This is a genomic window from Nitrospirota bacterium, assembly GCA_013388455.1.
Lineage (GTDB): Bacteria > Nitrospirota > Thermodesulfovibrionia > Thermodesulfovibrionales > SM23-35 > JACAFF01.
In genome coordinates this window covers 1-57,671 of the sequence record JACAFF010000008.1, presented here as the reverse complement: position 1 = coordinate 57,671, position 57,671 = coordinate 1, and the positions used below count along the sequence as shown (strand labels likewise).

The 57,671-nt window shown below is 36.8% G+C and carries 55 protein-coding genes and 1 pseudogene (1 of these 56 running past the window's edge); 34 read left to right on the top strand and 22 right to left on the bottom strand.

Translation table 11 applies throughout. From position 1 onward, the window contains the following. From HXY53_02980 to HXY53_02910, 15 genes and pseudogenes are all read left to right on the top strand, one after another. Nucleotides 1-264, top strand: the 3' portion of a protein-coding gene (locus HXY53_02980) for an HPP family protein (protein NWF75529.1). The gene continues 222 nt to the left of window position 1, outside the view; the window shows 264 of its 486 coding nt (coding positions 223-486); its start codon lies beyond the left edge, outside the window; it ends in the stop codon at nt 262-264. Nucleotides 265-368: 104 nt separating this feature from the next. Continuing rightward, nucleotides 369-2,195, top strand: coding sequence for a malto-oligosyltrehalose trehalohydrolase (treZ, locus tag HXY53_02975; GenBank protein NWF75528.1), 1,827 nt, complete (start codon nt 369-371; stop codon nt 2,193-2,195). A gap of 2 nt (nt 2,196-2,197) precedes the next feature. After that, a pseudogene (locus tag HXY53_02970) lies at nt 2,198-4,641 on the top strand (DUF3536 domain-containing protein). A 13-nt stretch (nt 4,642-4,654) separates the two neighbouring features. Continuing rightward, complete coding sequence (locus HXY53_02965; GenBank protein ID NWF75527.1) at nt 4,655-7,654, top strand: malto-oligosyltrehalose synthase; 3,000 nt, start codon at nt 4,655-4,657, stop codon at nt 7,652-7,654. A 2-nt stretch (nt 7,655-7,656) separates the two neighbouring features. After that, on the top strand, nt 7,657-8,913 hold the full coding sequence (locus tag HXY53_02960; protein ID NWF75526.1) for a glycosyltransferase: 1,257 nt from the start codon (nt 7,657-7,659) through the stop codon (nt 8,911-8,913). 18 nt (nt 8,914-8,931) lie between these two features. After that, nucleotides 8,932-9,630 carry a hypothetical protein gene (locus HXY53_02955; GenBank protein ID NWF75525.1) on the top strand — a complete coding sequence of 233 codons (699 nt, stop codon included), beginning with the start codon at nt 8,932-8,934 and terminating at the stop codon, nt 9,628-9,630. 86 nt (nt 9,631-9,716) lie between these two features. Continuing rightward, nucleotides 9,717-12,383 (top strand): HAD-IC family P-type ATPase, encoded by a 2,667-nt coding sequence (locus tag HXY53_02950; protein ID NWF75524.1) that lies wholly within the window; start codon nt 9,717-9,719, stop codon nt 12,381-12,383. A 61-nt stretch (nt 12,384-12,444) separates the two neighbouring features. Then, entirely contained in the window at nt 12,445-12,897 is a 453-nt protein-coding gene (locus HXY53_02945) for a DUF3124 domain-containing protein (GenBank protein ID NWF75523.1), read from the top strand. A 41-nt stretch (nt 12,898-12,938) separates the two neighbouring features. Beyond that, nucleotides 12,939-14,924, top strand: coding sequence for a cation:proton antiporter (locus tag HXY53_02940; protein NWF75522.1), 1,986 nt, complete (start codon nt 12,939-12,941; stop codon nt 14,922-14,924). A 530-nt stretch (nt 14,925-15,454) separates the two neighbouring features. Further along, complete coding sequence (locus HXY53_02935; GenBank protein ID NWF75521.1) at nt 15,455-15,613, top strand: hypothetical protein; 159 nt, start codon at nt 15,455-15,457, stop codon at nt 15,611-15,613. Between the two features lie 35 nt (nt 15,614-15,648). Further along, the gene (locus HXY53_02930; protein ID NWF75520.1) at nt 15,649-16,410 is read left to right on the top strand and encodes a hypothetical protein; all 762 of its coding nucleotides are present in this window, start codon (nt 15,649-15,651) and stop codon (nt 16,408-16,410) included. 11 nt (nt 16,411-16,421) lie between these two features. Continuing rightward, a complete protein-coding gene (locus HXY53_02925; GenBank protein NWF75519.1) occupies nt 16,422-17,792 on the top strand; it encodes an ammonium transporter in 1,371 nt (456 codons plus the stop codon). 18 nt (nt 17,793-17,810) lie between these two features. Then, entirely contained in the window at nt 17,811-18,149 is a 339-nt protein-coding gene (locus HXY53_02920) for a P-II family nitrogen regulator (GenBank protein NWF75518.1), read from the top strand. Nucleotides 18,150-18,442: 293 nt separating this feature from the next. Beyond that, nucleotides 18,443-19,855, top strand: a complete 1,413-nt coding sequence (glnA, locus tag HXY53_02915; GenBank protein NWF75517.1) for a type I glutamate--ammonia ligase — start codon at nt 18,443-18,445, stop codon at nt 19,853-19,855. A 103-nt stretch (nt 19,856-19,958) separates the two neighbouring features. Continuing rightward, entirely contained in the window at nt 19,959-20,267 is a 309-nt protein-coding gene (locus tag HXY53_02910) for a hypothetical protein (protein NWF75516.1), read from the top strand. Here the strand turns inward: HXY53_02910 and HXY53_02905 are convergent. From HXY53_02905 to rpsF, 11 genes are all read right to left on the bottom strand, one after another. Then, nucleotides 20,264-21,001 carry a 16S rRNA (uracil(1498)-N(3))-methyltransferase gene (locus HXY53_02905; protein ID NWF75515.1) on the bottom strand — a complete coding sequence of 246 codons (738 nt, stop codon included), beginning with the start codon at nt 20,999-21,001 and terminating at the stop codon, nt 20,264-20,266. The genes HXY53_02910 and HXY53_02905 overlap by 4 nt on opposite strands. Before the next feature lie 12 nt (nt 21,002-21,013). Then, nucleotides 21,014-22,117, bottom strand: coding sequence for a molecular chaperone DnaJ (gene dnaJ / locus HXY53_02900; GenBank protein NWF75514.1), 1,104 nt, complete (start codon nt 22,115-22,117; stop codon nt 21,014-21,016). A gap of 297 nt (nt 22,118-22,414) precedes the next feature. Continuing rightward, nucleotides 22,415-24,343, bottom strand: coding sequence for a molecular chaperone DnaK (gene dnaK, locus HXY53_02895; GenBank protein ID NWF75513.1), 1,929 nt, complete (start codon nt 24,341-24,343; stop codon nt 22,415-22,417). 1 nt (nt 24,344) lies between these two features. Next, nucleotides 24,345-24,938: a nucleotide exchange factor GrpE gene (gene grpE / locus HXY53_02890; protein ID NWF75512.1), complete on the bottom strand. Its 594-nt coding sequence runs from the start codon at nt 24,936-24,938 to the stop codon at nt 24,345-24,347. Nucleotides 24,939-24,958: 20 nt separating this feature from the next. Then, the gene (gene hrcA, locus HXY53_02885) at nt 24,959-25,993 is read right to left on the bottom strand and encodes a heat-inducible transcription repressor HrcA (protein NWF75511.1); all 1,035 of its coding nucleotides are present in this window, start codon (nt 25,991-25,993) and stop codon (nt 24,959-24,961) included. An 88-nt stretch (nt 25,994-26,081) separates the two neighbouring features. Continuing rightward, nucleotides 26,082-28,094 carry a diguanylate cyclase gene (locus tag HXY53_02880; protein ID NWF75510.1) on the bottom strand — a complete coding sequence of 671 codons (2,013 nt, stop codon included), beginning with the start codon at nt 28,092-28,094 and terminating at the stop codon, nt 26,082-26,084. Then, the gene (locus HXY53_02875; protein NWF75509.1) at nt 28,028-28,312 is read right to left on the bottom strand and encodes a DUF507 family protein; all 285 of its coding nucleotides are present in this window, start codon (nt 28,310-28,312) and stop codon (nt 28,028-28,030) included. The genes HXY53_02880 and HXY53_02875 overlap by 67 nt, the downstream gene beginning before the upstream one ends. After that, the gene (locus tag HXY53_02870; GenBank protein ID NWF75508.1) at nt 28,309-28,611 is read right to left on the bottom strand and encodes a DUF507 family protein; all 303 of its coding nucleotides are present in this window, start codon (nt 28,609-28,611) and stop codon (nt 28,309-28,311) included. The genes HXY53_02875 and HXY53_02870 overlap by 4 nt, the downstream gene beginning before the upstream one ends. Then, nucleotides 28,592-28,837 carry a 30S ribosomal protein S18 gene (locus HXY53_02865; protein NWF75507.1) on the bottom strand — a complete coding sequence of 82 codons (246 nt, stop codon included), beginning with the start codon at nt 28,835-28,837 and terminating at the stop codon, nt 28,592-28,594. Before HXY53_02865 ends, HXY53_02870 begins: the two co-directional genes overlap by 20 nt. Nucleotide 28,838: 1 nt before the next feature. Next, the gene (gene ssb, locus HXY53_02860) at nt 28,839-29,246 is read right to left on the bottom strand and encodes a single-stranded DNA-binding protein (protein NWF75506.1); all 408 of its coding nucleotides are present in this window, start codon (nt 29,244-29,246) and stop codon (nt 28,839-28,841) included. Next, a complete protein-coding gene (rpsF, locus tag HXY53_02855; protein NWF75505.1) occupies nt 29,247-29,582 on the bottom strand; it encodes a 30S ribosomal protein S6 in 336 nt (111 codons plus the stop codon). It lies immediately after the preceding gene. A gap of 182 nt (nt 29,583-29,764) precedes the next feature. Between rpsF and HXY53_02850 the strand changes: the two genes are divergently transcribed. From HXY53_02850 to HXY53_02835, 4 genes are read left to right on the top strand one after another with little or no spacing between them, the layout of a single operon-like run. Beyond that, nucleotides 29,765-30,706, top strand: coding sequence for a Ppx/GppA family phosphatase (locus tag HXY53_02850; GenBank protein NWF75504.1), 942 nt, complete (start codon nt 29,765-29,767; stop codon nt 30,704-30,706). After that, nucleotides 30,690-31,457 carry a 2-oxoglutarate oxidoreductase gene (locus tag HXY53_02845; protein ID NWF75503.1) on the top strand — a complete coding sequence of 256 codons (768 nt, stop codon included), beginning with the start codon at nt 30,690-30,692 and terminating at the stop codon, nt 31,455-31,457. Before HXY53_02850 ends, HXY53_02845 begins: the two co-directional genes overlap by 17 nt. Before the next feature lie 15 nt (nt 31,458-31,472). Next, on the top strand, nt 31,473-32,021 hold the full coding sequence (locus tag HXY53_02840) for a 2-oxoacid:acceptor oxidoreductase family protein (GenBank protein ID NWF75502.1): 549 nt from the start codon (nt 31,473-31,475) through the stop codon (nt 32,019-32,021). Next, nucleotides 32,002-32,454 carry an N-acetyltransferase gene (locus HXY53_02835; GenBank protein ID NWF75501.1) on the top strand — a complete coding sequence of 151 codons (453 nt, stop codon included), beginning with the start codon at nt 32,002-32,004 and terminating at the stop codon, nt 32,452-32,454. The genes HXY53_02840 and HXY53_02835 overlap by 20 nt, the downstream gene beginning before the upstream one ends. A gap of 5 nt (nt 32,455-32,459) precedes the next feature. Here HXY53_02835 and HXY53_02830 read toward each other — a convergent pair whose 3' ends face one another. From HXY53_02830 to HXY53_02820, 3 genes are all read right to left on the bottom strand, one after another. Next, nucleotides 32,460-32,621 carry a rubredoxin gene (locus tag HXY53_02830; protein NWF75500.1) on the bottom strand — a complete coding sequence of 54 codons (162 nt, stop codon included), beginning with the start codon at nt 32,619-32,621 and terminating at the stop codon, nt 32,460-32,462. Next, the gene (gene hisI, locus HXY53_02825) at nt 32,614-32,949 is read right to left on the bottom strand and encodes a phosphoribosyl-AMP cyclohydrolase (GenBank protein ID NWF75499.1); all 336 of its coding nucleotides are present in this window, start codon (nt 32,947-32,949) and stop codon (nt 32,614-32,616) included. The genes HXY53_02830 and hisI overlap by 8 nt, the downstream gene beginning before the upstream one ends. Nucleotides 32,950-33,081: 132 nt before the next feature. Further along, on the bottom strand, nt 33,082-33,564 hold the full coding sequence (locus HXY53_02820) for an adenosine-specific kinase (GenBank protein NWF75498.1): 483 nt from the start codon (nt 33,562-33,564) through the stop codon (nt 33,082-33,084). Between the two features lie 365 nt (nt 33,565-33,929). Between HXY53_02820 and HXY53_02815 the strand changes: the two genes are divergently transcribed. From HXY53_02815 to HXY53_02805, 3 genes are read left to right on the top strand one after another with little or no spacing between them, the layout of a single operon-like run. Continuing rightward, a complete protein-coding gene (locus HXY53_02815; GenBank protein ID NWF75497.1) occupies nt 33,930-34,526 on the top strand; it encodes a DUF4390 domain-containing protein in 597 nt (198 codons plus the stop codon). After that, a complete protein-coding gene (locus HXY53_02810; protein ID NWF75496.1) occupies nt 34,523-36,544 on the top strand; it encodes a HAMP domain-containing protein in 2,022 nt (673 codons plus the stop codon). The genes HXY53_02815 and HXY53_02810 overlap by 4 nt, the downstream gene beginning before the upstream one ends. Before the next feature lie 23 nt (nt 36,545-36,567). Further along, on the top strand, nt 36,568-37,911 hold the full coding sequence (locus HXY53_02805; protein ID NWF75495.1) for a sigma-54-dependent Fis family transcriptional regulator: 1,344 nt from the start codon (nt 36,568-36,570) through the stop codon (nt 37,909-37,911). A 34-nt stretch (nt 37,912-37,945) separates the two neighbouring features. Here the strand turns inward: HXY53_02805 and nadB are convergent, their stop codons facing one another. Then, the gene (nadB, locus tag HXY53_02800; GenBank protein ID NWF75494.1) at nt 37,946-39,541 is read right to left on the bottom strand and encodes an L-aspartate oxidase; all 1,596 of its coding nucleotides are present in this window, start codon (nt 39,539-39,541) and stop codon (nt 37,946-37,948) included. Nucleotides 39,542-39,781: 240 nt separating this feature from the next. On the opposite strand from nadB, the gene HXY53_02795 reads away from it, so the two are divergent. Beyond that, nucleotides 39,782-40,900, top strand: coding sequence for a DUF362 domain-containing protein (locus HXY53_02795; GenBank protein NWF75493.1), 1,119 nt, complete (start codon nt 39,782-39,784; stop codon nt 40,898-40,900). A gap of 119 nt (nt 40,901-41,019) precedes the next feature. On the opposite strand, the gene argJ is transcribed toward HXY53_02795, so the two are convergent. The 6 genes from argJ to rnhA form a co-directional block, all read right to left on the bottom strand. Further along, on the bottom strand, nt 41,020-42,195 hold the full coding sequence (gene argJ / locus HXY53_02790; protein ID NWF75492.1) for a bifunctional glutamate N-acetyltransferase/amino-acid acetyltransferase ArgJ: 1,176 nt from the start codon (nt 42,193-42,195) through the stop codon (nt 41,020-41,022). A gap of 48 nt (nt 42,196-42,243) precedes the next feature. Further along, complete coding sequence (locus HXY53_02785) at nt 42,244-43,287, bottom strand: N-acetyl-gamma-glutamyl-phosphate reductase (protein NWF75491.1); 1,044 nt, start codon at nt 43,285-43,287, stop codon at nt 42,244-42,246. Between the two features lie 8 nt (nt 43,288-43,295). After that, on the bottom strand, nt 43,296-43,688 hold the full coding sequence (gene rpsI, locus HXY53_02780; GenBank protein NWF75490.1) for a 30S ribosomal protein S9: 393 nt from the start codon (nt 43,686-43,688) through the stop codon (nt 43,296-43,298). Between the two features lie 33 nt (nt 43,689-43,721). Continuing rightward, nucleotides 43,722-44,150 carry a 50S ribosomal protein L13 gene (rplM, locus tag HXY53_02775; protein NWF75489.1) on the bottom strand — a complete coding sequence of 143 codons (429 nt, stop codon included), beginning with the start codon at nt 44,148-44,150 and terminating at the stop codon, nt 43,722-43,724. Nucleotides 44,151-44,216: 66 nt separating this feature from the next. Continuing rightward, a complete protein-coding gene (locus HXY53_02770; protein ID NWF75488.1) occupies nt 44,217-44,777 on the bottom strand; it encodes a YqgE/AlgH family protein in 561 nt (186 codons plus the stop codon). 30 nt (nt 44,778-44,807) lie between these two features. Next, nucleotides 44,808-45,266, bottom strand: coding sequence for a ribonuclease HI (gene rnhA / locus HXY53_02765; GenBank protein ID NWF75487.1), 459 nt, complete (start codon nt 45,264-45,266; stop codon nt 44,808-44,810). 289 nt (nt 45,267-45,555) lie between these two features. On the opposite strand from rnhA, the gene HXY53_02760 reads away from it, so the two are divergent. The 11 genes from HXY53_02760 to HXY53_02710 all read left to right on the top strand — a co-directional run bounded on the left by HXY53_02760 (nt 45,556) and on the right by HXY53_02710 (nt 56,391). Then, nucleotides 45,556-46,434: a glycosyltransferase gene (locus tag HXY53_02760; GenBank protein ID NWF75486.1), complete on the top strand. Its 879-nt coding sequence runs from the start codon at nt 45,556-45,558 to the stop codon at nt 46,432-46,434. Further along, nucleotides 46,434-47,870: an undecaprenyl-phosphate galactose phosphotransferase WbaP gene (wbaP, locus tag HXY53_02755; GenBank protein ID NWF75485.1), complete on the top strand. Its 1,437-nt coding sequence runs from the start codon at nt 46,434-46,436 to the stop codon at nt 47,868-47,870. Before HXY53_02760 ends, wbaP begins: the two co-directional genes overlap by 1 nt. Nucleotides 47,871-48,264: 394 nt before the next feature. After that, a complete protein-coding gene (gene gspE / locus HXY53_02750; GenBank protein NWF75484.1) occupies nt 48,265-49,788 on the top strand; it encodes a type II secretion system ATPase GspE in 1,524 nt (507 codons plus the stop codon). Next, nucleotides 49,789-50,991, top strand: coding sequence for a type II secretion system F family protein (locus HXY53_02745; GenBank protein ID NWF75483.1), 1,203 nt, complete (start codon nt 49,789-49,791; stop codon nt 50,989-50,991). A gap of 5 nt (nt 50,992-50,996) precedes the next feature. Then, complete coding sequence (locus tag HXY53_02740) at nt 50,997-51,440, top strand: prepilin-type N-terminal cleavage/methylation domain-containing protein (protein NWF75482.1); 444 nt, start codon at nt 50,997-50,999, stop codon at nt 51,438-51,440. After that, nucleotides 51,437-51,880, top strand: a complete 444-nt coding sequence (locus HXY53_02735) for a prepilin-type N-terminal cleavage/methylation domain-containing protein (GenBank protein ID NWF75481.1) — start codon at nt 51,437-51,439, stop codon at nt 51,878-51,880. The genes HXY53_02740 and HXY53_02735 overlap by 4 nt, the downstream gene beginning before the upstream one ends. Next, a complete protein-coding gene (locus HXY53_02730) occupies nt 51,870-52,517 on the top strand; it encodes a type II secretion system protein (GenBank protein ID NWF75480.1) in 648 nt (215 codons plus the stop codon). The genes HXY53_02735 and HXY53_02730 overlap by 11 nt, the downstream gene beginning before the upstream one ends. After that, a complete protein-coding gene (locus HXY53_02725) occupies nt 52,507-53,475 on the top strand; it encodes a general secretion pathway protein GspK (GenBank protein ID NWF75479.1) in 969 nt (322 codons plus the stop codon). The genes HXY53_02730 and HXY53_02725 overlap by 11 nt, the downstream gene beginning before the upstream one ends. 9 nt (nt 53,476-53,484) lie before the next feature. Further along, nucleotides 53,485-55,044 carry a PilN domain-containing protein gene (locus tag HXY53_02720; protein NWF75478.1) on the top strand — a complete coding sequence of 520 codons (1,560 nt, stop codon included), beginning with the start codon at nt 53,485-53,487 and terminating at the stop codon, nt 55,042-55,044. Further along, nucleotides 55,031-55,582, top strand: coding sequence for a hypothetical protein (locus HXY53_02715; protein NWF75477.1), 552 nt, complete (start codon nt 55,031-55,033; stop codon nt 55,580-55,582). The genes HXY53_02720 and HXY53_02715 overlap by 14 nt, the downstream gene beginning before the upstream one ends. Nucleotides 55,583-55,602: 20 nt before the next feature. Continuing rightward, a complete protein-coding gene (locus HXY53_02710) occupies nt 55,603-56,391 on the top strand; it encodes a hypothetical protein (GenBank protein ID NWF75476.1) in 789 nt (262 codons plus the stop codon). Between the two features lie 34 nt (nt 56,392-56,425). Here HXY53_02710 and HXY53_02705 read toward each other — a convergent pair whose 3' ends face one another. Beyond that, nucleotides 56,426-57,376 (bottom strand): GNAT family N-acetyltransferase, encoded by a 951-nt coding sequence (locus HXY53_02705; GenBank protein ID NWF75475.1) that lies wholly within the window; start codon nt 57,374-57,376, stop codon nt 56,426-56,428. Nucleotides 57,377-57,671 lie beyond the last annotated feature (295 nt).

Sequence of the window (57,671 nt, the reverse complement as noted above, 5' to 3'; positions counted from 1 at the left end):
GTCGGCCTTTTTTCAGGATCTTTATGTGCTTTAATTCCACACCCGTCATTTATCTATTCTATTCTTATATATTCACTTGCTGTAGGGATTTCTATTTTTTTGATGGTAGTTATAGACACAGAACATCCGCCTGCATCAGGCACTGCTTTAAGCGTTGCAATTACTGGTTTTTCTCTAAGTACTGCAATTTTTATAATAGTAAGTGTTTTAGTGCTATCTCTTATTCATCATTTCTTTAAACCATATCTCAAAGATTTAACATAAAATTATTGATAGTAAACAAGAAATGCAGATATTGCTCAAAAAATTATTTAACTCGATGAATTTAATAAATTATTTTGTTTTTTAAAGGATAAATATCGATGGAGATAAAAATCGCTGCTCAATATCTCGGGGATGGAAGATGCAAGTTTATTCTTTGGGCACCTTTTTTAAAAAATGTTCAATTAAAAATAGTATCTCCTGAAAAGTGCCTCATTCAGATGGAGAAAGACAGCAAAGGTTATTGGAAGAAAATTGTAGAGGGAATTACACCTGGGACTTTATATTTTTACTTTCTGAATGAGCAGATAAAAAGGCCTGATCCTGCCTCAAACTATCAGCCTCAAGGTGTGCACGGTCCTTCTCAAGTGGTTGATCACAAATCCTTTAATTGGGAGGACGAAAGATGGAGAGGGATACCTCTTTCTGAAATGATAATCTATGAATTACATGTGGGTACATTTACGCCTGAAGGCACATTCGATGCCATTATAACACGGTTACCTGACATAAAGGATACAGGTATAAATGTCATTGAGATAATGCCTGTAGCTCAGTTCCCCGGTAATAGAAACTGGGGATATGATGGTTCATATCCTTTTGCAGTACAGAATTCATACGGAGGACCTGTTGGTCTAAAAAGGCTTGTTAATGAATGTCACAAGATGGGAATGGCTGTTATTCTTGATGTCGTTTATAATCATCTTGGACCTGAAGGAAATTACTTAGGGGATTATGGACCATATTTTACTGATAGATATAAAACACAATGGGGTATGGCAATCAATTTTGATGGAGCTTATAGTAACGAGGTGCGGAATTTTTTTATAGAGAATGCATTACATTGGTTTAGAAATTACCATATAGATGGTTTGAGGATCGATGCTGTTCATGGTATCTCAGATTTGAGTGCTAAACCATTTTTACAGGAACTTGCAGAAAAAGTAGAAGAGTTTTCATCTCACCAAGGGAGAAAATTTTATCTAATTGCTGAAAGCGATCTAAATGATTCAAAGGTCATTAAACCTAAGGAAGTTGGTGGGTATGGTTTTGATGCTCAATGGTGTGATGATTTTCACCACGCCTTGCATTCCCTTGTTACGAACGAAACAAATGGGTACTATATCGATTTTGGGAACATAGGTCATCTAAAAAAATCAATAAAAGAGGGGTTTGTTTATTCAGGACAATATTCTGAATACAGAAAAAGAAATCACGGCAATTCATCAAAGGAAAGACCGTCATCTCAGTTTGTTGTTTTTTCACAAAATCATGATCAAATAGGAAATAGAATGTTCGGAGAAAGATTGTCGAATCTCGTTTCATTCGAATCGTTGAAGCTTATCGCCGCTACATTTCTCCTTTCACCCTATATCCCGCTTCTTTTTATGGGTGAAGAATATGGAGAAGATGCCCCCTTTTTATATTTTGTAAGCCATTCGGATAAAGATTTAATACAGGCTGTGAGAAAAGGACGAAAAGAAGAATTTAAAGCCTTCGAATGGAAGGGCGAGCCTCCCGATCCTCAAAGCGTGGAGACTTTTATGAACTCCAAAATAAATTGGGAAAAAAGAAATAAAGGCAAATATAATGTATTACTTAATTTTTATAAATCGCTTATAAGGCTAAGAAAGGAGATCCCAGCCTTTTCGAATCTTGATCGTGAATCACTCGATGTTTATGAATTCGGAGAGGAGAAACTTTTACTGATCAGGAGGTGGAAGGAAGAAAGTCATATATTTATAATGCTAAATTTTGAAGAGGATGATAGAAAGATTAACTTTTGTTTGCCTGAAGGAATATGGAAAAAGATTTTAGATTCTTCTGAGAGCATCTGGAGCGGCCCGGGGACGTTACTTCCTGAAAGACTCATCAAACATTCTGAAATAATTTTGAGAGGGCAGAGTGTGGCGGTATATTTGAGATTAATTTAATTATGGAAAGATATATATGCATACATGGACATTTCTACCAGCCACCGAGAGAAAATCCATGGCTTGAAGCAATAGAAATTCAGGACTCAGCATATCCTTACCATGACTGGAACGAAAGAATCATTGCGGAGTGTTATGCCCCAAACTCTGCGGCCAGAAAATTAGATTACGAAGGTAGGATACTTGACATTGTTAGCAATTATTCAAGAATAAGCTTCAACTTTGGACCAACTCTTCTTTTATGGATGGAAAATAATAAATCTGAAATTTATGAAGCGATTCTTGAAGCAGATAGACAGAGCTTGGAATGGCGTTCAGGACATGGCAATGCGATCGCACAAGCTTATAACCATCTTATTATGCCTTTAGCTAATTCAAGAGATAAGAGAACACAGGTAATATGGGGTATAAAAGATTTTACATATAGATTTAAACGTTTTCCCGAAGGGATGTGGTTACCAGAGACTGCAGTAGACATCGAAACACTTGAAATCTTAGCTGAGTTAGGGATTAAATTTACAATTCTTGCTCCACGACAGGCGTCTCTTGTAAGGAAGATAGGAACAGGAAGATGGAGGGATGTTAGCAATTCGAGGATAGATCCAACCATACCTCACTTATGCAGGCTTCCTTCTGGGCGAAACATATGTATTTTTTTTATGATGGTCCGATTTCACGGGCTGTAGCTTTTGAAAATCTTCTTAAAAGGGGAGAAAATTTTGCACATCGACTCCTTTCAGGTTTTTCTGATTCACGAGATTGGCCACAGATTCTTAGTATTGCGACTGATGGAGAGACTTATGGTCATCATCAAAAATTTGGAGACATGGCACTTGCATATGCTCTTAATTATATAGAAAAGAATGGAATGGCAAGACTCACAAATTATGGTGAATACCTCGAAAAATATCAGCCGACTCATGAGGTCCAGATTTTCGAGAATTCTTCATGGAGTTGTATCCATGGGATAGAACAATGGCGGAATGAATGCGGATGTAATTCAGGAGGTCATCCCGGATGGCATCAGTCATGGAGGGAACCTCTACGAGAAGCGTTTGATTGGCTGAGGGACCGCTTATCTTTTATTTTCGAAAATCTTGCTCCCCGGTATTTTAAAGATCCTTGGAAAGCGAGAGATGACTATATTTCTATCATTTTAGATCGCTCTGAAATTTCTATAAAGAGATTTTTTATAGAACATGCTATAAGAAATCTCTCAAATGAAGAGTGCATTAATGCTCTAAAGTTACTCGAGATGCAGAGACATGCAATGTTAATGTATACAAGTTGCGGATGGTTTTTTGACGAGATCTCAGGGATTGAGACTGTTCAGATACTACAATATGCTGGAAGGGCAATACAGCTCTCAGAGGAACTATTTGCCGATAACTTGGAAAATACATTTAAAGCCAGACTTGCTCAGGCAAAAAGCAATATTCCTGAACACGAAAATGGAGCAGTTATTTATAAGAAATTTGTTAAACCGGCAATAATAGACCTTAAAAAAGTTGCCGCCCACTATGCTATCAGTTCACTCTTCGAAGATTATATTGAAGAAATCACTATTGATAGTTATACAGTATCCAAAGACGATTATCAGAGATTGCATGCAGGTAGCATTAAACTCGCTATTGGCAAAGTCTCTGTTGCATCGAAAATCACAAGAGAAAGCGAAAATATCAGTTTCTGCGTATTGCACTTCGGCGGCCATGCCCTTAACGGCGGCGTCCGTATTTTTCTTGGAGAAGAGGCATATCATTCAATGAAAAATGAGATTATAAAAACATTCGAAAAAGGTGATTTCGCTGACATTGTCAGACTTATGAATCAACACTTTGGCATGCACAATTATTCTCTTTTCAATCTCTTCAGGGATCAGCAGCGTATTATTCTCAACTCCCTGATAAGTAAAACGCTTGAAGAGTTTGAGAATGCATATCGGCTTATGTATGAAAATAACAAAATCCTCATGGGCTATCTATTGGAAACAGGGATGCCTGTGAATAAGGCATTTTATTCTGCGGCGGAATTCATTTTAAACGCCGATCTTAAGAGGTCTTTTATCGAAGAAGAGATAGATGTAGATAGAATACAGAATTTAATAAATGAGATGAAAAAATGGAATGTCCCTCTTGATACGATTGATATTGAGTTTGCTGTAAGGAGAAGGCTCGAAATGCTCGTGGAAGATTTCTACAGAAATCCATTCGATTTGGAATTGCTTATAAAGCTTCAGAGGATGTTGGAGTTAACCAGATTACTGCCTCTGAAAGTAATTTACTGGGAAATTCAGAATATATACTATAAAATTGTAACAGCTTACTATAAGGATTCTGTCGCAAAATCCGGAGAAGGTGATGATAATGCCATCAAATGGCTTAAAAACTTCAAATACATAGGTGAAATGCTTTTCTTCAATATACAATCAATACTTCAACAGGACTGAACAGGAGGATTAATTGGGGAAAGAGAATCTCTTACTGCCAAGAATCCCAATCTCGACATATCGTTTGCAGTTCAATAAAAATTTCAGATTTACAGATGCGAAAAACATTGTTAGTTATCTTCACACACTGGGCATAACCGATATTTATGCATCACCATACCTGATGGCCAAGGAAGGCAGCCTTCATGGATATGATATCGTTGACCACACAAGACTGAATCCCGAGATAGGCATAGAAAAAGAATATTATGAATTTGCCGGCGAACTCAAAAAGTATGAGATGGGGCAGATACTTGATATTGTCCCGAATCATATGTGCATAGCGAGTAAAGATAACTTATGGTGGATGGATGTGTTAGAAAATGGTCCAAGCTCAATTTACGCTGATTACTTTGATATTGACTGGTCTCCATTAAAAAAAGAACTAAATAATAAACTGCTTTTACCGATTTTGGGTGATCAGTATGGAAATGTCTTAGAAGCACAGGAATTTAGATTAACCTTTGAAGAAGGATCTTTTTTTCTTTATTATTATGACAATAAATTTCCTATTATTCCCAAGACATACATTTTTATTCTAAAACAGAGAATTGATGAACTTGAATCTACTCTATCACCGGATAATGCTTATTTCGAAGAACTTCTAAGCATCTTAACAGCGCTCGATCATTTACCGCCTTATACAGAGACAGATCCCGAAAAGATTGCCGAAAGATACAGAGAAAAAGAGATAATTAAAAAAAGATTGTGGACATTATATACTGAAAGTCCTGAAATTAGAATGTTTATAGATGAAAATGTAAGCATTTTTAATGGGAGGAAAGGTGAACCAAGGAGTTTTGATCTCCTTGATGAACTTCTCAATATGCAGGCTTACAGACTTTCTTATTGGCGTGTGGCGACGGAGGAGATTAATTACAGAAGATTTTTCGATATAAACAGTCTTGCAGCGATAAGAGTAGAAAATCCACTCGTATTTGAAGACACACATAAATTTCTATTCAGACTTATTCAAGAAGGTAAGGTTACAGGATTGAGGGTTGATCATCCAGATGGCCTCTATGACCCCTCTGCATATTTTCAAAAGTTGCAGCGTAAGTGTTTTCTGCAAAAAAGACTGGGGTATTCAGAAATTATAAAAAATGAGACTTCACAAGCATACGATATGACAGATTTAGAAGAGAAAATACTTGCAGAGTATGATGAGACTATATTTAAAGATCCACAATATAAGCCGTTCTATGTAATAGGTGAGAAAATACTTTGTAAGGGCGAAAGGATGTCAGAAGATTGGCCTATTTTTAGCACTACTGGCTATGTCTTTTTAAACGCAGTGAACGGAATTTTTATAGATATGAATAGTGCAAAAGCGTTTGATGATATTTATTCAAAATTTATTAAATCAAGATTAAACTTTCAGGATGTTGTATATGAAAAGAAAAAATTAATTATGAAAGTGGCAATGTCAAGTGAGATAAATTCACTTGGTAATATACTCAATCGAATTTCTGAGAAGAATAGACATACAAGAGATTTCACCTTGAATAGTTTAACTAACGCTATTATAGAAGTGATAGCATTTTTCCCTGTATACAGAACATATATAAATTTGATGACGATTAAGGATAAGGATCGTCAATACATAGAGGCTGCGATATCGAAAGCAAAAAGAAATAACCCTGCTATAAGTACTTCAATTTTTGATTTTTTGAGGGATGTACTTTTACTCAAATTTCCTGATAATTTCGGGGATGAAGAAAAAAATGAATGGCTTGATTTCGTAATGAGATTTCAGAAAGTAACAGGTCCTGTAATGGCTAAAGGACTTGAAGATACTGCTTTTTATGTTTATAACCGATTGATTTCACTTAATGAGGTTGGAGGTAATCCTGACAAGTTCGGTATTTCGCTTGAGGCATTTCATGGTATGAATATAGAAAGGATGAAGTTTTGGCCACATGCATTGATTGCCTCTTCTACACATGATACTAAACGGAGTGAAGATGTGAGGGCAAGAATAAATGTTCTTTCTGAAATCCCGAGCGAGTGGAGAAAGCGACTTATTTCGTGGAGCCGGATGAATAAAAAGCTAAAGGTCATTGTAGATGGGCAGAGTGTGCCTGACCGCAACGAAGAATATCTTTTATATCAAACGCTGATAGGTGCATGGTCTTTAAAGGTTCAGCAGGAAACAGAATATGAGAATTTTAAAATGAGAATCAAAAATTATATGTTAAAGGCTATAAGGGAGGCAAAAGTCAACACGAGTTGGATAAATCCAAATACAATTTATGAGGATGCTGTGCAGATTTTTATTGATAGAATTATGGATAATAAATCAGAAAACCCTTTTATAAAAGATCTTTTAGAGTTTCAGAAGCTTATATCAAATTATGGTTTATACAATTCTCTTTCGCAGACTCTTCTGAAGATAACATCTCCGGGTATCCCAGATTTTTATCAGGGAACTGAACTCTGGGATTTCAGCCTTGCTGATCCTGATAATCGAAGACCTGTTGATTATAAAATAAGAAAAAAAATGCTGGATGAACTTAAAAAGCGAGAATCTGAAGTTTCTCTTTCGGACCTTGCAAGGGAGTTAACGATAAATAAAGAGGATGGCATGATAAAGCTTTATCTGATTTATAAGTCACTTAATTACCGCAGGAAAGAGAGTGATTTGTTCCAGAGAGGAGAATATTTACCTCTTGAAGTTATGGGTAAAAATTTTGATAATGTTTGTTCTTTTGCTCGAAGGCTGAAAAATAAAGAAATAATAATTGTCGTGCCAAGATATTTTACAAGATTGGTTAAAGAGGAACCTCCATTAGGTGAGATAATCTGGAAAGACACATTCGTAATAGTTCCGTTCGCTAAGGAAAATGTTAAGTATTACAATATATTTACAGGTGAAATTGTATCCGCTAAAAATTATGAAAATGCAATTAGCTTACATCTGTCGGAGGTATTTATGCATTTTCCTGTGGCCATAATGGAAAGGGTTTATGATTAATTATGGAAAGTGTTATTTTCAGAAAAGAGGTTAGCGAAGAAATCGAAAAAATTAAGAGTGCTGACCTACTTGTAGGGATACCGAGTTACAATAACGCACGCACTATTGGTCATGTTGTAAAAGCAGTGCAGGCAGGTCTGATGAAATATTTCCCTGATAGGAAAGCGGTTCTTGTGAATTCGGATGGAGGTTCAACTGATGGGACAATGGATATTGTAAAAAACACAAAAATCGAAGATCTTCAATCAGTGCTTTTACATCATAGAGTTGAACCTGTTTTTAAAATAACTACTCCTTATCATGGCATTCCAGGCAAGGGAAGTGCTTTTAGGACAATATTTGAGATAGCCAGCACTCTTGAAGTAAAAGCCTGTGCGGTTGTGGATTCTGATCTCAGAAGTATAACCCCCGAGTGGATTGAACTTTTGATTAAACCTGTGTTCGAAGGTAACTTCGATTATGTTGCACCCCTCTATTATAGACACAAGTATGACGGTACAATCACAAATAGTATAATTTATCCCCTAACAAGGGCATTATATGGAAAGCGGGTTAGACAACCTATAGGCGGTGATTTTGGTTTTTCAGGAGAATTGGCAAGGTTCTACCTTTCAAAGGAAGTCTGGGAAACGGATGTAGCAAAATACGGGATTGATATATGGATGACAACCACCGCGATAGCAAATAACTTCAGGATATGTCAGTCTTTTCTCGGTGCAAAGATCCACGACCCAAAAGATCCATCTGCTGATTTGAGCTCAATGTTATTTCAAGTTGTAGGAGCGACTTTAGATCTAATGGAGACTTATTCAGAAGTCTGGAAACAAGTTGTGGGATCAGAGCCTCTTCCAACCTTTGGATTCAGATATGATGTAGGGTTAGAACCAGTTTCTGTTAACCTCGAGAGAATGATCGAAAAATTCAGACTGGGTGTTAGAGAGTTAACAGATTTATGGAAGAAATTTCTCCCGACCGAAATATTGGATTTTCTTAATAAAGCAGCTACACTATCAGAAAAGGACTTTTGCTTGTCTGATGAAATCTGGGTAGATATAATTTACAATTTTGCCATTGCTTTTCATAAGAAAATTATGAACAAAGAGCATCTATTAAAATCACTTACACCTTTATATATCGGTAAAATTGCTTCGTTTGTAATAGAGGCATGGGATAGCACAGCCACAGAGGTTGAGGAGAAGATAGAAAAATTATGTTTGACTTTTGAGAAAAAGAAAAGTTTTCAGCTAACAAATTGGTAGTAAGAAAGGGGGTATTTCATGAAAGACCTTTTAGATAAAGTAATAGTCGTCCCGATAGAGAGATTTCTAAATAGACTTATTCAATTTTTACCGGACATACTTACTTCCTTATTCATATTTAGCATAGGTATAGTATTGGGGCTTATTTTTAAAAAAATTTTTTTAAGATTTTTCAACACAGTAAAAATGGATAGTTTTTCTGAAAGATATGGTTTTGTCGAGATGCTTAAAAAAGGTGGGATAAAAGAGCCTGTGTCAGTAATCATTTCAAAATTAATAGGATGGTTGACAATAGTTATTTTTTCTATTGTTGCACTTCGCACTCTTAATGTTCCCGCCATTGAACGAATACTCGAAAGCTTTTTCCTCTATGTGCCAAATATTTTTGTTGCAGCAATTATTCTCTTTGTTGGTTATTTACTGGGCAACTTTATAGGCCGTGCTGCTCTGATAGCTTCGGTAAATGCGGGTCTTAGGGTTTCAGGTTTAGTTGGTAGAGTCGTTAAATTGATTATTTTTCTTCTTGCTTTGACCATGGCACTTGAGCAACTTGGCATAGGCAGAGAGACAATTATCATAGCATTTGCAATAATTTTTGGAGGTGTGGTACTTGCACTTGCGATTGCATTCGGACTTGGTGGAAGGGATATAGCAAAAGATTATCTTGAGAAAAAACTAAAGGGTGAAGAAAATAAAGATGAGATAAGTCACCTTTAAACTAACGTAGAAGCAATATCTGCATTATTTGGGTTTAATTAGATACAGGCGGATCACCCAGCATTTATAAATATGAGAGACAACATATGAACTGGTATCAACTCAGCGTAAAAGAAATTTTTGAAAAACTTAAGTCCGAAGAAAATGGATTGACTGAATCGGAGGCTAAAGAGCGTCTGTTAAAACACGGTTTGAACAGGCTTGCCGAGGAAGCAAAGATAGATAAATTTAAAATATTCATACATCAATTTACCAGTCCTCTTATTTATATCCTCCTTATCGCAGGAATAGTCGCAATATTGCTCGGAGAATACATTGATTCAGGCGTCATTTTCGCAGTTGTTGTGCTCAATGCAATTATTGGTTTTATTCAAGAATATAAAGCAGAAGAAAGTGTCAGGGCATTGAAAAAAATGGTTGTCCCGAAGGCAAGGGTAATCAGGGAGGGAAGAGAAAAAGAGATAAATAGCGAAGATTTAGTTCCAGGGGATCTCGTTTTACTTGCCTCAGGCACTAAGGTTCCTGCTGATATTCGCCTTATTCATACAATTGAATTAAATGTGGATGAGGCAATGCTTACAGGGGAATCAATACCTGTAGTAAAGATCACCACACCTATAAAACAGGACAACCTGACTCCAGGTGATCAGAAAAATATGGCTTTCATGGGGACAATAGTTGTTAGCGGAAGGGCAAAAGGCATCGTCGTGGAGACCGGAGGTAAGACTATCCTTGGTGGTATCGCCCGTGAGGTCAAAGAAATCGGTGTTGTCAAGGCACCATTGCAGGAAAAGATACATAACTTCGCAAAAGCAATCGGCCTTATTGTTGTCATTGCTTCTGCATTTCTTTTTGTTGCAGGTCTGCTTATTGGTGAAAGCATTAAAGACATGTTTATGACCGCTGTTGCCGCTGCTGTGGCAACAATACCCGAAGGGCTCCCAATAGTAGTAACCATTGCCCTTGCAGTAGGTGTAGCAAGGATGGCACGGCAAAATGCTATCATCAGGAGGCTCCACGCAGTTGAAACACTCGGAAGCACAACTGTCATAGGCTCTGACAAGACCGGCACCCTCACGAAGAACGAGATGACAGTGAAGGTTATTTTTGACGGCGAGCATGCATACAGGATTACGGGTACAGGTTACGAACCAAAGGGGGAAATACTGCTTGCATGGGAAACTATCGAAGCTAGGGTTCTAAAAAATCTTCAGATGATTTTCAGGATAGGGTTACTCTGCAATGAAGCAAATCTTTATGAAGAGAATGGACAGTTTAAGATTGACGGAGACCCTACAGAGGGAGCTTTGATAGTATCTGCAATAAAAGCAGGGCTTAACCCTGAGGAAGAAAGAGAGCATTATCCTCAAACAGCAATAATTCCGTTTGAATCGGAACGAAGATACATGGCGACTCTTCACAGACATGGTACTAAAAAATTTATCTTTGTAAAAGGTGCCCCAGAGAAAATATTAGAGATGTGCACAAAATGTATGACAGGGGAAGGATTGAGAATAAAAGAAATATTAAACTATGCCCATCTTTTTGCAAAGGAAGGAATGCGGGTTCTTGGTATGGCTTATAAAGAGGTCCCTCCTCATACTGAAGAAATAACTCACCACGATGTCGAAGGACATCTTATTTTTGCCGGCATTCAGGGGATGATAGATCCACCGCGACCTGAAGTAATAGAGGCTATTAATGGGTGTAAAAAGGCAGGCATAAGGGTTGCTATGATAACAGGTGACCATGCAACCACTGCATCAGCTATAGCAAAGATGCTTGGTATTACAACTGAAGCGACAAAGGTTTTAACGGGGAAAGAAATAGAAGGTATGAGTGATGATGAGCTTTTCGAAAAAGTTAGGGATATTCAGGTTTTTGCAAGGGTTTCTCCGCAGCATAAATTAAGAATAGTCCAGCAATCAAAAAGGCATGGCGAGATCGTGGCTGTTACAGGTGATGGTGTAAATGATGCCCCGGCCCTGAAAGCTGCACACATAGGAATTGCGATGGGTCGAAGTGGCACCGATGTGGCAAAAGAAGCTGCGGATATGATATTAACAGACGATAATTTTACAAGTATTTTCAATGCCGTAAAAGAAGGTAGAATCGTCTTTGACAACATCCGTAAAGTGACATTTTTTCTTATTCCTACAGGTATTGCTGCAATTCTCTCTATACTCGGAACTATTATCTTAGGTCTTCCAATACCTTATGTGCCAGCTCAGCTTCTCTGGATAAACCTTGTAACAAACGGCCTGCAGGACGTTGCTCTTGCATTCGAGCCAGGAGAAAAAGACATTATTGAAAGACCTCCAAGAAATCCGAAAGAGGGAATAATGTCAAGGATACTGATTGATAGGACAATACTTGTAGCCTTTATCATTTCTGCCGGTGTAATTTATAACTTTATAAACGAGTTGAACGCAGGTGAGACCCTTGAAAAAGCGAGAACCGTTGCAGTAACAACCATGGTTTTTTGCCAGTTCTTCCAGGCATGGAACAGCCGTTCAGAATTAAAATCCATATTCCATATTAATCCTCTAAGCAACCCCTTCCTTTTTTACAGTATGATAACAGCATTCCTCGCTCAACTTTCGGTGATTTATGTGCCTGCACTTCAATGGGTATTCAGGACAGAACTGATTGCATTAAATGAATGGATTAACATACTAATAGTATCTATTACAGTGATTATAATAGTCGAAGTAGATAAATGGTACAGGAGAAATAAAAAGAAAATAAGATAAACAATAAAAATTACTTAAGGAGGAAAGTGTTATGAATGGTTTGGGTTTAAATAAATGTAAGATGTTGTTATATATTGTTACTCTTATTACACTATATTTACCATTATCAGCACAGGCTGATAACGATAAGGAACTTTCATCCGGTGGAACTATTTATATCCCTATTTATTCGAATATATATGCTGGACCTAAGGCTGTTCCACATCAACTTGCCACATTATTGAGCATACACAACATTGATCCAAAAAATTCTATCACAATTCTAAAGGCCGATTATTATGACTCAAATGGTCAATTCATCGAGAGCTATATCAAAAGTCCTATAAGCCTTAAACCGTTCCATCATACGTTCATTTATCTTAAGGAATATGACAAAAGAGGGGGGCCTGGCGCTAATTTCATTGTAAATTGGAGAGCAGATAAAAAAGTCAACCAACCTATTGTGGAAGCGCTGATATACGGTTCAAGAGCAGGTCTGTCTTTTACCTCTCATGGACGGACAATAACAGAATAAAGAATAAACGTAATATTTGATATTTTAATTTTACAGGATTCATGGAATACGATTTTTTAAAATCTCTCGAAGTTATATTTATTGCCTCTGCAGTAGTTATACTGCTTCTATATAAGTTGAAGGTCCCTTCACTTGTCGGGTTTATTGTTGCTGGTGTTATTATCGGTCCTTACGGTCTGGGAATCGTAAAAGACACACATTCAATTGAGATACTTGCAGAGATTGGGGTTATTCTTCTTCTCTTTACAATCGGCATTGAGTTTTCCATGACAAAACTCTTCAAGATCAAGAAAGCTGTTATAGGCGGTGGTGGGACACAGGTACTCCTTACAATATTGATATCAGCCTTTATTACATATTTGGCAATAAGGGACGTAAACAAATCCATTTTCTTCGGCTTTCTTTACGCCCTGAGCAGCACGGCAATAGTTTTAAAGTTACTGGCAGAAAAAGGGGAAATAGATTCTCCTCATGGTCAAACAATGGTAGGCATACTAATTTTTCAGGACCTCTGTATTGTCCCACTCATGATGCTTATCCCTGTACTCTCTGGGGATAAAATTGATTTTCTGGATATATCAATAAAAATAGGCAAAGCAGTATTGATTATAGGCATTGTACTTTTTGGCGCAAGATGGATAGTTCCAGCTTTACTCCACCAGGTCGTACGTGCAAGGAGCAGGGAACTATTTTTAACCACAATCATTCTTATCTGCCTCGGCATTGCACTTATTACTTCGAAATTCGGTCTTTCCCTTGCTCTCGGCGCCTTTCTTGCGGGCATTATCATATCCGAATCAGAGTATTCCCATCAGGCAATATCAGATATCCTGCCGTTTAAGGACAGCTTCATGGGTCTGTTTTTTGTCTCAATCGGCATGTTGATGAACACCGGATTTGTTTTTAATAACGCTATGAATATAGTCTCGGTTGTTCTGTTCATATCAGGTTTAAAAATAATAACAGGCACGGCCGCATCACTTTTTATCGGAAAGCCTTTCAGAACCTCCCTTTACACAGGGCTTGGTATTTCACAGATAGGAGAATTTTCTTTTGTCCTTGCTGTTGCAGGCAAAGCCTCAGGGCTTATAACTGATGAGCTTTATCAAATTTTTCTCTCATCATCTGTTATCACCATGATAGCAACTCCGTTCGTTCTTCAAATTGCTCCATCTGTTTCAGACTGGGTGTCAACGAAAAGTATCTTCGGAAAAATCATCAAATTCCAAAAAACTTACGAACATGAAGGGATTCCGAAAAGAAAACATGATCATGTAATCATCATCGGTTTTGGGCTGAATGGGAAAAATCTTGCAAAGGTATTAAAAGAGGCTGAAATACCCTATGTGGTACTCGAAATGAACAGCGATACGGTAAGGGATATGAAAAAGAAAGGAGAACCAATCTTCTACGGGGACGGAACAAGTCAGGCAATTCTTCGAAGACTCGGAATTAAAAGGGCACGTCTACTTGTAGTAGCCATATCAGATCCTGTTTCTACAAGGAGGATTATCTCTATCGCCAGACAGGAAAATCCTGATATCTATATAATTGTAAGAACCCGTTATGTGGCAGAAGTGGAAGATTTGAAAGAGCTGGGAGCTAATGAAGTTATACCTGAAGAATTTGAGACTTCTATCGAAATATTCTCAAGAGTTCTGCACAGATACAGTTTCCCGAGAAATATCATACTTGATATGATCGAAAAAGTAAGGAGTAATAGTTATACCGCCCTTAGGGATATAGAAGTTCCCAGAAGGCATCTCTTTGAAAAGTATGAGTGGCTTCCTGAGATTGAGATAGACGGTTTCAGGATTCCAGAGGGCTCTCATCTTAGTGAAAAAACAATAAAAGAATTACAGGTTCGTAGAAAGACTGGTGTCACAATTATTGCAGTAAAGAGAGAAAAGAATGTGTTTACGAATCCCGAGCCCGACTTTCTGCTCAAAGACCATGATTACATACTTTTTACCGGAGAGAGAAAGAGCATGAACACCGCATTGCAATTTTTTAAAGGTGCTGATTGATGTTGCCGTGGCTTGGGTTTATTGTTTGCACTTCAGTCATACTTTTTTCACGCACAAGACTTTCAAAATATGGAGATATAATAGCCGAAATAACAGAATTGGGACAGACGTTTGTTGGAAATATATTTATCACAAGTAAATTTTAACCATATTATCTGCACTCTCTGCTATTGCTATGACAACCACTGCAATAATAGGATTTACATAGCAGAAAAAACTCTTATTCATAGCATGGGATTCCCTCGGCATTGTAACATGTTATAGAAAAATGCAAATGAATAATGCATATGTTGTGAAAAAATTTATTTTCGAGTTAAAGAAATTTTTGAGCAATGTCTGCATTATTCGGGTTAACCTAATGTTACTCCTTAGTTTGAGATAAAAATATCTCTCCTGACATACAAAATTGTAGATAATTACAAATTTGTAGCATACCTTATCTTTATATTCCTATAAAAATCAATAAGTTAGAATTGGCATGTTTTTGGTAATAGATTACAGACAACAAAATGGGGTCACTAACTGAAAGATTGAAAGAAATCGAGAAGGAAGAAATATTAAATGCATTACTGGAATGCAAATGGGTCATGTCAAGGGCTGCAAAGAAATTAGGAATAACTGAAAGGATGATTGCATACAAGGTCAAAAAATACAATATCAGAAAGGAGGAGTTCAAGGTTAAAAGTTAAAAAGTTGAAGTTAAAAAACTATCAAGGAGGATAAGATGAAAATTTTAAAAATTTTAATTCTGGCATTAATGATCACTGTAATGATGGCAGGAAGTATTTGTGCTAAAGATATCAAAACATCAGGAAGCGCCTCAGTAGATGTCATGAGCAATTATGTATGGAGAGGACAGAAGTTGAGCAATAGCTGGGTAGTTCAGCCCTCGGTCGGAATTACTTATGGGGTCTTTGGAGTAAATATCTGGACCAATTATGATTCCGATTCGAAAATTGATGAAGGAGATGAACATGGTGAGTTTTCAGAAACCGACTTTACTTTGAGCTACACAAGATCAATCGATAAGTGGATTTTCGGAACTGGCTATATCTATTACGCCTTAAGCGGCACCAATGACACACAAGAGCTATATTTATCCGCAAGCTATGACACATTATTAAAACCGTCGGTGATTTTATATTACGACTTTGATGAAGGCCAGGGCGCTTTCATTATAGCATCAATCGGGCATTCTGTAGAAGTCCTGAAAGGAGTATCTCTTAATTTTGGAGCGTCTGCAAGCTATAACATAAACAACAAGGTCATGGGATATGATGAAAATGGAGATGATTTCAATAATTTTTATAATGCCGAACTTTCATCTTCAATGAATATACCTGTCTGGAAAGCAATTATGATTACACCGAAGATCGCTTATACATTCCCTATAAGCAATAACTCAGAGGATGCGATAGAGAGCTATAGCGATGATAAAGACAAAGACATCTTATACGGTGGCATCAATATAACTCTGAGCTTTTAAAGGAGCATAGGATGAAAAATATAATTGCATTAACAATATTAGCGCTGACTCTTATAAGCGGATGGGCCTTTGCTGAAGACTTGGTTAACCCTCCACACCTTCCAGCAGCTGAGCAGGCAAAGCCTGCTCAGTCTGCTCCTTTACCGGAAGCTGTAACAGCAGTTGAAGAAACACCGAAGATTGATACAGGGGACACTGCGTGGATGATTGTAGCCACAGCATTTGTTATGCTAATGACACTTCCGGGACTGGCACTATTTTATGGTGGTCTGGCTAAAAAGAAGGATACACTCAATACTATGGCTATGTCTTTTGTATCATACTGCATAGTTAGTTTTTTATGGGTCTTTTATGGGTACACTTTTACATTCGGTTCTGATATCAGAGGTATCATCGGAGCTCCCGAGAAAATTTTACTATCAGGTGTAGGAGTTGGCAGCCTTTCAATGACGGTTCCGGAATACATATTTATTGTATTCCAGATGACTTTCGCTGCTATAACTGTTGCACTTGCAAGCGGTGCATTCATCGAAAGGATTAAATTTTCTGCGTGGGTATTGTTCACAATACTCTGGATGACTTTAGTATATGTGCCTGTTGCCCACTGGGTATGGGGAGGGGGGTTCCTTGCAAAATTAGGTGCGCTCGATTTTGCAGGGGGGACAGTTGTCCATATCAATGCGGGTATTGCTGCCCTCATCGGTGCACTGGTTCTCGGCAAAAGACGTGAGGCATCTCTTAAACCGAGCAACCTGACCCTGGTTGTAACTGGCGCGGGTCTTCTCTGGTTCGGCTGGTTTGGATTCAATGCAGGATCTGCTGTTGCGGCAAACGGTATCGCAGGGATTGCTTTTATTAATACTAACACAGCAACAGCACTTGCTTCCATATCATGGATGCTAACAGAATGGATACATGCAAAGAAACCAACAGTTTTAGGTCTTGCCTCAGGTGCGGTTGCAGGACTTGTTTCAATAACACCTGCAGCAGGATTTGTAAATATCAAAGGTGCAATTATTATCGGAATACTTGCTGGCATGGTGCCATACTTCGCAGTTGCCAGTATAAAACCAAAACTCGGATATGATGATTCTCTTGATGCATTTGGTATTCATGGTGTCGGAGGGATACTCGGAGCATTACTGACAGGAATATTCGCAGATCCTTCAGTTAATGAACTTGGCGCAGGTCTTCTCTATGGGAATCCGATTCAGTTTCTAAAACAGTTTATAGCAGTAGTTATAACTATAATTTACAGCGGTGTAATAACATTGTTAATATTTGGTATTATTAAAATTACTGTCGGCATAAGAGTCGATTTAGAACACGAGATTACAGGACTTGACGAGAGTCAGCATGGCGAAAAGGCATATAGCCTGTAAAAAAGGACAGGAGGCAAAATGAAAAAGGTAGAAGCTATTATAAAACCCTTTAAACTTGATGAGGTAAAGGATGCATTGAACAACATCGGAATTCATGGAATGACAGTTACAGAGGTCAAGGGATTTGGAAGACAAAAAGGTCATATCGAAGTCTATCGAGGAACAGAGTATGAGGTAAATTTTATCCCGAAAATCAAAATAGAGATTGTAATTCCAGATACATTAAAGGACAAAGTAATTTCAACAATTATTGAGAAATCAAATACAGGCAGCATAGGAGATGGTAAAATTTTTATCTATTCTCTTGAGGATGTTATCAGAATAAGAACAGGTGAAAAAGGAGAAGAAGCTATCTAAAGCATTTAAAGAAATTCCTTTTTTCATGCGTAATGATGTTTGCTACAAAATTGTATTAACTACAAATTTGTAGCAAACATTTCCAAATTCCCGACCTTGATAAATAAGGCTCTACAATCAGAATGCCATATATTTATCAAAATATCCTACATAATTGTAGGCTAAATAAAAAATAGAAATGCTAAATAATAAAAAATATTCATATATATCAATATGTTACATCCTGGCATGATTTTAGATAATAAATCTGAGGTGAAGAGAGTAAAAATCTAACTATTATGGAGGCATCTGTTATGACACCAAAAGAAGTAAAGGAATTTGCAAAAAAGAACAACGTTGTTATGATTGACCTTAAATTTATGGATTTTCCTGGTCTATGGCAACATTTCTCTGTTCCGACAAAAGAACTTACAGAAAGCTTGTTTGAAGATGGACTCGGGTTTGATGGCTCATCAATACGGGGATGGCAGGCTATACACATGAGTGACATGCTTGTTATACCTGATCCTTCAACAGCGGTACTCGATCCGTTTACCCAGCACCCTACACTCAGCATAATATGCAATGTTGTTGACCCGATTACCAAAGAACCTTATTCAAGAGATCCTCGTTATATTGCTCAAAAAGCTGAGGCATACATGAAATCAACAAAAATTGCTGATACTGCATATTTCGGCCCTGAAGCAGAATTTTTCATTTTTGATGATGTGCGATTCGACCAGACAGCAAACAGCGGATATTACTATGTTGATTCTATTGAAGGTATCTGGAATTCAGGAAGACAGGAGAGTCCTAATCTTGGATACAAACCAAGGCATAAAGAAGGATATTTCCCAGTTCCACCTATGGACAAACTGCAAGATATCCGCACAGAAATGGTAATTGAGCTTGAAAAGGCTGGTATTGAAGTTGAGGCTCAGCACCACGAAGTTGCAACCGGCGGGCAGTGCGAAATTGATATGAGATTTTCACCTCTCGTAAATATGGCAGATAAACTGATGATGTATAAATATATCATTAAGAATGTTGCTCTGAGGAATGGCAAAACAGTAACTCTGATGCCAAAACCACTCTTTGGTGACAATGGTTCGGGCATGCACACACACCAGAGCCTCTGGAAAGCTGGTAAACCTTTGTTTGCAGGCAATGGATATGCTGGGTTGTCAGACATGGCACTTTACTACATTGGCGGTATTCTCAAACATGCTTCTGCGCTTGCTGCTTTTGTCGCTCCAACAACAAATTCTTATAAAAGGCTTGTGCCTGGCTATGAGGCGCCAATAAATCTTGCATATTCAAGCAGAAACAGGTCTGCTGCAATACGTATACCAATGTATTCTCCAAGCCCCAAAGCTAAAAGAATTGAGGTAAGGTTTCCTGATCCATCTTGTAATCCATATCTTGCCTTCTCCGCAATGCTAATGGCCGGACTTGATGGAATAGAGAACAAGATTGATCCAGGAGAACCACTCGACAAGGATATATACGAACTCGGTCCTGAAGAGCTTGCAAAAGTTCCAAGCCTTCCAGGCTCACTTGAGGATGCTCTTGACTGCCTTGAGAGAGACCACAGTTTTCTCAAAAGAGGAGATGTTTTTACAGAAGATGTTATAGATATGTGGCTTAAATACAAGAGAACAAGAGAAGTCGACGCGCTAAGACTCAGACCGCATCCATACGAATTTTTCCTTTATTACGACATTTAATACAAACAATGCTTTTAACCCAAATAATGCAGATAGCTCGAAAATTTCTTTAACTCGATACACCCTCCTCGTCCCCCTTTGCCAAGGGGGGGATTAAAGGGGGGTGAAAAATATTAATTTTTCGGATACAGATGACAGCCATGAATCTCTTTCGAGCTTGGCTACTTGGCTAATTTATTTCCTTTTTTTATTGCCGACGTTACCATCTAAAAGGTATAATTTTCATTATCAAGGAAACGCTATGGTAAATGATTTATTTGGCAGAATAGTTATTGTAGAAGCAGAAGATGGAATTACATACACAGGCAAACTTATAGAAGTTGGTGAAGAAGAGGTACATCTTGAATCAGAACTCGGCTGGATTGTTATCCCTGTTGAAAGAATATCCAATATCCGTGAAAAGGACATTTAACCTATATCTCCCAGAAGAAACTGTATTAAAGCTACCGAAGAAATCGCAGCAGTTTCAGCTCTAAGTATTCTCCTTCCGAAACTCGTTATAAGAAAGCCCTTATTATTTGCCATTTTTATCTCATCTTCTGCAAAACCTCCCTCAGGTCCTATTATGAGATAAATTTCCTCCCCGATTTCTTTTAATTCTGTCTTTAATATCTCAACAGTTTCTGATAATTTTCTTTCACCTCCTTCATAGAAAATCAAGCCTTTTTTCTTTTCTGTATTATCCTTAAAGAGGTTACCAAATCTCGCTAATTCCTGAATATCAGGCACAATACTTCTTCCAGATTGTCTTGCTGCCTCTTCTGCAATTTTCCTCCATCTCTGAACCTTTTTTGTATCTCTCAATTGGCTTCGCTTTGTAATAACAGGAATAATTTTCTTTACACCGAGTTCTGTGGTTTTTTGAACAATCATATCCATCTTCTCACCCTTTACAAGTCCCTGCACAAGGATAATATATAAAGGAGATTCCGTATCGCATGGAAATTTTTCTATAACTTCTGTAATTACTTCCTTTTTGTCTGCCTTGAGAATTTTTGTCCTGAAACAACCACCTTTTCCGTTAAATAAAATCAACTCGTCATTTTTATGGCATCTCAAAACAGAAATTAGATAATGTGATTTTTCGCCTGTGATTGTTATTTGATCGCCTGTTTTCTCTGATGCTGGGAAATATATCCTCGGCATTTAAATAACCGACTACTTCTCAGCGACTGAAAAGAGGCTCTTGATTTTTTCCCTGAATGTCTTATTTACTTCATCGCCACTGATACGGGCGAATTCTTCGAGAAGTTCCTTTTGTCTCGTATTAAGTTTTTTAGGAACATCTATGTAGACACTGACAATCTGGTCACCCTTAGTATGACCACCAAGCTTTTGTATACCCTTACCTTTTATATGGAATATTCTGCCAGAAGGAGTTCCAGGTGGTATTTTTATTTTATGTATTCCTTCAAGAGTTGGCACCTCAATTTCAGCACCAAGAACAGCCTGTGGGAATGATAGAGGAACCTCACAGTAAATATCTATTCCATCTCTTTTAAAGAAAGGATGTTCTTCAACATTGATGATTATGTAAAGATCACCTTTTGGTCCACCATTAATTCCCATTTCTCCCTCTCCAGAAAGCCTGAGCCTTGAACCGGTATCTACACCTGCAGGGACCTTAACGCTTACAGTTCTATACTGTCTGACCCTGCCCTCACCATTACATGATTTGCATGGATCTGTGATAATTTTTCCTGCACCGTTACATCTTTCACACGTTCTTGAGATACTGAAGAAACCTTGTTGAAATCTGACCTGCCCTGCCCCTTTACAATTGTGACATGTTACAGGTACTTTCCCAGGTGCTGTCCCTGTCCCTGCACATTCAGGACAATTTTCCCATCTTGGAATCTCTATTTTCTTTTCTGTCCCAAAGGCTGCCTCCATTAAGGTTATTTCAAGATCATATCTGAGATCATTCCCCTTTGTGGGCCTGGGTCTTCTCCTTCCAGTAAAAGTCCCAAAGAAATCTCCAAATATGTCTTCGAAGATATCTCCAAAACCAGTTCCGAAAGGACTATATCCAGCTCCAGCACCAATTCCTTCAACAGTTCCAAATCTGTCATAATATGATCTTTTCTCAGGATCACTCAGGCATGAGTATGCTTCGTTTATCTCTTTAAATTTTTCTTCTGCTTCTTTATTATCGGGATTTCTATCAGGATGGTATTTCATTGCAAGTTGACGGAATGCTTTTTTGATGTCAACTTCAGATGCATCCCGAGATACCCCGAGTATTTCGTAATAATCTTTCATAATTTCATATTATAAACAAATTAACCCGAATAATGCAGACATTGCTCAAAAATTTCTTCAACTCGATGAATTATCGGATTTGTTTTAATTTTTTTATGGATAAAATATTCGTAAAACCACTTTCGCAACATCTGCATTATTCAATAGCATTTTTTGGGTTAAATAAATCAAGTATATAATAAATACAAAAATTAAATTTTTGAGCAACATCTAAATTATTTGGTTAGAGGAGAACCCCCTTCTATAAAGGGGGCCTATTTGATTTATTAGAATTCATTCCAAAAATAATTTATTAGTTTACTTTTTCTCCTTATCAACATCCTCAAATTCTGCTTCAACCACTTCTTCTTTCGATTCTTTTGGACCAGTCTGTTCTCCAGTTCCCCCTGTTGAACTGGTCGCCGTTCCTGCTCCAGCACCTGCGCTTTTATATATATGCTCTGCCAATTTATGAGATGTATTTGTTAAATATTCTATGGCAGATTTTATTTCTGAAATTTCATTGCTTGTATCTTTTGCCTTTTTGCATCTTTCAAGTGCTTCCTCAATATCACGTTTTTCTGTTTCTGTTAACTTGTCACTATGTTCTTTGAGAGTTTTTTCAACAGTATATATAAGAGTATCAGCCTCATTCCTTGCTTCAGCAAGTTGTTTCTTTCTTTTATCTTCATCAGCATGAGCTTCAGCATCACGCATCATCTTCTTAATCTCATCTTCATTCAAGCCACTCGATGCAGTGATTCTGATGGACTGTTCTTTTCCTGTTCCAAGGTCCTTAGCTGACACATGAAGGATACCATTAGCATCAATGTCAAATGTTACTTCAATCTGTGGTATTCCTCTCGGCGCAGGAGGAATTCCAATGAGTTCGAAATTTCCAAGAAGCTTATTGTCTGATGCCATTTCTCTTTCGCCCTGAAACACTTTTATCGAAACAGCAGGTTGGTTATCTGTAGCAGTCGAGAATATCTGACTCTTCTTTGTAGGGATTGTAGTGTTTCTTTCGATTATTTTAGTGAAAATCCCTCCAAGTGTCTCTATCCCGAGAGATAACGGTGTAACATCAAGAAGAAGCACTTCCTTAACGTCTCCTTTCAAAACAGCTGCCTGAATAGCAGCACCGATTGCTACAACCTCATCAGGATTTACAGTCTTGTTTGGTTCTTTTCCAAAAAAACTTTGCACAACTTGTTGAACCCTTGGTGTTCTTGTCTGACCTCCAACAAGAAGGACTTCATCAATATTTGACGTAGATAGTCCAGCATCTGATAAAGCATCTTTACACGGTCCGATAGTTTTTTCTATAAGATCTCCTACAAGTTGCTCAAATTTCGACCTCGTTAATTTCATAAGCAAATGTTTTGGACCTGTTGCATCTGCTGTAATAAATGGAAGATTAATCTCTGTCTCCATAGCTGTCGAAAGTTCTATCTTAGCCTTCTCAGCTGCTTCTTTCAGCCTCTGCAACGCCATCTTGTCATTCTTTAAATCTATCCCCTGGTCTTTTTTGAATTCTTCAACCAACCAGTCCATTATTCTTAGATCAAAGTCATCACCACCCAGATATGTATTACCGTTGGTGGACTTAACCTCAATAACACCTTCTCCGAGTTCAAGAATGGAGATATCAAAAGTTCCGCCTCCAAGGTCATATACTCCTATCTTTTCCTCTTTCTTTTTGTCCATTCCATACGCAAGAGATGCAGCAGTAGGCTCATTTATAATCCTGAGCACATTAAGACCTGCTATCCTCCCTGCATCTTTAGTAGCCTGTCTTTGACTGTCATCAAAATATGCTGGGACTGTTATAACAGCTTCCGTAACAGACTCTCCCAGATAATCCTCTGCAGCTTGTTTAAGCTTCTGGAGTATCATTGCAGATATCTCAGGAGGTGAATATTTTTTCCCTCTTATTTCAACGTGTGCATCTCCATTTGCGGCCTCTACAATCTTATATGGCAATCTTTTTCGTGCATGATCGACTTCGCTGGAATTAAATTTCCTACCCATAAGTCTCTTTATTGAAAATATAGTATTCTCTGGATTTGTTATAGCCTGTCTTTTTGCGATCTGACCTACAAGCCTTTCTCCCTTATCAGTAATTGCGACAACAGATGGCGTTGTCCTCGATCCCTCCTGATTAGGAATAACTACTGGCTCTCCAGCCTGAACAACAGCTATAACAGAATTTGTTGTTCCAAGATCTATACCAACTGCTTTCCCCATATCAAGATTCCTCCTCTACTATTTTATTTATCTCAATTTCTTTTTCTTGAGTTTGCTGGTTTACAGACGGTTTCTTTGAAACCGCAACCAGTGATGGTCGTAATACTTTATCTTTAAGCATATATCCTTTTCTGAATTCCTCGACTACTGTATTCTCATTTAAATCTTCACGTTCAACCTGTGTCATTGCATGATGTATCGATGGATCGAATGGCTTTCCCTCAGCCTCTATTACAGTTAATCCAAATTTTTCGAGCGTTCTTTTCATTTCTTTAAGTGTTATTTCGACTCCCTGAACAAGTCCCGATGAAAGATCATCTGTAGCATGTTTTAATGCCATCTCTAAATTATCAAGTACAGGTAATAGATTTATTATAAGATTTTCATTCCCATACTTTATAAGTTCTTCTTTGTCTCTATTTACCCTTTTTTTGTAATTTTCAAATTCAGCATAAAGCCTTAAATATTTATCATTCATCTCCTGTAACTCAGGAACAAGGCGATCCTTATCTTCCTGAAAAGATATCTCGGTATCTTTAGAAACCTCTTCTTCAAGTGATGGAATCTGGTTCTTATTTATATCAGAACTTTCCATTCTATTATCTACTCTATTATCTACCTCCCGGAAAGCATTTTAGAGATGAATTTAGCTGTATTATCGACGAGATATATTGCCTTAGCGTAGTTCATACGTGTAGGCCCTATGATACCTACAATTCCAACAGGACGATTACTATCTTTGCATGGAGAAACAATCAAGCTTAACTTTTTCATCTCATCGAGGGAATTCTCAGAACCTATAATAACCTTAACCCCGTCAGATTCTGAGAGTTTGTCAAGCAACTTGATAATTGTATGTTTATCCTCTATTGCTTTTGACAATTCTTTTATCTTTTCAAGATCTGCAAAATCTGGCAAATTGAGCACTTCAGTTAACCCTGAAACAAAAAGAGCACCTTCTTGAAAGCAAAGAACTTCCTGGCAGAGGCTCATTGCCCTTGCGATTAGAGTATCACATTTTATCTTTTCTTTTGACATTTCGCGAAGTATCTTCAAGCGTATCTCATCCATTGCATACCCTGAAAATTCTGTATTAATATACGATGCCATTCTGTTTAAATCCTTTTGAGTTATTTTTGGATCAATCTTGACGATTTTATTCTTAATCACTCCCTCATCTGTTAACAACACCACAACAGCATTATCATTTTTATATTTAATTATGTTAATCCTTTTCAAAGTTGTCATATCAATAACAGGTAACATCGCTATCCCGAGATAATGGGATAACATAGAAAAACTCTTGGTAGTCTCCCCGAGTAACATTTCTATGTCATTTTTAAGTGTTTCCAACTTCATATAAATATCTTTAAATATTTCTTTTTCCTGATAGTATTCGGGCTCAGCAGTAAGGGAGTCGACATAGAATCGATACCCCAGGTCTGTTGGAATCCTTCCAGCAGATGTATGTGGCTGTCTTAAAAAACCCATTTCTTCAAGATCAGCCATAATATTCCTTATTGTAGCCGGTGACCATCCAAAACCATACCTCTTCGTTATAGCCCGTGAGCCTACAGGATCAGGATAATTAATGTAACTCTGGACTACAGCAAAAAGGACTTTCTTTGTTCTTTCACTCAGTTCGTGCATTTTAGCACTCTCCACTGTCAAGTGCTAATAATTTAACAATTAATTTATTGACATGTCAAGTAGCTGATTATACTCTGCACTTATTAAGTTAGACAAGCAGAAAAATGCTTCGATTTCTGCCAGCTTTTTTAGCCTCATACAATGCTTTATCCGCTTTTTCAATTAATTCTTCTTTATTATTTACTTCCACGGTTCCTTTCGGATTAGGATTAGTTGAGATTCCTATGCTTACAGTAACTTTAAATCTATCTTTGTCAGCGAAAAAGCTGGTATCCATAATTGCCTTTCTCAATCTTTCTGCCATATTCTTCGCTCCATGAGAATCTGTTCCAGGGAGTATTAAGGCAAACTCTTCACCACCATAACGAGCAGGGATATCAATACTGCGTATAGTCTTTCTTATAATACTGGCAATTTTTTTTAGCACTGCATCTCCGACAGGATGACCATATGTATCATTGATCTTTTTGAAATAATCAATATCAATTAGAAGAAGGGAAAGAGGGTTTGAGTATCTCTCTCCACGATTGAACTCTTCTGAAAGTTTTTCCTGAAAATACCGATGATTATAAAGACCTGTAAGTCCATCGGTAATAGCAATACGTTCTATTTCTGCATGGAATCTGGCATTTGCCATTGAAGTAGATGCCTGATTCCCAAGCACTTCAAGAAGTTCAATCTGATAAGGATTGAATGCGCTTACTTCTTTAGAAAGGAGTACTAATATACCAATGAGGTCGTTCTCATAAAAAAGCGGAAGTATAAGAACAGATCTCACATTGTCAATCTTAAAAGGCAAAATTGGGGAACGATAGTCTCTAACATTAGAGACATTTATAGCCTGTTTATTTTTTATTGCCATGTCAAGTAGGGTATTCTTCAAGCTAATTTTTCTATCTTTATCGATTGGAATATTTGTCTTATGAATTATTTCGAATTCACTACCTTTTGTTACAAAAAAAAGAATATCAGCAGATACAATCTTTTTTGCACCTTCTATCAAATGTTCAGCAATCTCATCCATATTAAGAGTTGAAAGGAGTTTAGAACTTTCCTCATGCAATGTTTTTAGTGCATTGTATGATCGTTGGATGTGTGGATAAAGACGCTCTTTCTGGAAAATTCTTGTAATATGCTGTGAAAACGTTTCAAGAACTTCTCTGTCTGAAGGATTAAATGCTTGAAATCGGGCACTATCAGCGGCTACAACGCCAAGAGTGAAATCGCCGTCAATTACAGGAACTGTAATTAATGAAGAAATTTTATCCTGTCTTAAGTAACCGGGATGAATATCCTTTTCATTTATATCAATTAATAGAAAGGATTCCTTTTGATTAAAACAACGATTGATAATTCCATTATCCGAAGGAATGATTCTTCCTGATTCTTCAGTCGAACAACGCAATCTGAGGCCGCTGTCTGACCCTACAAACAGGCTCACAGAATCTGCACATAGTATTTTTTTTATAACTACTAAAATATCTCTACATTCTTCATCAATCCTGAACATTGACTGAAGACAATGAGATATTCTTTTTTCATCATTGAATGGGATTATTTCAGATGAGGATAAATCATATGTTTTTTTCTCAATATCAGAGATGCTGTCACTTATTAATTTTTTCTTGAAAAGAAGAAAAAGGCCAACAGTCAGTCCAAGAGAGATAATAATCGCTATCTCTTCATAAAATCTATCCTTAAATATAATATTTTTAATTTCAAAAAAGGGGATTAATAATAAAACTGTAACAACCTTTTTCCAGCTATTATAAAAAGCAATAGTAATCATAAATGGGAAATAGAGCAATATCAACCATGGAAGTCCAAATGATAAACTTGCACCGCTAATCAGAATGGCAAAAGATGAAAATATTTCAATAGAGTAATCTCCCCAATCTTTTCTGTAATGTAAAAAGTAGCAGACTGATATTGTAATTGCACAAAGGATAAACCAGAATGGTCTTTTATTTATCGAAAAATCAAAAAGTAGACCGAGATAGGTAAAGAAAAGAAGTAGTAAAGGGATTCCCCTTTTTATCCAGAAACCCTGCCTCTTTTTACCTCCTCTTCCTTGAAAAACTTTTTGTATAATATATCCCACTCAGGGCTTCCCTCAACGATCTTTTTTTTGAATGATTGTAGCTTTTTTCTAACAGCAGCATCAATCTCTTCGCCAACCATTAATTCTGATATGATTATCCTCTTAACCTCAGATCTTATTTTCCCTTCTTCCTCAAGCATTGTAATAAGTTTCTTATCTTTCAGTCCTTTGAGGAAAACATGACTCAGGTGGGAAATTTTATCATCTGATAGCATCATAATACGAGATTTCGCTCCTTCACAAGCTTCTGTTTAGTAAGTTCAAAAAGTTTTCTGTAGTCCAGATGACCTTTCTCAATTTCAGTGGAATGTTTCTTTAAAAGTTCTCTAATCTCATCATTTAGCCTGTCCTCTATTGAAAGCTCATCAAAAATTATGGTTTCCGCTTCTAAGAGAAGTTTTTCGGTTGGTATTTCAGGCTTAATTAGCCCTTTTGTAATGAGAGCATCTATTATTTTTTTTGTTAGGAGAGGAACCCAAGACTTAGGGACCCTCATCCTACTTTTCAGCAAAAGCAAGCAAAGCTATACTCCTTGCTCGCATAATGGATTTAGTAAGTTCTCTCTGATGTCTGGCACATGTGCCTGTCATCCTTCTTGGAAGGACTTTTCCCCTCTCTGTAAGATAGCTCTTTAGTACCTTGATATTTTTGTAATCTATAAATTCCACTTTTTCAGAACAGAACCTGCAAAACTTTCTTCTCAGGAATTTTTTCTGCTGCAAATTTTGTCTTTCTCCTTTCATTTTAGAATGGTTCTAAATCAGAAGTTTCTTCAGGAGGTGTAAAGTCTCCTTCACCGCCTAAGCCTGAATCCTGTGCCCCACGCCTCGAGAGAAATTTTACAGATTGTGCAATGACTTCAAATTTACTTTTTTGCTGTCCATTCGATTCCCATCTTCTCTCCTGCAATCTTCCCTCAACAAGAACAGAGCTACCTTTATTAAGATATCTACTGCATGATTCAGCCTGTTTTCCAAAAACTACATTATCTATAAACATTGTCTCCTGTTTAATTTCATCTCCGCTTCCAGCGGACTGTTTATATCTATAATTCACCGCCAACCTGAAAGATGCTACCGGGGTCCCCTGTGGAGTATATCTAAGTTCCGGGTCTTTTGTCAGGTTTCCTATAAGTATAATTTTATTAAACATTTAACTTTCGCTCTTTTGTTCCATCTGCTCCGTAGAAGCTTCAACGCTTTCAAGGCTACGAACCTGTTTTGCAGTAAGCTTTACAATCAAATACTTCAACACAGCATCATAAACTTTGTAGAACTCTTCCAGTTTTTTGATTGTCGTGGTTGGAGTTTTAAAGAACAATAAAATATATAATCCTTTCTTCTGTTTCTTGATCTCATATGCAAGCTTCCTTCTACCCCAGACATCAACCTTTAATACTTCTCCACCCTGATTTGCGATTAATTCTTTTATCTTGCCAACAGCAACTTCAGCATCTTCATCAGAAAGCGCTGTGTTAAGAATCACCATGTTTTCATATACATTCATCCAGCTAATCTCCTTCTCACAGATTTCCTTTCAACTCTGTAACGTAATAAATCTTAATTTTATACCATATAAGATATTATAAAATCAATAGCTTCCCCTCTGATGGAAGGTTCTTTTTTTCATAGTAGTCTTTCATTTGTCTATAGTTTTATAATATTTGAGACATGTCGGCTTATGCTTCTATAGATGTCGGGTCGAATACTTTCAGGCTCCTCATAGCTGAAATCAAGAAAGGGAAGATTATAGACATCTTCTCTGATAGGAAAATAACACGTCTTGGGAACAAAGTTAATCAAACCGGGAGACTTCAGGTCAAAAATATTGAAGAATCAATCAAGGCTCTGAAAGAATTTGCATCAATGATATCAAAATACAATGTAGTACATATCAGAGCGATTGCAACGAGCGCTCTGCGTGAGGCATCAAATTCAGATACATTCATTCAGAGAGTCAACGATGAAACTGGAATTAAAATAGATGTAATATCTGGAGAAAAAGAAGCAGAACTGAATTTGAAGGGCATTCTCTTATCTTTTTCAGAGCCTAAGTATCTTAATAAGACATTGTTAATTCTTGATATTGGTGGCGGGAGTACAGAATGGATTTTATATAATGGTGAACACTCAATTAGAATGGGAAGCATACCTGTAGGAGTAATAAAATTCACAGAAAATTTTTTAAAAACAGATCCCATCTCAAATAATGATTTATCAGACATGAAAAATGAGATGTATTTAGTTATTAAAAAACTCGAACCTGAAATACACGAATTAATTGCCGAAAAAACAGAATTAATCGGAACCGGTGGGACATTTACAACATTAGCATCTATAGACCTTAAACTTGATGAATATTCGCGTGAAAAAATCCATATGCATCGAATACCTCTGAGTAGATTAAAAAAAATGTCTGAATTTCTATTGCCCCTTACTCTTGAAGAAAGAAAAAAAGTCAAAGGACTTGAACCTCAAAGGGCAGACTTGATTATACCTGGCTTACTATTTACAATTAATGTCATGGATTTTTTCCATTTTACAGAAATGATCATAAGCGATTATGGACTTCTTGAAGGAGCATTATTAGAGATTGATGAAAAAAGTTTTTGAAAGGCCAAAAAGTCTTAAAAAAGAACCTTTCCGCTATTGCCCGGGTTGTGGACATAGCCTTATACATAGATTAATTGCTGAGAGTATTGATAAACTTGGCATTCGCGATAGGGTAATTGGTATTGCTCCTGTCGGATGTGCTGTATTTGCCTATGATTATTTTAATTTTGATGTACTCGAAGTTGCTCATGGCAGACCGCCTGCTGCTGCTACAGGTCTTAAGCGTATACTCCCCGACAGAATAATCTTTTCTTATCAGGGTGACGGTGATCTTGCAGCAATTGGGACAGCCGAAATCATTCACGCTGCTAACAGAGGAGAAAATATTTCTGTATTTTTTATAAATAATGCAACATACGGCATGACAGGAGGACAGATGGCGCCGACAACACTCTTAGGGCAAAAAACATCTACAACACCTTCAGGTAGAAATCCAAAAATAGATGGATATCCCCTGAGGGTTGCTGAACTTCTATCAAATATTGAAGGCTCAACATACATTACAAGAACCTCTGTAGATTCATATAAAAATCTTATGAATACAAAGAAAGCAATAGAAAAATCATTCACATATCAAATAGAAGATAAAGGGTTCAGTCTGGTTGAGATACTCTCACCATGCCCTGTAGACTGGAAGCTCTCTCCGGTTGATTCACTGATATGGATACAAAAGGAGATGTCAAAAGTATTCCCACTCGGAACTTTTAAAGATAAATTTGCACATTCAGGAGAACAGATTTTATCAAAATAAAGGAGAACAGTTTAACTGGAAAATAAAATAATCATAGGTGGTTCTGGTGGTCAGGGCATACTCTTCTTAGGAAAAATTATTGCTCATGCAGGTATGCTTGAAGGTAAGGAAGTTACATGGTTCCCCTCTTATGGTGCTGAGGTCAGAGGAGGAACTGCAAATTGTACGGTCATTGTATCTGATGAGTTAATAGGATCTCCGGTTGTATTAAATCCTGATACCCTCATCGTGATGAATGAAGCATCAATGTATAAATTTCTTCCAAGACTTAAAGAGAAAGGCATTTTTATATTCGACTCTTCGCTGATCAAAAATACTGTAGAAAAAAATGATATCAAAATCTTAGGAGTCCCTGCTACAGAGATTTCTTCCAAAATAAACACTACCAAATCTGCAAATATGGTGCTTCTCGGTGCATTCATCGCAGTTACAGGTTTATTGGATGAATCATATGTCTTAGAAGCGATTGAAAAATCTATGTCTGGCAAGAATAAGAAGATTATTGAAGATAATAAAAAAGCCTTAATTAAGGGAATACGTTACATTGAAGACAAGAAAAGCTAAAGTTTCCGATTTAAAACATATTCATAAGCTTATTAATGATTTTGCAAGGAAAGAAATCATGCTTCCCAGGTCACTAAATGAACTCTATGAAACACTTCGAGATTTTGTTATATACGAAGAGAAAGGCTATATTTGTGGAGTATGTGCATTACACATTATGTGGGAAGATCTCGCTGAGATTCGATCACTTGCAGTAGCAAAAAATTACCAGAAAATGGGGATAGGAAAAAATCTGGTAAAACATTGTCTGAAAGAGGCAAAATCTCTTGGAATCAAAAGGGTCTTTGCATTAACATACCATCCAGAATTCTTCAGGAAGATAGGGTTTGTTGATATTGATAAAGCGCAACTACCGCAAAAGATATGGGGAGACTGTTTACGTTGCCCACGATTTCCCGAGTGCGATGAGCATGCTGTAATCAAATATATTTAAGCTCACTATTCTACTTTCTCAAATTCACTCTTAGAAGCACCGCATACAGGACAGACCCATTCATCCGGCAGGCTTTCGAAAGGTGTACCAGGTTTTATCCCGCCTTCAGGATCACCCTCCTGTGGGTCATAGATGTATCCGCAGACAGTGCATTTATATTTATCCATCCTTTACCTCTCTTTCTATACTTCTATAAAAACATGTCCTGTTTCCTGTATGACATGCACCAGACCCATGCTGGATAACTTTCACAAGTAGAGTATCTGAATCGCAATCATAGAGAATTTCCTTTACTTCCTGAACATGTCCTGAAGTCTCTCCTTTCTTCCAGTACTTCTGCCTTGAGCGTGACCAGAAATGTGTATACCCGGTCTCAACAGTCATCTCAAGAGATTTCTTGTTCATATAAGCCAGCATTAGAACATCTCCATTTTCAATATCCTGTATAATAGCAGGGATTAGCCCTTTTTCGTCATATTTAAGTTCAGGTATCATAGTCTCTCCTTTTTATTCTTCGATAAATTTATAGTTACTTAACGATATTATGACACTGAATTAATAAAATGATTCGTGGATTGAACTATCTTTATCCTGTCTTTTTCAGGATTGGTTATTATCTCATTTAATTTAGAGCTTATAACCTATCTTCCTCAAGAAATCTTTTCTATGTTTCTTATCGTCTGAACTCTCTATCCCCTTTGGTGAAAAACCATCAATAACACCAAGCACTCCATTCCCCTGTGGAGACGTTGCTACAATCACCTCAACAGGATTTGCAGTTGCACAGAAAATCCTGCAAACCTCCTGACAGTTTTTAATCTGATTCAGGACATTAATCGGGAAAGCATTTTTTAAAATTACACAAAAGACGTGTCCTGCTCCGATTTCCTGGAGATTCTCAATACATACCTCAATTAGCTCTGCATCGTTACCCTCTGTTCTTATCAAACAGGGCCCGGAAGCTTCCGTAAATGCTACACCAAATCTTGCTTGTGGGACCGAAGTCGCAATAATTTCGTAAAGATCCTCTGCTGTCTTTATAAAATGTGTCTGGCCGAGGATAATATTACAATCTTTTGGGATATTTATCTTTACCGCTTTTAATTCCATATCCTCCTCCTTTTTTATTTTTAAGTATTGTCAAAAGTTTTTTCTCAAAAAGACTTAAAACCCTTAATTATCAATGCATTGTTTATTTTTTGCTTGCCTCCCCCTTTTGTCTCCTGCTGGCGGGTTCATATCCTTTCTTTTGTCCCCCGCTGGCAGGATTACAAACCTTCTTCTGTCCCCCGCCAGCAGGGGACATTGTAGTAAGGTTTTCCCATGAAACTTTTGATATTACCTCTTTTTACTATTGACTAATGACTAATGAGTCTATTTACTATGCTATAATGAAAATAAATTTTTACTGTATATGTCAAGCCTTTCATATTTCATAGCATGACGTATAATAATATTCAAATTCAAGAATAGTTATGATAACTTCAATTAAAAACCATATTCATGCAATTCAAACCAGGTTAGGGGTTATATTACTAATCGTCTTTTCCATTTTTTTTAACCCATCACAATCACAAAGTGCCGATGTTATAGGTCCTGAAGTATCCTTCCACGGAGATGAAATTCATGCTTCTGCCTCAGTGGTACTAGATGAAAAATATATTAACGAACTGAAAAAGGGGATAACAAAAAATTTTAAGATTTATGTTGATATCTATCGGGTATGGCATAACTGGCCTGATGAATTTATATCTGGCAAAGTTATTTTCAGAACTCTTAAATGTGATCCTGTAAAAGGTGAATATATTGCAACCTCAAGCTCTGGAAATATTTTTGTAAATAAGAGATTCAAGTCTTTTGAGTCTATGACAGATTGGGCGTTAAGAATTGATGATATTCGACTTATACCTGTGTCAGAACTTGAACCCGGAACATACTATATTAGGGTTACAGTGGAATCCAAAATACGAAAACTTCCCCCTGTTATAGGATACTTTATGATTTTTTTATCGGAAAATGAATTCAAAATCCATAAGAATTCATCTTTCTTTTACATAGGGATAAAAAGATGAAAAAACTGCATCCTGTCGTGTTTTTCATGATCATTTTCCTTTTCGTTATAGCATCTTTTGCAGTTGAATTCCATTTCCTTCGACTTGAATCTGTACCATTTCTGACAAAACTTTTTCTTCTTTTACCAATAAATTTAACAATAATAGCCTTATTTACACTTATGTTTTTTGTAGGTAAAAGTTTGATAAGGCTCTACTTTGAGAGAAAACACAAAATTCTCGGCTACAAATTCAAGACTAAATTCGTGGTCATCCTCGTGGTTCTAACGCTTATTCCAGCAGCTCTTTTATTTATAATATCGAGCGGCCTCATTACAAATTATATTGATCGGTGGTTCGTTCCGCAATTGAGACAGCCTCTGGACAGGTCAATAGAAATTGCAAAATCAGTATATGAAATTGAAAAGCAAAAAACACTTGATTATGCAAAAGCATTATCTAAAGGAGAATCAACCCTTTCAGATTATAAAGTCAAACATCTTTCCATAATACCCGCAGATGCGACGGAAACAATACGTTCTGCATTTGAAGGAAAAGCAGGAACTGAAGTAATTTCAGGAAAAAGGGGTGACATTATAAGGGCGGTCGTCCCTGAATTTAAAGATGGAAAACAAACAGGGGTGTTAATAGTCGAATCACTCATTCCTGTGAAGATTACAACCAATGTCGAGAACATCAAAGATGCCTATGAGAACTATCTTACACTCGAATCATGGAAAGTGCCTATTAAAATAAATTACCTGCTTATTCTGGGTTTCCTAACAATGATAGTTGTATTTATGGCTTTATGGATAGCCCTCCGGATATCAAGAGGGATTACAGACCCCATACAGAGTTTGGCTCTCGCGACCGAACAGGTCGCCTCTGGTAATCTTGACATAAAAGTGGATATTGAAAAAACAGACGAAATTGGACTTCTTATCAATTCATTTAACGATATGGTTAGAAAACTAAAATTCAGTAAAGAATCCCTTCAATCAGCTTATCTTTATATAAAAAATATTCTGGATAATATTAATTCTGGTGTTATTATGCTCGATACCTCAGGAACTATATCAATGATCAATGGAGCCGCATGTTCAATACTAAACATAAATCAGCAGGATGTTGTTAACAAAACTTATAGAGAACTTATGTTAAGGATTGATTCTGAAGAACTTCATAATCTTGTCCATAGTATAGAGGGCAAAGTATTCAAACCTGTAAAAAAAGAATTAAAAGCCCTTATAAATAATAAAAGAATTATTTTATCAGTCTTTATCACCAGTCTGAGGGATTCACAGAAATATATCGGCCTTCTGGTTGTCTTTGATGATATAACTGATATTATTGAAGCACAGAAGGCAAGAACCTGGCAGGATATAGCAAGAAAGATGGCTCATGAAATAAAAAACCCTTTAACTCCAATTAAACTTTCAACAGAACGTATGATTAAAAAATGGGAGATACAAGATCCTGATTTTGATCATATCTTCAGGAGATCTGCAAAAACTATTATTAAAGAAGTTGAAAGTCTTAAAAGACTGGTTGATGAATTTTCAAGGTATGGCAAGATGCCGGAAATAATCAAGAAACCAGCCTCTATTTCAACTATAATAGATGAGGTGGTTGATCTATACAAAGATTATAAAGATATTCAGATTAATGTTATAATGCCTGAAAATCTTCCTCTTTTAGAAATAGATTATGAGCAGATTAAACGTGCTCTAATAAATATTTTTGATAATGCAGTACAAGCAATAATAACCAATGGGAAAATTGACATCAACGTAAGTTTTGATATTGATGCAAATAAGGCATTCATTAATATTGCTGATAACGGACCAGGCATAAGAGATGAGGATAGAGAAAAATTGTTTCTCCCTTATTTTTCTACTAAAAAGGATGGAACTGGCCTTGGTCTTGCAATAGCAAACAGGATAATTACAGAACATAGAGGGCATATCAGTTTCAGAGATAATAATCCAAAAGGAACTGTATTTACAATAGAAATACCAATCAAGGATGTTGCTATTTAACGCTCATCCCGAAGGAGTAATAAATGTCTGACGGTGTAATACTTATAGTTGATGATGAAGAAGGAATTCGTGAAAGTCTCTCTGGCGTGCTTGAGGATGAGGGGTATGAAACCATCACATCAAGTGCTGGAGAAGAGGCAATAAAAATATTAAAAGAACAAAATCCAAATCTTATATTTTTAGATGTATGGCTACCTGGTATGGATGGCCTCGAGACGCTCAAAGAGATAAAAGAATTCAAACCTGACCTTCCAGTAATAATGATTTCTGGACACGGAAATATAGAACTTGCAGTAAAGGCAACACAAATGGGTGCTTATGATTTTCTTGAAAAACCCCTTTCTCTGGAGAGGATTCTTTTAGCCACTAATAGAGCTCTTGAAAAACATAAACTTGAAATAGAAAACAGGGCACTAAAACAGAATCTGCTAAAAAAATGGAAATTGATAGGAGATTCTCAAAAGATGAGATATCTTAATGAACAGATCGATATGGCTGCTAAAAGCAATAGCAGGGTATTAATACTTGGAGAGAGTGGTTCCGGTAAAGAACTCGTTGCTCATATACTTCACGAAAAAAGTCAAAGAAAAGATAAACCTTTTATTGAGATGAACTGTGCCGCAATTCCTCAGGAACTCATTGAGAGTGAATTGTTTGGTCATGAAAAAGGTTCCTTCACAGGTGCATTTGAAAGAAAAATTGGGAAATTCGAATTAGCTAATGAAGGAACATTATTTTTAGATGAAGTCGGGGATATGTCTCTTGCAACACAATCAAAAGTGCTTCGTGTAATAGAAACTCAAGAATTCCAGCGTGTTGGTGGCAGTAAAAGTATTAAGGTAGATGTCAGGATTATTGCAGCTACTAATAAAAACTTGTTAGAAGAAGTAAAAAAGGGGAACTTCAGGGAAGACCTTTTCTTCAGATTGAATGTAATTCCTATAAATGTCCCTCCTTTACGGGAGCGGAAAGAGGATATCCTATCATTAGTGGAATATTTTCTTGAGTATTTTGCTGCAGAATATGGCCAAAAACCTAAAACCATAACTCCTGATGCATTACAATATCTTGAATCTTACAACTGGCCAGGGAATATCAGAGAATTGAGGAATGTTATAGAGAGGCTCGTAATCATGACCTCTTCAAATACCATAAATCCAAAAAACATATTAATCGGAAATAATGTGCGTTCAGACTATTTTTCTTTCAAAACCCTCAAAGAAGCGAGAGATTCTTTTGAAAAAGACTTTATTATAAAAAAGCTTGAGGAAAACAACTGGAACATATCAAAAACAGCCGAAATCCTTGACATCGAGCGCAGTAACCTTCACAGGAAGATAAAGGCTTATGGTATAAAAACATCATGATAGAAAATTTTAAAACGACATTTTTACACAGCCTCTAGTCAATAAATTCATATCGCATACTTTCTCTATTTCTCAATATAATATGCTTACTACTTAACTCACCTCTTTGTGGGAAATCTGACCTGTAATGTGCTCCAACGCTTCCTTCTCTAAGCAAAGCTGCTTTGATAATAAGATGTGCTACTGTAAGCATATTTTTGAGTTCCAGTTCACGCCGCATAAGAAAATGCTCTTTCAGAATAAATGACCATCCTTCTATTTTTTTTTGTGCTTCAGTAAGTGATTTTTTACATCGAATAATACCCACTCTCTTCCACATAAGCTTTCTTAAAGAATGCCGTATCTCTTCTGTATCTAAATTCATATTCCGTATTATAGTTTTCTGATATTTTTCTAAAAGCTTATTATTGCATGCCCTTTCTTTCAAATTTTGTTCTTTATGCTTCAAACCATAGTAAGCTGCTGTCTTACCGGTTCTTGCCCCAAATACAAGTCCTTCAAGCAGACTATTTGAGGCAAGTCTATTCGCTCCATGCACACCTGTACATGCAACTTCACCTGCTGCATATAAACCTTTTATATTAGTAGCACCTGTTATATCTGTTTTAACGCCCCCCATGATGTAGTGTGCAGCAGGAGATACAGGAATAAGTTCTTTTGTAATATCAACGTCATATTGTAGACAGGTTGAATAAATTCTCGGAAATCTCTTCTTAATAAAAATACTGTCAAGATGTGTCATATCCAGAAATACATGATTGCTATTTGTCCTTACCATTTGTGAAATGATAGCCCTCGAAACGATGTCTCGCGGTGCGAGTTCTGCATCAGGGTGATATTCTTTCATAAAAGGTTCTTTGTGAATATTCCTTAAAATTGCACCTTCACCTCTCATCGCCTCACTCAATAAAAATTGTGGTGCTGATGGAGCAAAAAGGACAGTGGGATGAAATTGTATGAATTCCATATCTTCAAGGATAGCACCTGCCCTGTAAGCAATAGCCATCCCATCACCTGTGGATACAGCCGGATTGGTTGTCCGTGAAAAAATCTGACCAGCTCCTCCAGTAGCAAGTATTGTAGCTTTTGCGAATAAGGCTGCTTGTTCGCCTCCCTGAAAAACTATTGCACCCAGGCACTCACCATCATCAATAATAAGGTCTTCTGTAAAAGCAAAAGGATATTTCTTCACAGACGAAAATGTACGAACCTTATTTAACAACACACGCTCAAGTTCCTTTCCTGTCGAATCTCCATGAGCATGCAGTATCCTTTTGCGCGAATGAGCTGCCTCGATTGTAAAATCCAGTTTTGTCCCCTCTTTATCAAATTCTGCCCCCCATGATATGAGTTCAAGGATTCTTTCCGGTCCTTCCTCAACAAGTATCCTTACAGCATTTTCCCTGCAAAGTCCATCTCCTGCTTTCAATGTATCATCAAAATGAATTCCAACCTCATCCTCATCACTAAGAGCAACAGCGATTCCACCCTGAGCGTATTCGGTACTACTTTCGGCTGGCCTTTCTTTTGTTACAACAATAACCTTTCCATAAGGTGCAAGCTCTATAGCAGCCCTTAGTCCTGCAACACCACTACCAATAATGAGGAAATCGGTTATTTCTTTACGCATTCTTTAAAAATATAATGCCTCATCTTAACACAAATAATAACTATATTCTATATCCTGAAAACAGGATAAATCTCGTAATAACCTGCTCATATATAAGTATACTCATGATATCATTCCTGCAAAAACAAAAATGCATATCTGCCTTCACACAGAATTATTCTTGACATGTATTAAAATTGATATAATATGACCTGAATAGACAATAAATTTTCAAACAATACCTCAAAGGAGGGGTCATCTATGTCTAAAGTATATTTTTCTTCAGCAAGAGCAATGAAATGGAAATATGACGACAGTATGCCGGGAAAACTCGAACAACTTCTGAATAAATTTGATCTCTCAAAATATTTTGAACCAAAGGAATGGGTTGCTGTAAAAACACATTTTGGCTCTGAAGGTGCTCATCGTATAGTACGTCCAATGCTATTAAGAAAGGTTGTTGATGCACTAAAAAGCATTGGTACAAAACCTTTTGTAACAGACACCGTCAGAATTAAAGGGCTTGATTATCTCGAGGTAGCTAATCAAAACGGGATAAACCATCTTTCAGTAGGAGCTCCAGTTATACTTGCTGATGGGATTTACGGGAATGATAATATAATGCTAAAAGCAGGAGGGATTCTTGATGAAATTGCTGTTGCAAGTGCTATTTACGACGCCTCCGGGATGGTTGTCTGCTCTCATTTTAAAGGCCATATACAAGCAGGTTATGGAGGTGCAATTAAAAATGTTGCAATGGGGGGAGTAAGTTCAAAACACAGGGAATGTGGCTGGAAATGTGGCAGAGGTGCAATGCACACTATAGGAGAAGGCAAGTTAATCTGGCACAAAGACAGATGCGAACTCTGCTATCAATGTCAGGAAATATGCCCTCTTGAAAGTATAAAATTCGAAAACGAATTATTCGAATATAAAGCAGAGGATTGCTGGCGGTGTGGAAGATGTATGAGGGTATGTCCATCGGGTGCACTCGAGTTGCCTGGCGATGATGAAAGATTCATGCGTGCACTTGCAGAAGCTGCAAAAACTGTATTGAGCACTTTTAAAGCAAACAAAGTCATCTATATCAATTTTCTCACAGAAATTCAACCAGAATGCGACTGCATGCCAGTTGCAGATGTACCGGTAATGCAGGACCAGGGAATTTTGATATCGGATGATATTGTAGCAATCGAACAGGCAAGCATAGACATATTGCTGAAAGCTCCTCCATTGCCACAGTCAGCATGTGATGAAAAAGAGATTTTCAAAGGTGAGGATATATTATATAGACTCTCTGAAAAACCATACTGGCTTCAGATTGAAGAAGCAGAAAAACTTGGATTGGGAAGTAAAAAATATGAACTAATCGAAATCTAAAAAAATAAATGCTGCTGCCCGTGGGATTTGGACAGCAGCATTAGGGGAGATAACGAGGCATTTAAATAATTTTTACCATTGAAATTAAACCTTTGTCAAGAAAAAAATTTTATAAAAATTTATGTTCTATAAGTAGCATTCACTTTCACATATTCTTCAGATAAATCACATGTGAGAATTTTCGCAAAAGATTTGCCGAGATTAAGATCAATGATTATTTTTAGTTCTTTTTCTTTCAATACATCATTCGCTTTCTGATCTCTACCTGTCGAGATACCTTTATGAGCAACCTTAACTTTTCCTATAAAGATGTCTATCCTATCTTCTTTCACAGCAACCCCTGAATATCCAAGCGCTGCCATAATGCGTCCCCAATTTGCGTCATTACCATAGAGAGCTGTTTTTACAAGATTTGAATTGGCTACAGAAAAAGCGCATTTTTCTGCATCTATTTCACTTCTTGCACCTCTTACTTCTATCTCAATAAGCTTGGTTGAGCCTTCACCATCCTTCACGATTAATTTTGACAATTCGCGTGTAACCTCAAAGAGAGATTCTCTGAAAGAATTATATATGGTTGACTTTGCAGTAATAGGAACATTACCAAGCATACCATTTGCCATAATAAGCAATGTATCATTTGTTGATCTGTCACCATCAACACTGATACGGTTAAATGATCTCTTTACAGATTCCATAATCAGCCTTTCTAAAATATCCTGTCTTACAGCTATATCAGTAAGAACAAAACATAGCATGGTAGCCATTTGTGGATATATCATTCCCGCCCCTTTGCATATACCAACGATACTTCCTGTACCTACCTCTGTCTTAATTGTCTTCTTATATATCTTAGGGAATGTATCAGTAGTCATTATTGCTTCGGCAACATCCTTTAAGTTCGATTTACCAAGATCTCGGACAAGCTCAGAAATCTTAACTCTTATCCTGTCCATTGGCATTGGTAATCCGATAACCCCTGTCGAACATACATATACAAGAGAAGGTTTAATAGAAAGCTCTCGGGCGGTCAAGACCGTCATTTCAACTGCATCACGAAGCCCTTTTTTGCCAGTGCATGCATTTGCATTTCCACTATTTATAATAACAGCCTGCCCACGTCCTGATTTTATTCTCTTCATATCAATCTTTACTGGCGCAGCCTTAATGCAGTTTGTTGTAAATACACCTGCTACTACTGCCTCTTTTTCAGAATAAATAAGTGCAAGATCTTTTCTTCCTGGCTTTTTTATCGCAGCTTCAACTGTAGAGAATAAAAAACCTTTTGGAGACATGCTATTCATCTGAATTTGAAATAATCATGATTATAAATAGATTTTGAATCACGGGAATAATGCAATATTTTCGAGTGCTGTTTTCTCATCAAACCCAAGCATAATATTCATGTTATGCACAGCCTGTCCTGAAGCGCCTTTTACAAGATTATCAATGGCAGTAAGGATTATAAGAGTATTTGTGCCCTCATTCAATTTCAACCCTATTTCACAGAAGTTTGTTCCCTTTACATTTTTAATATTCGGATATACCCCATAATCAAGGACCCTTAAAAACGGCTCGTTTTTATATGTATTTAGATAAATCCTTCTGATTTCTTCTCCTGTTATCTTCTTTGTAAGCGGTGCATATATTGTTGTCAGAATCCCCCTGTCAACAGGAAGGAGATGAGGGGTAAAATTAACGGAAATCTTTTCGTTAGATAGAAAAGATAATTCCTGTTCAATTTCAGGGGTATGTCTGTGAGTACCAACAGCATATGCCTTAAAACCTTCATTTACCTCACAAAATGATACTGAAATATCAGCCTTTCTTCCAGCACCGCTTGTGCCTGATTTTGCATCAATAACAATATATTGAATATTGATCAATTTATGCTTTATCGCTGGCATAAGCCCGAGAATAGCTCCAGTTGGATAGCAACCAGGATTTGCTATAAGTCTTGTCTTTCTAATTTTATTCCGGTAAATTTCGGGGAGACCATAAACAGCTTTTCTCAGGGTCTGTTGGAATTGATGGGGTACTTTATACCATCTTTCATATACAGCAGGGTCTTTTAACCTGTAATCAGCAGATAGGTCTATAATCTTTTTACCTTGCCTGAATAAAAAATCTACCACCTGCTGTGATTCTGCATGTGGTAATGCCAAAAAGAATAACTCAGCTTTATCAGCAATTTTAGAAATGTTTAATGGTTCATATTGAAGACCTGAATAATAATAATAAAGGTTTGGAAAAAGATCAGATACAGATTTTCCAGCAGACCTTTCGGATGTAACTCCTGTGATAGTAACACGGGGGTGATTTATAAGTATACGGAGCAATTCACCCCCGGTATAACCGCTACCACCACATATAAAAACTTTTACCATTCTCCTGTTTATCTCTTGGAGAATTGGAATCTTTTGCGGGCACCTTTCTGGCCGTATTTCTTTCGCTCTTTCTCGCGAGGGTCTCTCGTGAGAAAGCCTTCTTTTTTTAATCGCAGCCGAAGGTCACTGTTCATATCAACAATTGCCCTGGCGATTCCATGCCTCAATGCCCCAGCCTGACCGGAGAGCCCACCACCTGTTACAGTTGCATTTATATCGTATTTGCCAGTAATCCCTGCAATCTCTATTGGTTGACGTATAACCATTCTCAGGGTTTCTCTCGGGAAGTAAATATCAGCAGGCTTATTATTAACAATTATCTGCCCACTTCCGGGTGAGATGGTTACTCTCGCTACCGATGTCTTTCTTCTTCCAGTTGCATAATACTGAATATCAGCCATTTAAAACTCCTTTGTGATAAAAATACACTCTTTTCATACAGATATTATTTCTGGCTTTTGTGCAGAATGTGGATGTTCAGATCCCCTATATACCTTGAGCTTTTTTAGTAAATCTCTTCCAAGCCTGCCTTTTGGAAGCATACCCCAGACAGCATCAGTAATCAATTTTTCAGGGTGCCTGCTTAACAACTCTCTCGCAGTCTCTGACTTCAAACCACCTGGATACCCTGAATGACGATAATAGATTTTCTGATCAAGCTTATTTCCTGTGAGTTTCACTTTATCTGCATTTATAACTATAATAAAATCTCCTGTATCAACATTTGGAGTAAAAATTGGTTTATTTTTACCTCTCAAAAATGTTGCTATCTTTACTGCAAGCCTTCCGAGAACAGCATCTTTGGCATCTATAACATACCATTTGCGTTCAATATCTCCTTTTTTGGCAAAAAGAGTCCTCATCAAATCACCTTCCTTAAATTTTATTAAGATTTATAAAATAATAAACTTAGACTATAATTGTCAACTTTATACCCTGCCCTGTCTACAAAAAAACCTTGTAAGATCTACACCTATTAATTCTGCTGCGGCTTTCCAGCGATCATTTACCGAAACATCAAAGATAATCTTATTATTTGAAGGTGCAACAAGCCAGCTATCTATCATCAACTCATACTCAAGTTGTCCTGGAGACCATCCTGCAAATCCGAGTGTAAAAAGGAAACGTTCTGGTCCTTTGCCTGAAACAATATCAACAAGAATTTCCCGAGCAGTAGTCAAGGCTAAGTTTTTATTGATCGTTATTGATGGATAATATGTTCCTTCAGGCGAATATAAAATATATCCCTGTTCTGGCTTAACAGGACCTCCATAATAGACAGGTATATCTACTATATACTCCTTTATATCAAGACCTCCATGAAGGGGGACGAAACTATTAAGCAAAATGCGATTGATCACGAGTCCGAATGCTCCGTCTTTTGTATGGTCGCAAATAAGCACAACAGTCCGCTCAAAATTAGGATCCTTCAAGCTTGGAATAGCAATGAGAAACATTCCTGTCAGATTTCGGATATCAATCTTTTTCATTACCAAGACTCCTGAGTTTTATCGAGAATATTATACATTCTCTCTAAATTTTTTGATTGAAAGACGTGCAAGTCTGTCACATCTTTCATTTTCTTTGTGTAAATGATGACCTTTTATCCATTTCCACTCTATCTCGTGGATATTCGAAAGACTCAGTAATCTTTCCCAGAGTTCTCTGTTAGCAACATCTTCTTTCTTGCTATTTTTCCATCCATTTTTTTGCCATTTGAATATCCAGGATGTCATCCCCTGGACTATATAATTTGAATCTGTAAATACTTTGACCCTACTCGGCTTTTTTAATGCCTCAAGTCCTTTAATAATTGCAATAAGCTCCATCCGATTATTAGTTGTTAAAGGTTCAGACCCTGATAGCTCCTTTTCTTTACTACCTGATCTCAAGACAATACCATAGCCACCAACACCGGGGTTACCACTACAGGCACCATCTGCAAAAAGCTCAACATAAGGTTTCTTACTATCACACATATTGAGTTATATGATTAATAAATAAAACAATTGTAACATATTATAAACTTTTTATATACGCTCAAAATCAGGGGATAGGCTCAATTTGTGAAACAAAATAACCAGTCTAACTAAACAGTGCCGAAGTCGAAGCTGAAGCCCAACCTAAAATCTGATAAAAACAGTTTCAATTCAAGAAATGCACCAGGATAAAGGTAGTTTATTTTGTGAAGAAATTGGGTCATATCCCTCATTACGAATATTTTTGAAAATAGTGATATTCCCTGAGTTTGAGAAAAAATGAATTCAATTGCTAAAATACATTTCAATGAATATATCCGTCATAATACCAACACTTAATGCAGGAGACGCTATAAAGAATCTCATCACAATGATTCAATCCCAGGATATTACTCCAATAGATATAATTGTAGTCGATTCTTCATCTGATGACCACACTGTTGACATTGCAAAAAGCATGGGAGTTGAAACTATGGTAATTTCAAGAGATGCATTTAATCATGGGAAAACAAGAAATATTGCCGCACTGAGGTCAAAAGGCGATGTGCTAATTTTTATGACACAGGATGCTGTTCCTTTTGATAATAATCTCATAAGAAGATTAACAGCCCCTTTATCACTGCCTGAAGTCGCTGCTTCATATGGAAGACATATACCAAGAGAAGATGCATCGCCTCTGGAAGTATTTTCAAGGAAATTTAATTACCCTGATAAAGGATATATAAAGGGATTTCAGGATATAAAAAAATATGGAATAAAGACATTCTTTTTTAGCAATGTCTGTTCTGCAATTAAAAAAGAGCTCTTCATAAAGACAGGAATGTTTCCTGAAGGAATTAAAACTAATGAGGACATGTTGCTATGTGCTCGTTTAATAATTAATGGTTATAAAATAGCCTATGTTCCTGAGGCTATGGTCATACACTCTCATAATTTTTCGCTTAAACAACAATTCAAGCGTTATTATAATATTGGATTGACACTTAAACAAAACAGATGGATTCTTGAATATGCTGCGGCTGAAAGTGAAGGTATTACACTAATAAAAGAACAGTTCAATTTTATAATTAAAAATCACAAATATAGATGGATCCCGTATATTCTGCTCGAGTCTGTTACTAAATATACAGGATATAAAATGGGCTTCATCTCGGCATGGCGCAAATAATGAACCAGATAAAATATGCTTTCCGATTTCTTTGTCTTGTTATCATCGATCTTACTGCTTTTTATCTTTCTCTCTTTCTGGCATGGCTCTTCAGAGGAAAGATTTCACCACTTTTTTTAGAAAACTTACCTTTCTTTAATTTCTCTTACTCACATTTTGTTTCATTATTGTGGATGCCAGTAGTATTTATCTTTTTCCTATTTTATGAAAAACTATATGATAATAACCTGCCATTTTGGGACGAAGTAAGAAATCTGGTGAAAGCTCTGTCATTAGCGAGTATAACTCTAATGGCTATTGTCACACTGGGTAAAATGTCAGATAGAGTATCGAGGATAGTGTTGTCAGCAATGTGGGGTTTTTCACTTTTTCTATTCCCTATTTTCCGTTTATGGGGAAAGAAAATTCTTTACCATTTCGGGATATGGAGAGAAAAGGTTCTGATTATAGGTGCAGGGAATGCAGGCAGGCTTGTTCTGGAAGGTCTACAGAGAGAAAAACATATGGGCTATGATGTTATAGGATTCCTTGATGATGATGTAAAGAAAATAGGCTCTATGATTAGCAACAAGAAAGTATACGGAAAGGTCTCTGAGTTTTCAAATTTTATAAAGGAAAAAGGAATAGGAACAACTGTAATAGCCATACCATCTCTCTCATCAGAAAAATTGTCAATTCTTACTGCAAATGTCCAGAACAATACACCGAATACAATGCTCATACCTGACTTAAAAGGTGTAGCAATTCTTAATACTGAACTTTTTCACCTTTTCCGAGAAGAGATTTTTCTAATGAATATAAAGAATAATCTAAAATCCGGCGTAAACAGATTTATTAAAAGATTCTTTGACATTAGTGTCTGTATTCTCTCAATACCTGTCCTTCTTCCTCTTATAGTAATAATCAGCATTATTATTAGATTAGAATCAACAGGCTCTGCTATTTATACACATGAGAGAGTTGGCAAAAATGGCAAGACCTTTAAATGTTATAAATTCAGAACTATGTATAAAGATGCTGAAAAAAAACTCGATGAAATCCTGAAAAATAATGATGATGTCCGAAAAGAATGGTTGAATAACTGGAAGTTAAGGGATGATCCGAGAATAACGAGCACAGGACGTTTTTTAAGGAAAACTTCACTTGATGAACTTCCTCAAATATTGAATGTATTAAGAGGAGAGATGAGTCTTGTAGGCCCAAGACCTGTTACCAGAAAAGAGATTGACGAATATTATAAAGATGCAGCAAAACTATGCTTCGGTGTATTGCCTGGTATAACAGGATTATGGCAGGTTTCAGGAAGAACAAATACAGGTTATGATTATAGGGTTAAGCTCGATGGGTGGTATATTATGAATTGGTCTCTATGGCTGGATATCGTAATACTTTTTAAGACCATCAAGGTTGTTGTTAAGGCTGAAGGGGCTTATTAACCCGAATAATGCAGACATTGCTCAAAAATTTCTTTAACTCGATAAATTATCAGATTTATTTTAATTGTTTTATGGATAAAAATATTCGTAAAACCATTAGTTAAAGGTGCACTAAGGTATCGAAAAATAAATTTTTTTACAACATCTGCATTATTCAATTGCATTTTTCGGGTTAACCCGAAATTTTATGATAAGTCTTTCATTATTGGAAATTCATGTAAGGCGTTAGTTATAATTAAGATAATTGGTTTATTATGTTATTAATTCTCAAAGAGCTTTTATTCTCTTATTGCCCAACTCGACCGGGCAATCGAGAGAAAGGTTTCTGGATTATCGGGTTAATCCCGGTCAAGCTGGAGGAAAAAAATAACAACCATTGGAAGAGCGTTCGCTTATGAATAAAACAATTGAATTCATAAAGCCTGATGATCTGCCAAAGGTTCCATTTGTCCTTAATGGCATATCATCGCGTTTTATCAGAGAGAATAAGATTGTCCCTCTGGAACTCAAGAATAATGTTCTTAAGGTCGTAATGGCAAATCCAGAAGATGGCCCTACGATTGATGCACTCAAGGTTGCAACTAAAGCAGAGGTATTGATATATGGCTGTGACAATAAAGCACTGGATGAATATATCTCCAGATTTTATGAGCAGGAATCAAAAAATATCAACAGGATTATTGAAGATATAGGAGAAAGAGGAATTGAATTCCTGAGGGAAGAGGAAGAAGATATAGGCCATTTAAAAGACCTTGCTTCTGAAGCTCCGATCATTAAACTTGTGAATATGATTATAACAAGAGCTGTTGAAAGCAGGGCAAGCGATATTCATATAGAGCCTTTTGAGGATGAGCTTAAGGTGCGATATCGAATAGATGGTGTTCTTCATGATATTGAATCGACACCCAAAAGGCTTCAACCTGCTATAGTTTCGAGGATAAAAATTATGTCTAAACTCAATATAGCTGAAAGAAGACTCCCGCAGGATGGCAGAATAAAACTAAAAGTCGGAGAAAAGGAAATAGACCTCAGGGTATCTACAATACCTGTGTTATACGGTGAAAGTGTTGTTATGAGGATACTACATAAAGAAGGTATCGTTATTGACCTTGACCGTCTGGGTTTTTCGCCTCAAAATCTGCATTCTTTTCAGCAAATCATTAAAAAACCAAATGGCATTTTACTCGTTACAGGTCCAACTGGAAGTGGTAAAACAACAACCCTTTATGGAGCACTGGATAAGATAAATTCTCCTGATAAAAAGATTATTACAGTTGAAGACCCGGTTGAGTATCATCTGAAGGGAATAAATCAGATACAGGTAAAACCCCAGATTGGACTCAATTTTGCAAACACACTAAGGCATATCGTAAGACAAGACCCCGATATTATCATGATAGGTGAAATCAGAGACCTTGAAACAGCAGAAATAGCAATACAATCAGCACTTACAGGACATCTCGTATTTTCAACCCTTCATACAAATGATGCACCGAGTGCAATCACTCGACTCCTCGATATGGGGGTTGAAAACTTTCTCCTTTCATCTACAATCAGGGGGATACTCGCTCAGAGACTGGTAAGAGTCATCTGCCCTTTGTGTAAGGAAATTGATCATTCCGATGCAAAAAAAGAAGAATTAAGGCTTCTTGGTATCGACATACATACTCCGCTTTATCACGGTAAAGGATGTGAAAATTGTTCTTTTACTGGCTTTTATGGAAGGTTGGGAATATTTGAACTTCTCATTATTGATGATGAAATAAGAAAACTTATCCTGAAGAACGCTGATTCCAATCAGATAAGAGATGTAGCAAAAAAGCATGGCATGAAAACACTTTTTGAAGATGGCGCTGAAAAGATAAAAGCTGGCATAACAACACTTAGCGAATTGCTGAGGGTAACACAGGAGGCTTAAATGCCTATTTTCTCATACAGGGCTACCACTCTTGAAGGTGCAATTCAGGAAGGGGTTATCGAAGCAACAGACGAAAAATCTGCTATAGAAAAACTGAAAAATACAGGGTTTATACCACTTAAAATTGCAGCCCCCCATGAAGGCATAAAAGGCATAAAAAGTAGACTCAGCCTAAAATCTACAAAAAGCGACCTTCTGACATTTACTACTGAACTCTCAGCATTGTTAGGCGCTGGGCTACCTCTCGATAGAAGTCTCAATATTTTGGCAGGCATCTCAGAAAGCAGCGAGATGAAAAAAATAATCCAGGCTGTTCTTAAATCAATACGTGAGGGGAGTTCTTTTTCTGATGCCCTTCAGAAACATCCAAAGGTTTTTCCAAGATTATATATTAACATGATACGCGCTGGTGAAGCAGGTGGAGTACTTGATGTGGTTTTAAATAAATTAAATGAATTTCTTGAATCTTCAAAGGAATTAAGAGACCATATATCCTCAGTAATGATATATCCAGCTATTCTTATCGTTACAGGTGGAGCTTCAATTATTATTCTTCTTACCTATGTACTTCCAAAATTTTCTGTCATATTTGAAGAACTGGGAGGTGCATTGCCTTTGCCGACGCAGATACTACTGACTTTCAGTAATACATTAAAGGCTTACTGGTGGATAATCCTGAGTTTCATAATCGGTGGATGGATATTAGTTAAAAATTATATAAAATCTGATGCGGGGAGATATAAATGGGACTCCTTAAAACTAAAGTTAATGGGAGATATTATTAGAAAACTTGAAACAGCGCGGTTCTGCCGCACACTTGGAACTCTCCTGAAAAGCGGGGTGCCACTCCTTCAGGGCTTGAACAATGCAAAGGATGTTATTAATAATCAGGTTATAGCATCTACCATTGATTCTGTCTCTGCAGGAATAAAAGAGGGTAAGGGTATTGCTGTTCCATTATCTCAAGCAAATGTATTTCCACCGCTTGCTCTCTCAATGATAAAGGTAGGAGAAGAAACAGGTCAGCTCGACACCATGCTCATACGGGCTGCTACAACCTATGAAAAAAGTCTTAACGTATCTATAAAAAAATTTGTTACACTGCTTGAACCTGTCATGATACTTTCAATGGGACTGATTATTGGGTTTATTATTATATCAATGTTACTGGCAATCTTTAGCATTACGGAACTACCATTCTAAAAAAAATGTTGAATAAAAAGGGCTTCACTCTACTCGAATTAATAATCGTTCTTTTCCTTATTACTCTTATTCTTGGACTATCAACTATCTTCTTTGCCAATCTTCTCCCTTCGAGTCGATTCAACTCAACAGTCAGGGATGTCACATCTACAATCAGACATGCAAGGACTCTTGCTCAAATTCATGGTAAAAAGCAGATTGTTATATTAGACCTCGACTCTAAAAAGTATGGGATTGAAGGTTATAAAATGAAAGATTTTCCTACAGATATCCAGATTAAAATAATCGACCCTTTAGCTGGAGAAATTTTTGAAGGGAAATACCAACTTATAGTCCATTCAGTAAGCATTGAAGGCGGAACAATTGTTCTGTGGAATAATAAAAAAGCAGTTACCATACAAATGGATCCTATTATCGGTTCAATAGTTATGAAGGCAGAATCATCATGAAGAACTGCAAATCACCCGCGTTACAATTAACAATTCCAGATTTCCTGAGGTTTTCCTCGACAAAAGGGTTTACGCTCCTTGAGATTCTCGTCGCTGTCGCGATACTCGGGATTGCGGTGACTGTTGTATTACAACTCTTCTCAGCAAATCTGAGGGCTATTTCAGCATCTGATGATTATATATCTGCTGTCATAAAAGCAGAGGCAAAAATGAGAGAGATACTCGATACTGAACAAATCTCCGAGCAATCTTATAGTGAGACAACCCACGATGGATACAGAATGGATATCTTCATAACCGATACGCTGAAAGATCGAACTGAAAATCTTAATGTCAGCCTATTACAGATAGATCTGGTAATGAGCTGGGTTAAAGGTTCAAAGGCAAAATCCATTACATTAAGAGCATTGAAAGCAATTGAGAAAAAAGTTGGCGAATAAAAGTTGCAATAAAGGATTCACCATCCTTGAGCTAATTATTTCTATTACGCTTATGGGGATTATAGTGGTAATTCTCATGGGTGCGATGCGGCTTGGATTACGCTCAATAGAATCAGGAGAAAAAAAGACTGAACAACTTGAGAGAATGAGATCCTCAATTAATATTATTGATTACCAGATACAATCACAATTCCCTTTAACTTATACAGATGAAGATGGTAATAAAAGCTATTATTTCCAGGCAGGACAGGATTTCATGCAGTTCGCTACAAATTACTCAATATGGAACGGAGGAAAAGGTTACGTAATCGCCACTTATAAGGTTATACCTGAAGATAATAAAGAGGCACTCTATGTCTCAGAAAATATAATCGGTATAGATGAAATTCGGGATACAAAGCTGTTTGATAATTATGAAAAAATATATTTTGAATATTTTACAAGAGATCTATTAACTGAAGAGGGGAAATGGGTTAACGAATGGACAAATGAAATGAGTTTTCCTGAAAAGGTAAAAATTCATCTTATCAAAGATATGAATGATTTTTCGATGATCTTTCCTATAAGAACAAGGGGCACTATCTTAGAAACTTCTTTAGGTTTTGAAGAGTTCGAAGAGTATAGCGATGAAGATTAATAAAAACATTGCACTAAACATAAATTCACAAAAAGGTATCGCACTCATGATGGTGATCTGGGTTTTAGCCATCCTGATGGTTATAGTATTCTCATTTTCTTTTATGGCAAGAACAGAAACTCTTTCTACCTTATCTTTCAAAAATAGTGTTGAAAAGAAATTTCTTGCTGAGGCAGGTATAGAGAGAGCAATTATGGAAATTTATTATCGGTCTTTATATAAAGACCAGACCATAATACTTGAAGGGACTGAAGTATGGAAAACAGACGGCACACCATATAAAAATCAACTCGGGGAAGGATATTATACTGTAAGTATTATGAATGAGTCAGGTAAAATAGATATAAACAAGGCATCTGATTTACTATTAAGAAACCTTTTTGTCAATTATGGTTTAACTGCTGAGCAAGCTGACAGTCTTGTTGATTGTATTATGGACTGGAAGGATCGGGATGATTTATACAGACTTAATGGAGCTGAAAGTGATTACTACATGTCTTTGCCAAAACCTTATAGAGCAAAAGATGCTCCGTTTGAGACTCTTGAAGAACTTATACTTGTAAAAGGAATGACCTACGATATTCTATATGGAAACCAGGAAAAAAAAGGAATCATTGATTTCCTTACAGTTTATTCCAGATCAAACAAGATTAATATCAATGCAGCTCCGTTTGAGGTTTTGATGGCAATTCCTGGCATGACTCCCGAGATTGCTGATATGATTATAGAATACAGAAAGGGGAACGAGATTAAAAACTTATCGGAGGTCGGGATATCTGCCGATGCTACCTCATTAATGGCACCATATATCAGTATAAGCGGCTCCAATATTTATACAATAAATTCAAAAGGCACAATGGGTGATGAAAAAGAAGGCTATACAGTAAGAGCGACGGTATCCATCTCAGATGAAAAATTATTCACTTATCTGTATTATAAAAGTCCGGTGGAGACATAAAATTAAATAATGAACACAACAGTTGTTATAAAAAAGTTTACAACACTTGCTAACAGTTCATCAACTCTAATAAAGAGAGTATGGAATCCTATCTGGAAAATATTGAGTTTCAGCCCTGCTGACGATTTAATCTATCCTGCAAAAAATATATCTGTTGCTATTGAGAAAGGTTCGATATCTGTTGCCCTTGGCAGAAGATTTCTGTCGAAAATTACACTGAAAGGGTTTAAGGAATATAATTTTGAAGATATGAAATATCCCTTACCTGAAGCACTCACTTCCTCTCTTTCTCTAACAGTAAATGAATTCAATGCAGCAAAGACAGAGGTAACATTATGCATACCCAAAGCATGGGCTGTATTTAAAACTGTAGAATTTCCGATTGCTGTAGCAGAAAACCTTACAGATGTAATTTCTTATGAGATTGACAGGCTTACTCCATTCAACTCAGAAGATGCCTGGTATGATTACAAAATAATCGGTCAGACATCTGAAAAAATAATTCTTCAGTTAGTTGCTGCCAAAGCAGATACCATAAATCCGTATATACAGGCAATCAAAGAAAAAGGTATGAATATCACAAGGCTAACCGTCAGTCTATCAGGTATGGAGACGCTCTGCCGTTATATTGATAAGAACATGGAATCGCTGTTTATAAAAATAAGTGACGATGAATATGAAGGTGCATTATTTTCTAATGTTTCTATTACAGGTATATTTACAGGAAATTTCTCTGAAAAAAATGATGATGCTAAAATAGAAACAATAACATCAGAGATATCTCCTCTAATAGATGTATTAAAAAGTAAAGGGAAAACCCCACAGATAAAAGTTCTTCTAAGCAATAAAAATGCATTAATAAAAGAACTCTTGAAAAGCCGTCTGAATCAACCCATCATTTTTTTTGATGAAACAGCTTTGAAGCTTAAGCTATCTGGAACTGTTAAAGAAACCACTTTCGAAGCTATCGGAAGTATGATCGAATCTCTCTGGCCAAAAGCAAAAGGATTCAATCTAATGCAAAAAGGTTATCATGCAAAAGAAAAGACACCAATAACCCTTTCAGTAATACTTATGCTTGCAATTGCTGGCATGTGGTTTTTCTATATTACTTCACCGCTTAAAATAGAGGAAAAAAGACTTCAGGAAATAGACAAACAGATTTCGCTAAGACGCGATGAAGTTAAAAAGACAGAGGCTCTCAAAAATGATATCGAAAAACTTAGTAAAGAGATTTCCACAATAAATAATTTCAAGCAGAACCGGCCTATGGCACTCAATCTCCTGAAAGAAGTCACAACCATCCTACCTAAAAATACCTGGCTATCCAGAATGAGGATAACAGAAACAGAGGTTAACCTCGAAGGATATGCAACCTCTGCTACAGGACTTCTTTCCAAACTTGAGGCATCTCAATATTTCAAAAAAGCAGAATTTGCATCACCTACATTCAGGGACTCACGAATGAATGCAGACAGATTTAACATAAAGATGGAGATAGAAGGTGCCACAAAATTAGAACCTCAAAAACCAGTTGAAATCATAGGAGAAGAAGATGAAGAAGAATAGGACACTAATTTTGACCATACCGATTATGCTAATACTTATCGGACTTATTTTATACCAGTATGTCTACCTCGGGGTTCAGAAGGAACTAATTTCAATGAAAGAAAGTCAAGCAATAAAAACAAAAACTCTTGAAAAATATATTAATCTCATTGCGGAAAAACCAGGACTCGAGAAAAACCTTGCCTCTCTAAAAGAAATTAGGGATGCTGAGGATGCAAAACTCATCGGAGGCCAGACGCTCTCGCTCGCTGCTGCTAACCTCCAGGAGATGGTAAAAGAAATAGTAATAAGAAATGGCGGAACAATATCGAGTGAGCGTGTTGGCAAACCCGAAGATCTCGACGCTTTTAAAATAATAAGCATCAGCGTAGACACTGTCCTACCTGATACAAGATCATTAAGTGATGTCCTCTATTCAATTGAAACTCAGACACCATCGTTAACTGTAAAAGAACTTGATATCAGGGTGAGAAATTTCAGGGAACCAAGAGAACTGGTAGTAAAACTTGATGTTTCAGCTTTAACGAGTAGCAGATGAAAACAGCAGGATGATAAATTATGAAATTTAAAAAAATAATAAAAAATATCAATTTATTAAACACATTGCTATTTCTTGTCATATTTACATTTGCCCTTTACAGCCTTTACCCTTTGATTAATATAAAAGTCAAATATTCTCTACCTGATGCAAAGAAAAAGGTTGAAGAAGTAGAAGAAGCCACTGTGCAGAATCAAATTCCCTCGATCGCTGAATACATGAATATTCCGGAGGAGAACCTGTTTCATCCAGAAAGGAAGATTCCTGATCTTAAAAAAGAAGAACAACCTCTCCCAAAACCTGAGTTTGTTCTTTATGGGACACTTATAACAAATGACTTAAGCATGGCCTATCTTGAAGACCTGAAGGCACCTTATACTACACCCGGAAGAGGCAAAAGGCAGAGACCACTAAAAAAAGGTGATACAATTAGTGGATTTACTCTTAAAGAGATAGAAGCAGATAAAGTTGTTATGCTAAGGGGCGAGGAGCGACTTGTTATATCCCTGAATGACTTGAAGGCGAGAGTGTCTACTGCGATAACTGAGCCATCAAGGCCGGCTTCCCAAAGTGCACAAACTGTAACACAAGCACCCTTAACCACAGAAGCAGCAAAAGCTCCTGCTACAACTTCAACACCTCCAAAATGGCCACCTCCTTCTGCACGACGCACACCTGCCACAGTTCCTGCTCAACAGGGAACGACTGGACAAACAGATTTTTTGAAACAAGGAGGACCTTCTAATATAAAAAATGTCCCATACAATCCAAAAAGTTCACAACCTAAAGGCCTGCTTGGTATTCAATGATATATTACACTGCATTATTTGGGTTCAGTCTTTTTTAAACAGCGTCATAATCGCCCATTTTATAACAGTAATTTTTCATAAAAAACTCGGGAGTAATCTTTGAGCCCTTGAATCCTCTCACTGAATATGGGATTCCTTGTTCTTCATGATATCCAAGCTGTCTCAAGTCGTTATATATTTTTTCCAGAGGATTCATCCATAACCTGATTTTTTTTAAATTTCTTTGTTTAGCAAAATGCTCTAAAGATGAAAATATTATTGTCTCGTCTTCACTTTTTAATGAGAATGAATCACATAGGAAAAGCTCATCATTTTGTATGAAGAAAATCGCTATAGCATTCAGTTTTCTTCTCAGAAAGCCACTATAGAAAGTCAATATCTCATACTTTTTTGAAGGATTGTCTCTGAAACGCCATGTGATATATTTACTATCCTTAAAGATAGTCAGTGGATACCTTTCTTTACATACATCCCAGAGGGCATCCATCATATCACTTTTAAAAAATTCCCAACCAGGTCTATAACTGATACATTTATCAGTTATGAAATCTTGTTCATCCTTCGCAAGAACAGATATGAATTGATAAGGCATCCATTCAAGTTGTAATTGCATAAGTTTCCCGTGCCTTTCCGATGGGAATCCAAAGATAAATTCCATAGGGTTTGCCTCGTAAAAAGCCTCTGCAATCTTCACAACAATACCTCTCTTTGTAAAAAGCTTTGCACGGTATTTTGGATGTGTCATTACATCACATCCCTGATAGGCATTCAATGTCTTGCCACTAAAATAAAACTGCATCCTGAAACCGCCATAATGCGCTACAATGTCCCCGTTATCCTCTGCAATTACAGATGAACTGCCAAGATAAGAGTTTTTGTATTTCCATAGCCATGCTTCGTGAGAGAGTTCTTTCCCGAAGCATGTTTTGAAAAGCAACCTTATCCCCTCTTCGTCATGTTCTGTTGATGCTCTTATATTAATCATAGGTTAATTTACTTCAGCCTTTCCGTCACATGATATAGTATTTTTGTTCATTCTCGGTCTTCAAACTCCGAGGGATTATGAATATCGGCAAAATAAATCCGCTTAACCCGAATAATGCAGATATTGCTCGAAAATTTCTTTAACTCGATGAATTTATTAAATTATTCAGATTCGTCCAATGAATAAAAATATTCGTAAAACCATTAGTTAAAGGTACACTAAGGTATCGAAAAATAAATTTTCTCACAACATCTGCATTATTCAATTGCATTTTTCGGGTTAAATACTATGTCCT

Excerpts from the sequence above, each read along its gene's own strand:
- HXY53_02960 (NWF75526.1), top strand. The coding sequence starts at position 7,657 with ATGGAAAGTGTTATTTTCAGAAAAGAGGTTAGCGAAGAAATCGAAAAA.
- HXY53_02955 (NWF75525.1), top strand. The coding sequence starts at position 8,932 with ATGAAAGACCTTTTAGATAAAGTAATAGTCGTCCCGATAGAGAGATTT.
- HXY53_02950 (NWF75524.1), top strand. The coding sequence starts at position 9,717 with ATGAACTGGTATCAACTCAGCGTAAAAGAAATTTTTGAAAAACTTAAG.
- HXY53_02945 (NWF75523.1), top strand. The coding sequence starts at position 12,445 with ATGTTGTTATATATTGTTACTCTTATTACACTATATTTACCATTATCA.
- HXY53_02940 (NWF75522.1), top strand. The coding sequence starts at position 12,939 with ATGGAATACGATTTTTTAAAATCTCTCGAAGTTATATTTATTGCCTCT.
- HXY53_02930 (NWF75520.1), top strand. The coding sequence starts at position 15,649 with ATGAAAATTTTAAAAATTTTAATTCTGGCATTAATGATCACTGTAATG.
- HXY53_02925 (NWF75519.1), top strand. The coding sequence starts at position 16,422 with ATGAAAAATATAATTGCATTAACAATATTAGCGCTGACTCTTATAAGC.
- HXY53_02920 (NWF75518.1), top strand. The coding sequence starts at position 17,811 with ATGAAAAAGGTAGAAGCTATTATAAAACCCTTTAAACTTGATGAGGTA.
- glnA (NWF75517.1), top strand. The coding sequence starts at position 18,443 with ATGACACCAAAAGAAGTAAAGGAATTTGCAAAAAAGAACAACGTTGTT.
- HXY53_02905 (NWF75515.1), bottom strand. The coding sequence starts at position 21,001 with ATGCCGAGGATATATTTCCCAGCATCAGAGAAAACAGGCGATCAAATA.
- dnaJ (NWF75514.1), bottom strand. The coding sequence starts at position 22,117 with ATGAAAGATTATTACGAAATACTCGGGGTATCTCGGGATGCATCTGAA.
- dnaK (NWF75513.1), bottom strand. The coding sequence starts at position 24,343 with ATGGGGAAAGCAGTTGGTATAGATCTTGGAACAACAAATTCTGTTATA.
- grpE (NWF75512.1), bottom strand. The coding sequence starts at position 24,938 with ATGGAAAGTTCTGATATAAATAAGAACCAGATTCCATCACTTGAAGAA.
- hrcA (NWF75511.1), bottom strand. The coding sequence starts at position 25,993 with ATGCACGAACTGAGTGAAAGAACAAAGAAAGTCCTTTTTGCTGTAGTC.
- HXY53_02875 (NWF75509.1), bottom strand. The coding sequence starts at position 28,312 with ATGATGCTATCAGATGATAAAATTTCCCACCTGAGTCATGTTTTCCTC.
- HXY53_02865 (NWF75507.1), bottom strand. The coding sequence starts at position 28,837 with ATGAAAGGAGAAAGACAAAATTTGCAGCAGAAAAAATTCCTGAGAAGA.
- ssb (NWF75506.1), bottom strand. The coding sequence starts at position 29,246 with ATGTTTAATAAAATTATACTTATAGGAAACCTGACAAAAGACCCGGAA.
- rpsF (NWF75505.1), bottom strand. The coding sequence starts at position 29,582 with ATGGTGATTCTTAACACAGCGCTTTCTGATGAAGATGCTGAAGTTGCT.
- HXY53_02850 (NWF75504.1), top strand. The coding sequence starts at position 29,765 with ATGTCGGCTTATGCTTCTATAGATGTCGGGTCGAATACTTTCAGGCTC.
- HXY53_02845 (NWF75503.1), top strand. The coding sequence starts at position 30,690 with ATGAAAAAAGTTTTTGAAAGGCCAAAAAGTCTTAAAAAAGAACCTTTC.
- HXY53_02830 (NWF75500.1), bottom strand. The coding sequence starts at position 32,621 with ATGGATAAATATAAATGCACTGTCTGCGGATACATCTATGACCCACAG.
- hisI (NWF75499.1), bottom strand. The coding sequence starts at position 32,949 with ATGATACCTGAACTTAAATATGACGAAAAAGGGCTAATCCCTGCTATT.
- HXY53_02820 (NWF75498.1), bottom strand. The coding sequence starts at position 33,564 with ATGGAATTAAAAGCGGTAAAGATAAATATCCCAAAAGATTGTAATATT.
- HXY53_02815 (NWF75497.1), top strand. The coding sequence starts at position 33,930 with ATGATAACTTCAATTAAAAACCATATTCATGCAATTCAAACCAGGTTA.
- HXY53_02810 (NWF75496.1), top strand. The coding sequence starts at position 34,523 with ATGAAAAAACTGCATCCTGTCGTGTTTTTCATGATCATTTTCCTTTTC.
- HXY53_02805 (NWF75495.1), top strand. The coding sequence starts at position 36,568 with ATGTCTGACGGTGTAATACTTATAGTTGATGATGAAGAAGGAATTCGT.
- nadB (NWF75494.1), bottom strand. The coding sequence starts at position 39,541 with ATGCGTAAAGAAATAACCGATTTCCTCATTATTGGTAGTGGTGTTGCA.
- HXY53_02795 (NWF75493.1), top strand. The coding sequence starts at position 39,782 with ATGTCTAAAGTATATTTTTCTTCAGCAAGAGCAATGAAATGGAAATAT.
- argJ (NWF75492.1), bottom strand. The coding sequence starts at position 42,195 with ATGTCTCCAAAAGGTTTTTTATTCTCTACAGTTGAAGCTGCGATAAAA.
- HXY53_02785 (NWF75491.1), bottom strand. The coding sequence starts at position 43,287 with ATGGTAAAAGTTTTTATATGTGGTGGTAGCGGTTATACCGGGGGTGAA.
- rpsI (NWF75490.1), bottom strand. The coding sequence starts at position 43,688 with ATGGCTGATATTCAGTATTATGCAACTGGAAGAAGAAAGACATCGGTA.
- rplM (NWF75489.1), bottom strand. The coding sequence starts at position 44,150 with ATGAGGACTCTTTTTGCCAAAAAAGGAGATATTGAACGCAAATGGTAT.
- HXY53_02770 (NWF75488.1), bottom strand. The coding sequence starts at position 44,777 with ATGAAAAAGATTGATATCCGAAATCTGACAGGAATGTTTCTCATTGCT.
- rnhA (NWF75487.1), bottom strand. The coding sequence starts at position 45,266 with ATGTGTGATAGTAAGAAACCTTATGTTGAGCTTTTTGCAGATGGTGCC.
- wbaP (NWF75485.1), top strand. The coding sequence starts at position 46,434 with ATGAACCAGATAAAATATGCTTTCCGATTTCTTTGTCTTGTTATCATC.
- gspE (NWF75484.1), top strand. The coding sequence starts at position 48,265 with ATGAATAAAACAATTGAATTCATAAAGCCTGATGATCTGCCAAAGGTT.
- HXY53_02745 (NWF75483.1), top strand. The coding sequence starts at position 49,789 with ATGCCTATTTTCTCATACAGGGCTACCACTCTTGAAGGTGCAATTCAG.
- HXY53_02740 (NWF75482.1), top strand. The coding sequence starts at position 50,997 with ATGTTGAATAAAAAGGGCTTCACTCTACTCGAATTAATAATCGTTCTT.
- HXY53_02735 (NWF75481.1), top strand. The coding sequence starts at position 51,437 with ATGAAGAACTGCAAATCACCCGCGTTACAATTAACAATTCCAGATTTC.
- HXY53_02725 (NWF75479.1), top strand. The coding sequence starts at position 52,507 with ATGAAGATTAATAAAAACATTGCACTAAACATAAATTCACAAAAAGGT.
- HXY53_02720 (NWF75478.1), top strand. The coding sequence starts at position 53,485 with ATGAACACAACAGTTGTTATAAAAAAGTTTACAACACTTGCTAACAGT.
- HXY53_02715 (NWF75477.1), top strand. The coding sequence starts at position 55,031 with ATGAAGAAGAATAGGACACTAATTTTGACCATACCGATTATGCTAATA.
- HXY53_02710 (NWF75476.1), top strand. The coding sequence starts at position 55,603 with ATGAAATTTAAAAAAATAATAAAAAATATCAATTTATTAAACACATTG.
- HXY53_02705 (NWF75475.1), bottom strand. The coding sequence starts at position 57,376 with ATGATTAATATAAGAGCATCAACAGAACATGACGAAGAGGGGATAAGG.